Genomic DNA, 56,435 nt, shown 5'->3' with positions numbered 1-56,435 from the left:
CGTCACGGTTGAAGCCCTGCCCCTGCGGACGGCCACCGGAGCGGTGGTCGTCGCGGCGGGCGAACGGACGGCTGCTGCTGCCGCCGGCGCTGCGGTCGCGGTCGCCGCCGAAGGACGGGCGGTCGCCGAACGAGCGGGCCGGACGGTCGCCGCCGAAGGAACGGCCGCCGCGGTCGTCACGGTCACGGTTGAACGCGGGACGCTCACGGTCGCCGCCGAAGGAGCGGCCGCCGCGGTCGTCACGGTTGAAGCCCTGCCCCTGCGGACGGCCACCACGGTCGTCACGGTTGAAGCCGCCGCGCTCACGGTCGCCGCCGAAGGAACGGCTGCCGCGGTCGTCACGGTTGAAGCCCTGCCCCTGCGGACGGCCACCGCGGTCGTCGCGGTCACGGTTGAACGCGGGACGCTCACGGTCGCCGAAGGAGCGGCCGCCACGGTCGTCACGGTTGAACGGACGGCCACCACGGTCGTCCCGGTCACGGTCGCGGTTGAACGACGGACGCTCGCGGTCGCGGTCGCGGTCGCGGTTGAACGCGGGGCGCTCGCTGCGGGCGTCGCGGTACGACGGCGCACGCTCGGCCTCGACGGCCGGGGCCTCGGTCTCGGCGGCCGGGGCCTCGACGGCGGCGGGGGTCTCGGTGCCGTCGGTCTCGACGGCCTCCACGACCTCGTCCTCGATGCCGAGGGCGGCACGCTCGCGGGCGGCGCGGGCGGCCAGGCGGTCGGCCTCCTCGCGCAGCTCGGTGGCGCGGCGCTGCGCGCGCTCCAGGTGGCGGGACATGTCGGCGACCTCGCGCTCGGCGGCACCGGCGATGCCGGCCGCCGACTCGGCCTGGACCTCGACGAGCGAGCGGGCGCCGGTGATCTTGGCGACCTCGGCGTCGAAGGCGTGGTCGAGGATGTGACGCGAGGCGTCGACGCCCGCGTCCTCCATCAGGCGGAAGACGCCGCGGCGCTGGTGCGGCAGCACCAGGGTGACGACGATGCCGGAGCGGCCGGCGCGGGCGGTGCGGCCCGAGCGGTGCAGGTAGTCCTTGTGATCGCCGGCCGGGTCGACGTTGAGCACGAGGTCGATGCCGTCAACGTGGATGCCGCGGGCGGCGACGTCGGTGGCGACGACGACGTTGACGTAGCCGTCCTTGAAGTCGCCGAGCACGCGGGTACGGGCGCCCTGGGTCATGCCGCCGTGCAGGGCGTCGGCCTTCACACCGGCCTCGACGAGCTGCTCGGCCACGCGGTCGGCACCCATCTGGGTGCGGACGAAGATGATCGTCCGGCCCTTGCGGGCGGCGATGGCGTTGGTGATCGGCGCCTTGTCCTTCGGCTTCACCACGAGGATGTGGTGGGTCATCGTGGTGACCGCGCCGGCGGACGGGTCGACCTCGTGGGTGACCGGGTTGCTCAGGTACCGCTTGACCAGGGTGTCGATCTCGTTCTCCAGCGTGGCGGAGAAGAGGAGGCGCTGGCCGCCGGCCGGCACCAGGTCGAGGATCTCGGTGACCTCGGGCAGGAAGCCCATGTCGGCCATCTGGTCGGCCTCGTCGAGGACGGCGATCTGCACGTCGTCCATCTTGGCGGCGCCGCGGTTGATCAGGTCGCGCAGGCGGCCCGGGGTGGCGACGAGGACGTCGACACCGCGCTCCAGCGCGTAGATCTGGTTGGACATCGAGGTGCCGCCGCAGACGACCTTGAGCTTGAGGCCGAGCACCGAGCCGAACGGCTCCAGGGCGTCGGCGACCTGCATGGCCAGCTCGCGGGTCGGGACGAGGATGAGGCCGCGCGGGTGCTTGGCGCGGGTGCGCTCGCCGTCGGCGAGGCGGGTCAGCAGCGGCAGGCCGAAGCTGAGGGTCTTGCCGGAGCCGGTGCGGCCACGGCCGAGCACGTCCTTGCCGGCCAGGGCGTCCGGGATGGTCGCGGCCTGGATCGGGAACGGGGTGGTGACGCCCCGCTTGGCGAGGGCGCGCACGACGTCGTCGTGCAGGCCGAGGTCGCCGAAGGTGAGGGAGGGCTCGTCGGTGCCGGTGTCGCCCTCGGCGATGTCGGCGGTGTCGGTGAGCTCCGAGGCGTCGTCCTCGAGGAGCTCTGCGGGGTCGATGGTGTCGGCGGCGTCGAGACCGTTCGCGGGCATGGCGAAGCGGGCGTCGTCAACGAGAGACATGCAAAACCTTCCGGAAGTGGCACGCGCCAAAGTCCGGGGTTCTGTTACACAACCGCCTCTATGCGGTCAGCCACGGATCGCCGGAACGCGCCAAGGGCGCCAGATGGGAATAGGGCGCCAATCAAATGAATCAAACGAACGATCTACCACCATAGACGAGCCTGGGGATCAGAGGCAAATGCCCTGGCCAGCCCGTCAATGCTCCGACGATCCGCCGTCCGAGCCCGCCGATCCCGGCAGGCTCGGGAACGGCCCCGGGCCGTCCGGTGCCGCCGGCCCGCTGGGAGAGGCCCCCGGCTCCGGTGTGGCGGCCCGGCTGGGCTCGGCCGGCACGGGCGACGGGTACGGCTGCGCGGGCGTCTCCGCGGAGCGGTTGGACGGCACGGAGGGGGACGGCGTGACTTCGGGCACACCCGGCCCAGGAGCCGCCGACTCCGCCCCGCCGCCCGCCGGCCCGCCGGACGGCTGCGCACCGGCGCTCCCGGCCTCCGCGGCGGGCACGGTCACGCCCCTGCCCCCGTGGTGCCGGCCGGACACCTGCACCGCCCCCGGCCCGCCGGAGGCCTCCGCGGCACCGTCCGGGCCCGCCTGCAGCCCGCTGCTCCCCGACCCCGCCGTGCCGGGCCCCACCGCCACGCATCCGCCGAGCCCCAGCCCGGCCAGGGCCATCAGCGCGGCACCCGCCGCCGCGCGCCGCCTCGTACCGACCGCCGTCACCCGCGCTCTCACCCGAGCCACCTCCCGCGCCGCCCACCCGGGCCCACCGCCCTCCGGTGCCCAACGCGCGGCGCGGCCCGCGGACACGGCCGACGGCGCCCCGACCGGCCGACCGGCCGACCGGGTCACCCCCAGAACGCCCGTGCCAGCGCCGTCCCGGCGTACGCGGCGCCGAGGCCCGCGAACACGCTGCCCGCGACGTTCGCCAGGGCGAGGAAGCGCACCCCGCCCTGCGCGAGCCGGAGCGTCTCGTACGAGAACGTCGAGTACGTCGTCAGAGCCCCGCACAGGCCGGTGCCGATCAGCAGCTGGAGCTCCGGGGAGGCCGCGCCGGCCGACGCCGCGCCCGTCAGCAGGCCGAGCACCAGGCAGCCCGCCGTGTTGACGGCGAACGTGCCCCAGGGGAACACCGAGTCGTGCCGCGCCTGCACCGCCCGGTCGGTCAGGTACCGCAGCGGCGCACCGACCACGGCGCCGACCACCACCAGCAGCCAGTTCACCGGACCTCCCCCGGCCCGCCGGGCGCCTCGTCCGGGCCCCGGCCCCGGACGACCTCGCACTCGTCGAGGAGCACCAGGCCCAGCCCGGTCAGCTCCTCCAGTCGGGGAAGGAACTCCCGGATCCGCTCCGCCGTGTCCACCACGACGACCGCCACCGGCAGCCCCTCCGCGAGCGAGAGCAGCCGGGAGGTGTGCACGACCGACGACGCGCCGAAGCCCTCGATCCCCCGGAACACGCTCGCCCCGGCCAGCCCGGCCGCGTGCGCCCGGTGCACGACCTCGGTGTACAGCGGCCGGCCGTGGTGCCTCTCGTCCTCGCCCACCAGCACGGTGAGCCGCAGCGCCGTACCGCGCAGCCTGCTCATGCGGGCCGCCCGACCAGCCGCCGGGTCAGCCCGGCCGCCACCCAGACCGCGGTGAGCGCGGCGAGCACGGTCGCCGCGAGGTACGCCAGGCCGCGGGCCGGCGCGCCGTGGTCGACCAGGCGCTGGACGTCCACCGTGGCGGTCGAGAACGTGGTGAAGCCGCCCAGCACGCCCGTACCGACGAAGGGGCGCCACAGCGGGTGCGGCGACCCGGTCTCGGTGAGGACCACCAGGAAGATCCCGATCAGGGCACAGCCCAGGGTGTTCACGAAGAGGGTCGTCCAGGGGAAGGCGTCGCGCCCGGTGGGCCAGGCCAGCGCCGTGCCGTACCGCGCGGCCGCGCCCAGGGCGCCGCCCACCGCCACCACGGCCACCGCCGCCCCCTGCCCGTGCAGGGCCTGCCGCGCGCCGCCCGGGGACCTTCCGGCGGGCGCCGTCACCTCACCTGTGCCGTCCGAACGCATACTCCAGTGAATCACCCGCGCCGATCACCTGGCACACCGTCACCGCACACCCGACAATGAGGCGGTGGAGATGACCCGGGACGAGTTCGAGACGCTGGTCGCCGACGCGCTCGACCAGATTCCGCCGCAGCTCGCGGCGATGATGGACAACGTCGCGATCTTCGTCGAGGACGAACCCGACCCGTCCTCCCCCGACCTGCTCGGCCTCTACGAGGGCACCCCGCTCACCGAGCGCGGCGAGTGGTACGCCGGGGTCCTGCCCGACCGGATCCTGATCTACATGGGCCCCACGCTGCGCTACTGCGAGACGTTCGAGCAGATCGTCGACGAGGTCCGCACCACGGTGGTCCACGAGGTCGCGCACCACTTCGGCTTCGACGACGACGAGCTCCACGAACTCGGCTGGTCATGACCCCTGCGCCGGTGCGCGTCCGCGACACCCCGCAGCCGCTCCCGAAACCGTTTTGGCGTTCCCGCCCGGATCCCATATGCTTCTCGACGACCCCGAACGCTGGATAACAGCAGGGGGGCCGAAAGCCCTCATCGTCTAGTGGCCCAGGACGCCGCCCTTTCAAGGCGGTAGCACGGGTTCGAATCCCGTTGGGGGTACGCGTTACCGTAGTACAGCAGTGCCGCAAGGCCTGAGCGGATTTCCGCACCAGGTCCCGTGGAGCAGTTGGTTAGCTCGCCACCCTGTCAAGGTGGAGGTCGCGGGTTCAAGTCCCGTCGGGATCGCCCGTCTCGCAAGAGACGATGCAGTACGGCCAGGTAGCTCAGTTGGTACGAGCGTCCGCCTGAAAAGCGGAAGGTCGCCGGTTCGACCCCGGCCCTGGCCACATCGCCTGACCAGGCACGATGCCCCTGAAGCAGCTCGCTTCGGGGGCATTTTCGTGCCACCTGACGCCAACCGCGCAGCGGACGGTCGGCCGCCGGAGCGATCGAGGCTCCGCGACGGTCCGGAGAACAACTGGGTGGGGAAGGTCCGCGACTACCCGTTGATGGGCATCCCGCTGTACCTGCTGGTCGACGCCGGGCAGAAGACCGTCACTCTGTTCAGTCGGCCCGACGGTACGAAGTACCACCGCCGCGAGGACATCGAGTTCGGCGAGACGCTGCACATCCCCGAGCCGTTCGGCTTCGACCTGATCACGAGCGACCTGCTGCCGTACTGACCCACGCCGGCTCGCACCACCCGTCACCGGTTGACGCCGACGCCGACCGGCCCGGACGACAGCGTTCGACAGTGGCCTCCCGCGGACGGCAGGATCACCCGAACCGGGGCATGCCGCTGCCCGGGCTCGGCCTGGCAAGCGAAGGTCGCCGGTTCGGCCCTGGCCTTGGCCTGGCCACAGCAGTAGGGATGTACAGCACCCCCGGTGAGATCACCCGCCGGGGGTGTTCTCGTGCGTTCGCCACCACTGCGTGGCGGACGGCGGGGCCGGTCGGTCACCGGCTCACCGGCGGCCTGCGAGGGCGCGGTGGGGGCGGGGCTGCAGGGCGGCGCGGAGGGTCGGGGCGAGGATCCGGCGGAGGTCGGCGGAGGCGAGGTGGGCCGAGGGGGGCAGCGGGTTCATGCAGCGGGTGAAGATCAGCCCGCCGACGCCGTGCTGTCGGCCCTGGGGTGCCGCCCGGGCGGGGACCGGTGGACCTCTGCTCGACCGGGATGCGGCACGTCCTCGCGGCGATGGAGCGGCAGGGCGTGAAGCGGCCGGTGGCGGTGAGCTCCGGCGTGCTCGGCCCCGCGTGGCGGCCCGGTGGCGCGTTCCTCGATGCCCGGGCAGCCGGCCGACGACCGGTACGTGCGCCGGGCGATGGGTGTGGTCACCACGGAAGCCAGGCCCGCATCCCGGATGATCCGGCGCGAGGTCACCCGGAAGCGCTGACCGCTGTCGGCCGGCACTGCCGTGGGTGCACGCACCGCCCGGGCAGGGGAAGGAACCCGAGCGCCGTGGCACGCGGCCGCGGCGGAATTCCGGAAAAGCCGAGGGCCTGCACCGCGACGGACGCGGTGCAGGCCCTCGTGCTGCAGAACCGGCCTGCAGCGGGAAACGCGGAGCGGTGAACGCTCAGACGGGGCGAATGTTCTCCGCCTGCGGGCCCTTCTGGCCCTGCGTGACGTCGAACTCGACCTTCTGGCCCTCGAGCAGCTCACGGAAGCCGTTGGCCTGGATGTTCGAGTAGTGGGCGAAGACGTCGGGGCCGCCGCCGTCCTGCTCGATGAAGCCGAAGCCCTTTTCCGAGTTGAACCACTTCACGGTGCCGTTAGCCATTTGAAAATCTCCTTGAACGGGCATTCTGAAACTCGCAACTCACGAGTTTCTCGTCGCCGCGATGGATGACCCGCCCCGGGATTTTCCGGGAAAACAAAAATGCGCCTGCTGTTACAACCAGCAGGCGCACACAAAGTTCATGGGGACCACAACTGCAACTACCACGACTGTAGCAGGGTCCGGTCGCGAACGGGGGTTTTCCACGCACCGGTCTTCGCGCGGGTCCGGCCCGCCCGCGAACGGACCCGCCCCCGCACGGGCCGCACCGGCGCGGACGCGCCCGGTGCGCCGCCTCGCACGCCGCCCGCGAACGGGCCGGACGGGTGCCGAACGGGCATCGGACGAGCATCGGACGAGACCGCCCGGCACCGGCCCGGCACCTGGTGGGCACACAGCGTGGAGGCCCGGTGACGCTGGCGCACCTGCACACCCGCCGCGGGCCCGACCCGGCCCGCCGACCCCTCGGCCCAGGCCACGATCCGGAGAATTCGGCGTTACGGACGACCCCGGCACGTCGGATCAGGCGCATACTGGCATCGATGACGAATTCAGCTGCGCCCCGGCGCCATCTCCCCACCAGCCCGTTCCGAGCTGCGACTCCGCCTCCGCCGAAGCGATTCGCCACCGGAGACCGGGTGAGCCACGACGAGTACGGCCTCGGCCGGGTCACGGAGGTCGAAGGCGACGGCAAGATCGCGGTCGTGGTCGATTTCGGATCCCGTCAGGAGCGACTCCCGGCCCCCTTCGCCAAGCTGTTCCTGCTCTGACCCGAACGACTGCGGCGGTCCTGTCGGCCGCCCGGCCCCGGCGTCGCACATGTGCGGCGCCCCGCCGGTCGGTCCGATCGGCATGCCCGGCCCGGCCGACCGGTCGGGCCGTGGAGTCCGGCTGCCGCGCACGCGGTGCTGCACGCCCCGGCGCGCAGCCGCTCCCGCGCGCCGGATGATGCCCGGGCGGGTACGGCCGTGCGTCCGGCCGCTCCGGGCCCTGGCCGCGCCGCGGGCCACGGGCCGGTCGGAGGGCTGCCCCCGCTCGCTCCACGACCCGTCGTGGACGGCGAGGTCGCGGTAGCCCGCCCGGTCCGCCGCGAGGCGAGCACGCACGCGGTGACCCCCGATCCACAGCCGGACACGGGGCGTTCGCGCGGCCCGGCCACCGCTGCGAGGAGGGCCCTCGGCCCGGCCTCCGGCCGCATCACGCCGTCCGCCTGCACCTCGGTGGAAGGCAGCAGGTTCACCGATCCGGGCATGTGCCCCGGCCGCCGTCCACGCGGGGAGGCCGCCGTCGAGGACGGCCGCGCGGTCGAAACCCATGGCGCGGAGCACCCACCAGGCACGGGCACCGGAGTGGAGCCCCACGGCGCCGGGCACGACGGGATCCGGACGGCCGGGCCGCGCCACCGGTGCGGCGGCTCGGACCAGTGGGCCGGGAGGGAACAGCCGGCCCATCGGGCACCGTCTCCGCCTCGGCGATCACGGGCCGGGCCGCCGTCCGCGGCCCGCACAGGGTGATCGGGTGTGCGGGCCCGACGGTGGTGCAGCAGCACCGCCGCCCGTCGGGGCCGGCCGCCGTTGCCCACCCCCGTGGGGCAGCGGCGGTCCGGAGTCCGGGGAAGCGGGGGTACTGCGCGGCCGTCCGTGCGCGGACGGGCCTGCCTGGTCGATCCTGCTCGGTGCGTGACGAGGTGTCAACTATTGTGGATCGGCGGGCGGCCGAATCCCGGACACTGCCACGAAAGGGCCACCCGGCCCGCACTTCTCCGCCAACGATCGTGCAGGCGGGTGCGCCGAAGCGATACTGGCGGAGCATCAGATCGTTCTATGATCCGCCCATGCCCACCGAATCCGCCCGTCCGCAGCAGCCGGACCGGCCGGCCGGCGACGGTACCGTGCCGCCGGACTCCCCCGACTTCGCGGCCCGCTTCCGGCGCCTGATCAAGGTGATCTACCCGAAGGATCTCGGCCGCCCCTGGCGGGACTCGGAGATCGCGGCCGGCACCGGTCTGAGCGGCACCTACATCGGCAACCTCCGCAAGGGCACCCAGAAGCCGAGCCTGGAGAACGCGGTCAAGATCGCCCGGCACTTCGGTGTGCCGCTCGACTACTTCAGCGACTCCGCCACCGCGCAGGCGGTGGAGCGCGACCTGCAGCAGATCGAGGCCCTGCGCGACGCCCGGGTGGAGCGGATCGCCATGCGCGCGGCCGGGCTTCCGCCCGAGATGCAGGACGCCGCCCTGACCGTCGTGGAACAGTTGCGCCGGGCGGTCGGACTGCCCGACGACGGCCCGGTGACGTGACCGGGCAGCAGCAGACGCCGCTGGGGCACTGGCGGCCGTCCGAGGGGGAGAACGTGCGAGGTGTGGGGCGTACCCGCCGCCGGATGCGGGCCGTGGCCAGACGTCTGGGACTGCCGCCGCTCAGCACCGTGGAGGAGCTGTGCGCGGCGGTCGCCGAGCGCTCCGGCCGCCCGGTGCGGCTGGCGCCGCGGCGGATGCGGGTGGGTGAGCCCTCCGGCTTCGTGGAACGGCTCGCCGACGCGGACGTCATCCACTTCGAGCAGGAGACCTCCGACCTGCACCGCGCCCACATCATCTGCCACGAACTCGCCCACCTGCTCTGCGGGCACCTCGCCGAGGCACCGCGGCCGGGCGAGGACGCCGCCTCCGTCGAACTCCCCACCATCTCCCCCGAGATGCTGCGGCTCGTCCTCGGCCGCTCGCACTACGACGACGTCGCGGAGGAGGAGGCCGAGGTGCTGGGCGCCGAACTGCTGCGGATCCTGGTGCTGGCCCCCGGGCTCGGCACGACCTCGCAGCTCGCACCCGCACTGGAGCACCGCAAGGGCCAGCATGTCTGAGCCGCACGCCGCCGTGGCGGCGGCCGCCGCGGTCTCCGAACTCCCCTTCGACGTGGTCTACCTCGCGATCGGCGCAACCGCCTGGACGGTGGCGTGGCTGAAGTTCCGGGCCTGGCGGCGCGACCCCTCGTCCGGCCTGCTGGTGGTGGCGCTGGCGATCGCCGCACCGGCCGGCTCCTTCCTGGTGGCCGCACCCGTCGTGTACCGGCTGGTCGACCGGGTCACGCACGTCGGCAACCTCGCCACCCTGCTGGTCTACCTGGGCATCACCGGTTTCTCGGCCGCCGCCGTGGTGCTGGCGCTGATCTGGACACCGCCGGAGGAGCGGACCGGGGACCGCGTCTGGGACGCCTCGCGGGCCGGCATCCGGCGGCGCGTCCGGACGCGGCTCGCGGTCTTCGGGGTGCTGGCGCCGCTGATGGCGGTGCTCTTCGCCGTCGGCGGCGCGGGCAGCCCGGAGACGCCGCTGACCTTCGACACGACGTTCGCGCGGGTGCCCGCGATCGCCTGCTTCCTCGCGCTCTACCAGGGCGCGTTCGCGTTCGCCCTGATCGACATCGGCCGGGTCTGCCACGGCCACGCCGGACGGCTGCCCGCGGGCTGGCTGCGGCGCGGCATCCGGCTGCTGGCGTACGGCTCGGTCACGGCCTGCGGCTACGTGCTCTGCAAGATCGCCGCGATCGGGGCCGCCGCCGCCGGGGTCGGCGGCCTGGAGTGGCTCAGCACCGCCGCCGGACCGGCGTTCGCGGCAGCCGGCGCGCTGCTGATCACCGCGGGGTTCGCCGGACCGGCTGCCGCGGCCTGGGCCCGGCGCCGCCGCGACTACCGGGCGCTGCGACCGCTCTGGGACCTCGTCTACCGGGCCGACCGGCGGCTCGCCCTGGAGGCCCCGGCCACCCCGTGGACGGAGCGGATCGCCCTGCGCGACCTGGAGTGGCGCACCACCCGGCGGGGCCTGGAGATCCGCGACGGCCAGCTGACGCTGCGGCCGTGGGTCGACCCCGCGGCGGTGGCCTCCGGCACCCGGATCGCCGAGCGGGCCGGCCTCGGCGACGCCGAGCGGGCCGCCCTGGTGGTGGCCGTCGCGCTGCGGTCCGCCGTCGACGCACTGGCCTCCGGACGGCCGCCCCGCCCGCGCGAGGAGCAGGCCGCCCTGCCCGGCCTGGACGCCGACCCCGCCGAGGAGCGCGCCCACCTGGTGCGGGTCTCCCTCGGCCTGGACGGCCCGCTCACCGCCGAGGCCCTGGCCGCGGCCGCCGGCCCGGGGCCGGTGTGACCGGGTACCGCGACCCGTACGCCCGGCTGGTGCTGGCGGCCATGGCGGGGGAGGCGAAGGTCGGCCTGACCCTCGGCTTCGTCCGGACGTTCGCCGTGCCGGAGATCGCCGCCGTGCTGCACGCCACCGGCCGGATGACCGGCCGGCCCGCGGACCGGGCCAAGGCCACCGGTGCCGCGATGTTCACCCTGATCGGGCTGGGGCCGCACAGCTCCGAGGGGCGCGCCGTGGTCGCGGGGCTGCGCAGCGTCCACGACCGGCCGGGGATCACCCCGGAGCTCATGCAGTACGTGCTGGCGTGCTTCACGGTCTGCCCGCTGGCCTTCGTGGACGCCCACGGCCCCCGGCCGTCGACGCCGGAGGAGCGGGCCGCCGCGTTCGCCTTCCACCGCGAGCTGGCGGACGCCCTCGACCTGCCGGAACCGCCCGGTGCCGACCTGGCCAGGGTGGCGGCGTGGATGCGGGCCTGGGAGGGCGGCCGCTTCGCCCCCTCCGCCGAGGGACGGGCGCTGTGGCGGGCCACCCGCGGTCTGCTGGCGGCCCGGCTGCCCGCGCCGCTCGCCCCGCTGGGCCCGGCCCTGGCCGCCGCCCTGCTCGACGCCCCGCTGCGCAGCGCCCTGGGGGTCCGCGGATCCTCGGCGGCGCTCCGCGGGCCGCTCGTGCTCGCCCTGCGCCTCCGGGCCCGCCGCCGCGCCGCGGTCTGACGCCTTGGCCAGGGGCCGGGGCACCGTGCCGTGGCCCGCCCGCCCTGCGCGTCGGCCCGGCCTCCCGCCGTCGGGCGCACACTGGTAACTGCAACCGCACGCCGGGCGGACGGCGACCGCCGGTCCCGCGTACCGGCCCGGCCGGGAGGTGGCCGTGCCTGCTGTGCCCGCGACTCCCCGGCCGACCGTGCTGCGGCGGCTGGCGCACCGGCTCGGCCGCCCGGCACCGCCGCGGGCGCTGCCGCCCGGGCCGCCGCCGGAGGATGGACCCGACACCCAGCGGGCGGCCCTGCTGGCCGTGCTGGACGCCGCGGTGGCGGAGCAGGCCCGGTCCGACCGGGCGATCGCGGCCTGCGGCGAGCCCGGCCCCGTCCCGGCGGAGCTGGCGCAGCTGCTGACCCGGCAGTCCGTGCGGTACGCGCGGTTCGCGGGCTGGCTGCGGGTGCTGCCGGCCGACGGCGAGCTGGCGGGCGCCCGCGACCTGGCGATCCGGCTGGTGAGCTACCACCAGTGGATGCTGCACCAGTCGGCGAACCTGGCGTTCGCGGCCCACCGCCGTCCGGGCAGTGAGGCCGCGCGGCGGTCGATCAACGGCCTCGGCGCGCCCGCCGACCGGCTGCAGCGCCTGCGCGACGGGCTGCGGGCGAACGACGCGGCATGAGTCGGCGTCAGCCGGCGGACCGGCGGCTAGTAGGCTCCAGCGCGCAATCGCGGCCGTTCGTGTGCCGTGGCGGCCGGGAGGGCGGCGCGCTGCGGTGGGGCGGCGGCCGCGCGACAGCCATCCAGGGGGAGTTCTCACATGCGTATCCGTCCTGCCGCGACCGCCGCGCTGCTGGTCGCCGTCTCGTTCGGCGCGGCCGCGTGCGGCCCGGAGTCGTCCGGGGACGGCACGGCGGCCGCCGGGTCGAGCCCCGCGGCGGCCGTGCCGTCGGCGGCGGCGAGCGAGCCGGCGGCCGATCCGGCGACGTCGGCCGCGGGCACGCCCGCCGCCGACGCGGCCTCCGCGGCACCGGTCGCGAGTGCCGAACCCGACAACGGCGGCCGGGGGCCGAACTGCAAGACGTACTTCAGGACCCACAAGGTCATCCACGTGAAGAGCGTCGACCAGGCGTCCGGCAAGCTGACCGCGGACATCGCGGAGCCCAACTGCAGCCCGAACGGCCTGTTCCTCAACCCGACGGAGAAGTACCGCACGTACACCGTCTCGCCCGATGCCAGGGTGACCGTCTTCACCACCGAGGCGCTGGCGACGAAGACCGTGACCGTGAAGGCGGGCACCGCCGGGGACGGGCTGGCGCACGTGAAGACCTGTGCCGAGACCAAGTTCCTGGACGGTTCGGAGGAGCTGCCGGCCGGCTACTTCTGCTACCAGAACACGTACGAGTTCACCGTGGACGCGAAGGGCGCCGTCACCTCGCTGAAGGAGACCTGGAGCTCCTGACGGGCCCGGTCCGGCGGGGGCCGCGGCGTGTCCGCGGTCCCCGCCGGGGCGACCGGCCTACATGCCGTTCTTGCGGATGGCCGTGTAGGCGGCGAACGCACCGACCGAGGTCTCCCGCGAGACGCAGCCCTTGCTGCCGCTGTCCTCCAGGATGATCATCCTGGTGTGCTCCTTGTTGGCCCAGCCGCCGAAGAGCACGACGTGCTGGTTCATGTCGCCGCCGGTGTGGTGGACGACCATGGCGTCACCGGGCTGCATGTCGCCCTTGGCGATGTGGTGGGCGATGCCGGAGCCCTCGCTGATCAGCGGGCCGGTGGTGGTGCCGGGGTGGCTGAGGCCCCAGGCGGCCGAGACGAAGCCGGAGCAGTCGACGCGGTAGCCGTTGGTCTCGGCGCCCTGGCTGTAGCCGAGCTTGCGTTCGACCCGTTCCATCGCGCGGTCGACCATGGCCCGGCGCTCGTCCGAGACGCCGTCGAGGTTCGGCTTGTCGAGCACGCCCGCGCCCTGGCCGTTGCGCGGGTGCCACTTGTGGCTCGGGCTCCAGTCGTCCCAGCCGGTCCCGTTGATCATGCGGGTCTTCCAGTCGCCGTCGCTGCGGTCCTTGATCCTGGGACCGTCGTGCTTGCCGCCCGGCCGGGTGGTGACGCCGCTGCCGTCGCTGCCGCTGGTGTCCGAACCGCCGGTGTGCGGGGAGCCCGGGGTGGTGTGGCCGCCACCGCCGCCGTTGCCGCCACCGCCGCCGTTGCTGCCTCCACCGTTGCCGCCGCCACCGCCGTTGCTGCCGCCGTTGCCGGTGCCGTCGATCCCGGTGTGGGGCGACTTCGGGTCCTTCTCGCCACCGCCGCCGATCTTGCCGAGGCCCTCCTTGAGCTTCTTCTCGGCGGCCTGGTACTCGGCGATGACGAGCTTGATCTTCCGGGCGTCCTCGGCGATGTCCTGGGTGAGCTGCTTCTTGGTCTCCTCCAGGGCCTGGGCCTTGTCCGCGATCGCGCCGACCTTGGAGGCGACCTGGGCGGCGACCGCGAAGAAGTTGGCGATGCCGAGCAGGCCGCCCGCCGTGAGGTCGGTCGCAGCGGCCGCGGCGACCGCGGACTTGATGGCCTCGACCCTCTGGCCCATCTTCTGCATGCGGTCGTTGATCTTGTGGAAGTCGTTCTGGATCTTGGCCAGCTCCTGCAGCTGGACGCCGAACTGATCGGCCATGGCGCGTTCTCCCTCGTGCCTGGATCGGGTGGACGGTGCGTCGGCGCGCGGCGTCAGAAGGCGTCCGCGAGGCCCTTGATCGCCTTGCCCAGGTCGTCGAGCTCGTCGGCGACGGTGTTCAGTTCCTTGATCCGCTTCTGGGCGTGCTCGATGAACGCGTCGGCGGCGGCGCCGTGCCAGGTGAGGTGGCCGAGGGCGGTGCCGATCTCCTTGCCGAACGCCTCCACCTCGGTGCTCATCTGGTGGAGCTCGGCCGCGTACCTCTCCAGTTCGGCGTCAGGGTCGCCGAACATCTTGGTGAGCACCCAGTGCGCGATCCGGGTGGGCGCCCAGAAGACGTCCTCGACGACGTTCACCGCCGCGCTGCCAAGATCTTTGACGTCGTCCCACAGTCCCACAGCAGCTCCCCCGATTTCATTCCTACGACAGGCTGACAAGCGGTCAAAAGGCTAGCCCACCGGTTCCGGCACGGGCAGTTGGTACCGGCTCGGCCGTGGCCGACCGCCGGCACCGCCGCCGCGGGCCCGGTCGGGCAGGCCGGCCGGCTCCACCCTGCCCGGCTCGGCGTCGGCCACCGCCGCCGCGACCGGCTCCGGCACCGTGGCACCGCGCAGGTGCGCGAAGCTCCGGACGAACACCGCCGCGGTCCCCCTCCGCATGCGCCGCTCGTGCGCGCCCGGACCCGCCGGTCACCGTGCCTCCCGCAGTACCCGTCGGACGTCCGGCGGGCAGCCCCGGCGGACGGACCGCACCCGGCGGGCGGGCCGTCCGTGTGCGGCCGCCGCGGTTCGCGGAGGCCGTTCGCCGTTCGCCGCCCCGGGCTGTGACACTGGAGGCGCTCGAAAACCGAGGTGCGCGTGCCCGTGCCTCCTTGCGAACCTAGAGGGATGCCCGCAGTGAGTTCTCCCGTAGCCCAGCCCGCCGATGCCCCCACCGTCGGAGGTCTGGCCGCCCGGCTTCCCGAGCTGATGCTCCGCGACCAGCAGCGGATCGGCCGGCGGCTGGACGGCGCTCGGAGGGTGCGCAAGTCGGAGGCCCGCCAGAAGATCGCCGAGGAGCTGGCCGCCGAGATCGCGAAGGCCGAGCTGCGCGTCGCGCAGCGGCGGGCCGCGGTACCGGCCCTCACGTACCCGCAGGAGCTGCCGGTCAGCCAGAAGAAGGACGACATCCTGGCGGCGATCCGCGACCACCAGGTCGTGATCGTCGCGGGCGAGACCGGGTCCGGCAAGACCACGCAGATCCCGAAGATCTGCCTGGAGCTGGGCCGCGGCGTGAAGGGCCTGGTCGGGCACACCCAGCCGCGCCGGATCGCCGCCCGCACCGTCGCCGAGCGCGTCGCGGAGGAGATGGCGACACCGCTGGGCGAGGCGGTCGGCTGGAAGGTCCGGTTCACGGACCAGGTCGGCCCGGACACCCTGGTCAAGCTGATGACGGACGGCATCCTGCTCGCCGAGATCCAGACCGACCGCGAGCTGCGGCAGTACGACACCCTGATCATCGACGAGGCGCACGAGCGCAGCCTCAACATCGACTTCCTGCTCGGCTACCTCAAGCAGCTGCTGCCGCGCCGCCCCGACCTGAAGGTCGTCATCACCTCGGCGACGATCGACCCGGAGCGGTTCGCCGCGCACTTCGAGGACGCGCCGATCGTCGAGGTGTCCGGCCGCACCTATCCCGTCGAGGTGCGGTACCGGCCGATCCTGGAGGAGGGCGCGGAGGACGAGGACGGCGAGCGCGAGGCCGACCGCGACCGCGACCAGGTGCAGGCGATCTGCGACGCCGTCGAGGAGCTGCAGGCCGAGGGTCCGGGCGACATCCTGGTGTTCCTCTCCGGCGAGCGCGAGATCCGCGACACCGCGGACGCCCTGAACCGCATGAAGCTGAAGTTCACCGAGGTGCTGCCGCTGTACGCGCGGCTGTCCTCCGCCGAGCAGCACCGGGTCTTCCAGCGGTCGAACTCCCGCCGGGTGGTGCTCGCCACCAACGTCGCCGAGACCTCGCTCACCGTGCCGGGCATCAAGTACGTGGTCGACCCGGGCACCGCCCGGATCTCCCGCTACAGCCACCGCACGAAGGTGCAGCGCCTGCCGATCGAGGCGGTCAGCCAGGCGAGCGCCAACCAGCGCAAGGGCCGCTGCGGCCGCACCTCGGACGGCATCTGCATCCGGCTGTACTCGGAGGAGGACTTCCTCTCCCGGCCGGAGTTCACCGACGCGGAGATCCTGCGCACCAGCCTGGCCTCCGTCATCCTCCAGATGACCGCCGCCGGGCTGGGCGACATCGCCGCGTTCCCGTTCCTCGACCCGCCGGACTCCCGCAACATCAAGGACGGCGTCAACCTGCTGCACGAGCTGGGGGCGCTCGACCCGGCGGAGAAGGACCACCGCAAGCGGCTCACGCCGCTCGGCCGCAAGCTGGCCCAGCTGCCGGTCGACCCGCGGATGGCCCGCATGGTGCTGGAGGCGGACCGGCTCGGCTGCGTCCGCGACGTCATGGTGATCGCCGCCGCGCTCTCCATCCAGGACCCGCGCGAGCGCCCCGCGGAGAAGCGCCAGGCCGCCGACGACCGGCACCGCCGCTTCACGTCCGAGACGTCGGACTTCCTCTCCTTCCTCTCCATGTGGCGGTACGTCAGGGAGCAGCAGCGGGAGCTCTCCTCCTCGGCCTTCCGCCGGATGTGCAAGTCGGAGTTCCTGAACTACCTGCGGATACGCGAGTGGCAGGACGTCTACGTGCAGCTGCGGACGGTCGCCAAGCAGCTCGGGGTGACGATCGACGAGCCGCACGACGACACCGAGCCGGACGCCGACCGCATCCACCAGGCGCTGCTGTCGGGCCTGCTCTCGCACATCGGCCTGTTCGACGTGGAGAAGCGCGAGTACGGCGGTGCGCGGGGCGCCCGGTTCGCGGTGTTCCCGGGGTCGGGGCTGTTCAAGAAGCCGCCGCGCTGGGTGATGTCCGCCGAGCTGGTGGAGACCTCGCGGCTGTGGGCGCGGATCAACGCGAAGATCGAGCCGGAGTGGGTGGAACCGCTGGCGGGCCACCTGATCAAACGGTCGTACAGCGAGCCGCACTGGGAGAAGAAGGCCGGCGCGGTGCTGGCGTACGAGAAGGTCACCCTCTACGGGATGCCGGTCGTCGCGCAGCGCAAGGTGAACTACGGGCGGATCGACGCGGAGCTCTGCCGCGAGTTGTTCATCCGCAACGCGCTGGTGGAGGGCGACTGGGAGACCCACCACCGGTTCTTCGCGGAGAACCGGAAGCTGCTCGGCGAGGTCGAGGAGCTGGAGAACCGGGCCCGGCGCCGCGACATCATGGTCGACGACCAGACGCTGTTCGACTTCTACGACGCCCGGCTGCCCGGGGACGTCGTCTCGACCCGGCACTTCGACTCCTGGTGGAAGCAGACCCGGCACGAGCAGCCGGACCTGCTGAACTTCGAGAAGTCGATGCTGATCAACGAGTCGGCGGACGGCGTCACGGAGGCCGACTACCCGGACACCTGGCAGCAGGGCAAGCTGCGCTTCACGCTGACGTACCAGTTCGAGCCGGGCAGCGACGCGGACGGCGTCACCGTGCACATCCCGCTCCCGGTGCTCAACCAGGTCACCGCGGAGGGCTTCGACTGGCAGATCCCCGGCCTGCGGGCGGAGCTGGTGACCGCGCACATCCGGTCGCTGCCCAAGGCGATCCGCCGCAACTTCGTGCCGGCGCCGGACTTCGCGGCGGCGGCGCTGCGGGAGATGAAGGACCGGCAGGAGCCGCTGCTGCCCACGCTCGAACGCGTGCTGCACCGGATGTCGGCCGTCCCGGTGCCGCCGGAGGCCTGGGACGAGGAGCGGGTGCCGGACCACCTCAAGGTCACCTTCCGGGTGGTGGACGGCAAGAAGAAGCTCGCCGAGTCGAAGGACCTGGAGGAGCTGCGCCGCGCGCTCCAGCCGAAGCTGTCGGAGACGCTGTCCAGCGCCGCGTCGGGCCGGGGCATCGAGCAGAGCGGGCTGACGGCCTGGCCGGCCGGGCTGCCGGTGCTGCAGCGCACCTTCGAGCAGCGCTCGCGCGGCCACGCCCTGCGGGCCTACCCGGCCCTGGTGGACGAGGGCTCGTCGGTGGCGGTCCGGCTGTTCGACACGCCGGAGGGGCAGGAGCAGGCCATGTGGGCGGGCACCCGCCGCCTGCTGATGCTGCAGGTGAACTCGCCGGCGAAGGCGATCCAGGGCCGGCTGGGCAACCAGGCGAAGCTCGCCCTGTCGTACAACCCGCACGGTTCGGTCCCGGCGCTGTTCGAGGACATCGTGACGGCCGCGGTCGACCGTCTGATGACGGTCAACGGCGGTCCGGTGTGGGACGAGGCGGCGTTCACCGTGCTGTACGACAAGGTGCGTGCCGACCTGTACGACCTGGCGGCGGACACGACGCTGAAGACGGCGACCGCGCTCATCGCCTTCCACCGGGCCTCCAACCGGCTGAAGGCGGTCAGCAGCCCGGTGCTGCTGACCGCGGTCAACGACGTGCGGCTGCACCTGAGCTCGCTCGTGTTCCCGGGCTTCGTGACGGCCACCGGCTGGCAGCGGCTGCCGGACCTGAAGCGCTACCTGCTGGCCGTGGACCGGCGGCTGGAGGCGCTGCCCGACCACCCGCAGCGCGACCTGGCGAACCTGCAGAAGGTGCAGGCCGTCCAGCACGCGTACGGGGAGGAGCTGGCCCGGGTGCCGGCCGGGCGGGAGCCGTCGCCGGAGCTGCGGGCGGTCCGCTGGATGATCGAGGAGCTGCGGGTCAGCTTCTTCGCGCAGGGGCTGGGCACGCCCTCCCCGGTGTCGGAGAAGCGCATCCTGCGCGCGCTGGACGCGGCGGTGCGCTGAGCCGTGGCGGGGCCCCGGGACGCACCGGTTCCGGCCGGTCGGAGCCGGTTCGACCTGGGGCCCCGCGATGCAGTACGATCTGTCTTGTTCGCAGGCGAGAGCAGGCGAACGGATCAGAAACATCTGGTCCCGTGGAGCAGTTGGTTAGCTCGCCACCCTGTCAAGGTGGAGGTCGCGGGTTCAAGTCCCGTCGGGATCGCAGTACAGGAGAGGCCCGGAACCGTCAGGTTCCGGGCCTCTCCGTGTTCTCCGGCACGTCAGGGCCGATGCTGCGTCAGCATCTCCTTACACCGAGTCAGGTCTAGACCTCAAGGTAACGAGTCTGTGACGGTCATCACTTATCCACCCTTGAGATCGGACACTTGAGACCCCTCCCCGGCCCCCCAGAATTTAATATGTAAAATTGCACATGCATTACCGGTAATTCCCCCCACCCCCACGGGCCCCACAGGAATCCCGCGCACGGCATGCCGAAGGGCCGCACACCCGACCCGGCGGAGTCAGGGGTGCGGCCCTCGGGAAAAGCTTCCGAAGCCCCTCAGGCCTCGGTGCGCTGGGCCGGAATACCGGCCAGCAGAGCACGTACCTCCGCCTCACGGTAGCGGCGGTGGCCGCCCAGTGTGCGGATGGACGTCAGCTTGCCCGCCTTGGCCCAACGGGTCACCGTCTTGGGGTCCACGCGGAACATGGTGGCGACCTCTGCCGGCGTCAGCAGAGGTTCGGCGTCAGGGGTACGAGCGGTCATGAGCGGCCTCCTCGGGAGAACCGAACCAGGGCGGTTCTATCCTTCAAATTCTGCACCTTGACCCGCGATGCCCGAAATGGCACAGACGGGCCGAGTCGGTAATAGGACGAACGGCTTGTCCTGATGTCTACAACTACACCATCCGTCCAGCCCCATCGGCCAAACCGCCTAAATTGCCCCCTGGCGGGTCAAGTGTGACGGACAGCCATGGACCATCCCATAACGGACAGTCACGAAATCATGACATTCGGCTACGAGATGACCAGACCCTCCGTTTCACCGCAAAGCACGCACCACCGTCAGATGCACCCAGAAGTGGACACACCGGGTTGAACTTGGGCTGGTTGTCCCATTTTTGCATATAGGGGTAAGTTCGCGTCAACGGTGAGTAGTGTCACGTTCGACAGGTATTGACCGAACCCGGACCATCGTCCTTCGGTCAGGGTCGAAGGTCCCTACCGTTCCTACCCCTGTTCACCGGTACTCTCACCCCGCACGGCTGACCTCGTGTCAGCTCGCCTGCCGCAGGGCCAGCACCCGCCGCCAGCGGGCGGTCACCGCCTCGTACGAGCGCACCGCCGCCTCGGTGTTCCCGGCCCGCAGCGCGCCGATGCCCGACTCGACCTCCCCGACCGAGCTCTCGGCGGCCAGCCCCTCGGCCCCGAGCAGGTGCACCAGGCCCCCGTAGTCGAGCTCCACCAGCGACCGCGGGTGGAACTCCTCCAGCCACCGGCCGACCTGCTCCACGCCGAGGACGAGGGCGCCGCCCGGTCCGCGCTGCGTCCCCGGCACGGACGTCCGCAGCGCCCGGTAGCCGCGCGCCACGCGGCGGCGGGCCTGCGCCATCGGCGTCAGGTAGAAGAGGGCCGCAGGGGCCGCAGGACGCCCGTCCCCGGCCGGTCCGGCGGGCACGAAGCGGCGGTCCTCCTCCCCGAAGGGCAGGCACCAGCGCACCGGGACCTCCCAGCGGCTGGTGAGCACCCACGGACGGGCGTCCGGATGGTCGGTCCGCCACCGGGCGTGGTCGGCCTCCGCGGCCGCCCGGACGGCCGGCGGGAGCACGGTGTCGAGGAGGAACGCGGGCAGCGCCCCGCGCAGCTCGTCCAGGGCCTGCCAGCTCCGCAGCCGGTCCGTCCACGGGCAGACGTAGGTGACCCCGTCGACCAGCCGCACGAGGGCCCGCCCGCCCTCCCGGTCGGGCAGGGCGCCCGGGGTCCGGCCCGCGAGCTCCGCCAGGGCGCGGCGCTGCTCGGCCAGGGCGGCGGCGGCGACCGCCCCGTCCGGCCCCTCGGCGTCCGGTCCGTGCTCCGCCGCATAGGCCTGCCAGCGGGTCCGCTCGGGCTCCGGATAGGCGGCGAGCGGCTCGTAGACCCGCAGCTGGGCGGCGTAGGGCGGGAGCACCGAAGTGCGCACGGCGGTCACACCCGGCATCGTCGCACGCACCGGCGGCCGCCGGGGAGGGTGCCGTGGACGGCTTCCGGTCGTTATGCCCGTGGGACCGTCAGGGGGCAGATCGGGTGGCGGACCCGGGGCTAGGCTTCGATCAGACGCCCGCACCACAGCCGCGGGCCCGCAGATACTGGAGTCACCACAGTGACCGACGTACACACCGCATCCGCCGCGCACCCCGCACCAGGAGTGCTCAGCAGGATCTTCGCGACCGGGCCGGACGCCGCGCCCGGTGACGGCCACGAGCAGGTCGTCCTCTGCCACGACCGGTCCACCGGTCTGAAGGCCGTCATCGCCATCCACTCCACCGCCCTGGGCCCGGCCCTCGGCGGCACCCGCTTCCACCGGTACGACACCGAGGAGGAGGCGCTGGAGGACGCGCTGCGGCTCTCCCGCGGCATGAGCTACAAGAACGCCCTGGCCGGGCTCGACCTGGGCGGCGGCAAGGCCGTCATCATCGGCGACCCCGCGCCGACCGCCGAGGGCGGCGACAAGAACGAGGCGATGCTCCGGGCCTACGGCCGCTTCGTGGAGTCGCTGGCCGGCCGCTACGTCACCGCGTGCGACGTGGGCACGTACGTCCAGGACATGGACGTCGTGGCCCGCGAGACCCGCTTCGTGACCGGGCGCTCCCCCGAGTACGGCGGCGCGGGCGACTCCTCCGTCCTCACCGCCTTCGGCGTCTTCCAGGGCATGCGCGCCTCCGCCCGGGCCCGCTGGGGCCAGCCCACGCTGCGCGGCCGCCGGGTCGGCGTCGCGGGCGTCGGCAAGGTCGGCCACTACCTGGTCGGCCACCTCGTCGCGGACGGCGCCACCGTGGTCGTCACGGACGTCTCCGAGGCGGCCGTCAACCGCGTGCGCGCCGCCCACCCCGGGGTGGAGGTCGTCGCCGACACCGCGGCCCTGCTGGGGGCCTCGCTGGACGTGTACGCGCCCTGTGCGCTCGGCGGTGCGCTCGACGACGCCACGGTCGCGGTGCTCGGCGCCGCCGGCACCGTGATCGTCTGCGGTGCGGCGAACAACCAGCTCGCCCACGCCGGCGTGGAGAAGGACCTCGCGGACCGGGGCATCCTCTACGCCCCCGACTACCTGGTGAACTCCGGCGGCGTGATCCAGGTCGCGGACGAGATCGAGGGCTTCAACTTCGACCGCGCCAAGAACAAGGCCACGAAGATCTTCGACACCACCCTGGAGATCTTCACCCGGGCCGCCGCCGACGGGGTGCCGCCTGCCGTGGCGGCCGACCGCCTCGCGGAGAAGCGGATGCGGGAGGTGAGCGCGCTGCGCTCGATCCTGCTCCCGGGCTCCCGCCGCTCCTGATCCGCGCCGCGTGCCGCCGGCGGGGGGCGGGAACCCGCCCCCCGCCGGTCACGATGTGGAACCGGATTCTCACTTGCTAGCCCGATCGGGCGATGCCCGCTCCTCCGGCGGGGGATAATCGACAGTGGAACGACAAGCCCGGGAATGCTCCCGGGAGCCTGCGGAAGCCGAAGAAACCTCCCGTGACCTGGAAAGACCTGGTTTCGGAGGCTGTGAGTGCGCGCCACGTCACACCCGTGACGTACCGTCCGGCGGCGGAAACAGGTACCGTTAATGCTCCAAGGGACGGCTCTCCCACTCCGGGCAGGCCGCTCCTGATCATGAACACGTGTCAGACTCGGGGCCGTGAGCCCCATCGTTGAGGGGGTCGACCCATGGGGCGCGGCCGGGCCAAGGCCAAGCAGACGAAGGTCGCCCGCGAGCTGAAGTACAACAGCGGCGGGTTCGACGCGAACCGTCTGTCTCATGAGCTGGGTGTATCTCCGTCCACCGCGATCGAGCCTGAGCCGATCGAGGAGGACGACGAGGACGACCCCTACGCGGCGTACGCGGATCTGTACGCCGACGAGGACGACGACGAGGACACCGCCGACAACGGCCACTCCCGCCGCCGCGCCTGACAGCCGACCGGGACCGGTCCGGCCACTCCACGAGTGCCGGACCGGTCTTCGGCGTGTCCGCACGCCTGACGTGCGGTCGCGGCCGGGCGGGCGTCCGCGGGCCGGCACACGGCTGCCGCGGGCGTCCGTCCGCAGTCCGGCCGCGCAGTCCGGCCGCGCAGTCCGGCCTGACAGGGCCCCGGGCGGCGGGGCCGCCCCCTGGGAGGCGGCCCCGCACCACGGACCGGTCAGGCGAGGGTGAAGCCCTCGTACGCGTTGTAGAGCGTTGCGGCGCCGTCGTGCTCGTCCGCGCGGTCGACGATGTCGCCGAGCAGCCAGGCCTCGACGCCGCGGTCCTCCAGGATCGCGAGGACGACGTCGACGGAGGACGGCGGCACGACCGCGACCATGCCGACGCCCATGTTGAGGGTCTTCTCGATCTCCAGGGTCTGCATGCGGCCGACCTGCGCGACGGTCTGGAAGACCGGCAGCGGGGTCCAGGTGCCGCGGTCCAGGCGGGCGTGCAGGCCCTCCGGGATGACCCGGGCCAGGTTGGCGGCCAGGCCGCCGCCGGTGACGTGCGAGAAGGCGTGGATCTCGGTGGCGCGGGTGAGCGCCAGGCAGTCCAGCGAGTAGATCCGGGTCGGCTCCAGCAGCTCCTCGCCGAGGGTGCGGCCGAACTCCTCGACCTGGCGGTCGAGCTTCCAGCCGGCCTCGTTGAGCAGCACGTGGCGGACGAGCGAGTAGCCGTTCGAGTGCAGGCCGGAGGCGGCCATCGCGATGACGACGTCACCCGCACGGACCCGCTCGGCGCCGAGCAGCGCGTCGGCCTCCACCACGCCGGTGCCGGCGCCGGCCACGTCGTACTCGTCCGGGCCGAGCAGGCCGGGGTGTTCGGCGGTCTCGCCGCCGATCAGGGCGCAGCCGGCCAGGGCGCAGCCCTCGGCGATGCCCTTGACGATCTGGGCGACGCGCTCGGGGACGACCTTGCCGACGCAGATGTAGTCGGTCATGAAGAGCGGCTCGGCGCCGCACACGACGAGGTCGTCGACGACCATGCCGACCAAGTCGTGGCCGATCGTGTCGTGCTTGTCCAGGGCCGCGGCCAGGGCCACCTTGGTGCCCACGCCGTCGGTGGCGGTGGCCAGCAGCGGACGCTCGTAGCGCTTGAAGGCGGAGGCGTCGAAGAGCCCGGCGAAGCCGCCGAGACCGCCGACGACCTCCGGACGGTTCGCCTTCTTCACCCACTGCTTCATGAGCTCGACGGCGCGGTCGCCCGCCTCGATGTCGACACCTGCGGCGGCGTAGGTGGCGCCGCTCTCGTTGCTGGTCACGTGCTGCGGCCCTCTCGGGTCATGGGGGTGGAAAAACAGCCGCAGGGCCCCCGGTCGGGGCCCTGCGGCCTGGGCACTAGGGGCGGCGCAGCGCGTCGGCCGCGCCGTGACCGCCGAGCAGCGACTGGACGCCGTCCAGGTCGCTGGTGGGCTTGCCGCGGACGGCCGGGGGCTGCTGGCTGCCGGCGATCTCGGCCTCCAGGAGCAGCTTGCCCAGCAGCGCCGGGTCGGGCAGCTCCATCGGGTAGACCCCGTCGAAGCAGGCCCGGCAGAGCTTGTCCTTGGGCTGCGCGGTGGCCTCGATCATGCCGTCGATCGAGATGTAGGCGAGCGAGTCGGCGCCGAGCGTCCGGCCGATCTCCTCGATGGTCATGCCGTTGGCGATCAGCTCCGCGCGGGTGGCGAAGTCGATGCCGAAGAAGCAGGGCCACTTGACCGGCGGGGAGGAGATCCGGATGTGCACCTCGGCGGCGCCCGCCTCGCGGAGCATCTTCACCAGCGCGCGCTGGGTGTTGCCGCGGACGATGGAGTCGTCCACGACCACCAGGCGCTTGCCGCGGATGACTTCCTTGAGCGGGTTGAGCTTGAGCCGGATGCCGAGCTGCCGGATGGTCTGGCTGGGCTGGATGAAGGTGCGGCCGACGTAGGCGTTCTTCACCAGTCCGGAGCCGTACGGGATGCCGCTGGCCTCGGCGTACCCGATGGCCGCGGGCGTGCCGGACTCCGGGGTCGCGATCACCAGGTCCGCGTCGGCGGGCGCCTCGGCGGCCAGCTTGCGGCCCATCTCCACGCGGGAGAGGTGCACGTTGCGGCCGGCGATGGAGGTGTCGGGGCGGGCCAGGTACACGTACTCGAAGACGCAGCCCTTGGGCTTGGCCTCGGCGAACCGCGAGGTGCGCATGCCCTGCTCGTCGATGGCGATGAGCTCGCCGGGCTCGACCTCGCGGATGAAGGAGGCGCCGCAGATGTCGAGGGCGGCGGTCTCGGAGGCCACCACCCAGCCGCGCTCCAGGCGGCCGAGCACCAGCGGGCGGATGCCCTGCGGGTCGCGGGCCGCGTACAGGGTGTTCTCGTCCATGAAGACGAGGGAGAAGGCGCCCTTGACCTTGGGCAGGACCTGCCGGGCGGTGTCCTCGATGGACAGCTCGGGGTAGCCCGCGAGGAGGGCGGTCACCAGGTCGGTGTCGTTGGTCGCCGCGGACCGGCCGGAGCGGGAGACGTGCTCCTCGCCCGGCAGTTCGGCGACCAGGGCCGCCAGTTCGGCGGTGTTCACCAGGTTTCCGTTGTGCCCGAGGGCCAGCGAACCGTGCACGGTCGCCCGGAAGGTCGGCTGGGCGTTCTCCCAGACCGACGAACCTGTTGTCGAGTAGCGGGCATGTCCGACGGCGATATGCCCGTGCAACGATCCCAGGGAGGTCTCGTCGAAGACCTGGGACACGAGGCCCATGTCCTTGAAGACGAGAATCTGGGAGCCGTTGCTCACTGCGATGCCCGCGGATTCCTGTCCGCGGTGCTGCAGGGCATAGAGGCCGAAGTACGTGAGCTTGGCGACCTCCTCGCCGGGAGCCCAGACACCGAAGACGCCGCAAGCGTCCTGGGGGCCTTTCTCGCCGGGAAGAAGATCGTGGTTGAGTCGTCCGTCACCACGTGGCACGTCTTCGAGTCTAGGCCAGTTCCGTACGCCTTCCCGAACAGGGGAGGGCCGGATCGTTGGACGAAACGGTGGCAACGCGCGTAGAGAAGGCCCCTTACACGTGTCTGCCCCGCTGCGGCGGGCGTTCGGCCCGGGCGCGCACTTCCCTTGTCACACGTGCTCTGCGGAGCGGCCGGGCGGCTGACGGCACGTCGGCGGGCGGGTCCGGGCGTGATCCTGCTCACCCGGCGAGGGAGCATCTCACCCGGCGGGGAGCATCAGCGCCCAGGCCCCCGGGTGCACCGTCCACGTCCGGTGCCGGACCGGGCCGACGGCGCAGCCGTCCGCGGTGTAGCCGAAGCCGCGGCCCGCCACGCTGAGGGTGGTCGCGCGCAGCCGGCGGGACGATCCACCCACCGTGATCTCCAGGACGAGTTCGCCGCCGTCGGCGCTCGCGGCGAGCAGCCGGACCTTCTCGTGGACGTCGGCGAGCAGCCGTCCGTCCGCCTCGACCCGCAGCCTGGTGCCGTCCGGGTCGGAGGTGGTCCCCTGCTCGGGCGCAGCCAGTTTCGCCCATAGCGAACGCAGGGACACCGGCCCCCGTCGGTGCTCCCCGACCACCCTCAGTTCGGCGAGCACCACCCCGCCACCGTCGTCGACCACCAGGTCGAGCTTGCGGGGGGCGCCGGCGAGCACCGCCCTGGCCGCGGCCACCGGCTCGGCGGGCACCCCGAGGGCACGGCAGGCCGCGGTCGACCCGGCCGGGCCGACCGGCACCGCGCCGACCGGGTCCGCGCCCAGGTCACGCTGTCGGTGGAGGGCCTGCAGCACCCGCTGCACGGCCTGGTCGGAACCGATCACGACCGGTCGGCGGCGACCGCGGTGCGACAGGATCCGGTCGAGTTCGGACGGGCTCTCGGGCAGGGCCACCTTGGTGTCCGCGCCCCCGCGGAGGACGTCCCGGGCGATCCGCACCGACTCGCCGTCCGCCCGGCCGGCCGCCGGGTCGACCAGCACCAGCAGCGGATCCCTCCCGCGCGGCTCGTCGGGACGGGACGCAGGCGTGGACTGGGACGACACGACCGGTCCTTCCTCAGGTAATCTCTCGGTGCAAGAGCCCCTTGCGCTATTGCGCCAGGGGCTTCGTCTATCTCGGGGCAGACTGCGGCCTTCCGCAGGATGCCCCAACCGGAAGGGGTGTACGCCTGTGCCGGCACTCGTGCTCGTTGGCGCCCAGTGGGGAGACGAGGGCAAGGGGAAGGCGACTGACCTCCTCGGTGGCTCCGTCGACTACGTCGTCCGTTACCAGGGCGGCAACAACGCCGGTCACACGGTGGTCATCGGCGACCAGAAGTATGCCCTGCACCTGCTCCCTTCCGGCATCCTCAGCCCGAACGTGACGCCGGTGATCGGCAACGGCGTCGTCATCGACCCGGGCGTGCTGCTCTCCGAGCTGAAGGGCCTGGACGACCGCGGCATCGACACCTCGAAGCTGCTGATCTCCGGCAACGCCCACCTGATCACGCCGTACCACCGCACCCTGGACAAGGTCACCGAGCGCTTCCTCGGCAAGCGCCGGATCGGCACCACCGGCCGCGGCATCGGCCCCGCCTATGCGGACAAGATCAACCGGGTCGGCATCCGCGTGCAGGACCTCTTCGACGAGTCGATCCTGCGGCAGAAGATCGAAGCGGCGCTGCACGACAAGAACCAGCTGCTGGTCAAGCTCTACAACCGCCGCGCCATCCCGGTCGAGCTGGTGCTGGAGGAGTACCTCGGCTACGCGGACAAGATCCGCCCGTACCTGGCCGACACCACCCTCGTCCTCGACGAGGCGCTCAAGGCCGGCAAGGTCGTCCTGCTGGAGGGCGGCCAGGGCACCCTGCTGGACGTCGACCACGGCACGTACCCCTTCGTGACCTCGTCGAACCCGACCTCCGGCGGCGCCTGCACCGGCTCCGGCATCGGCCCGACCAAGATCGACCGGGTCATCGGCATCCTGAAGGCGTACACCACCCGCGTCGGCTCGGGCCCGTTCCCGACCGAGCTGCTGGACGCCGACGGCGACGCCCTGCGCCGGATCGGCGGCGAGCGCGGCGTCACCACCGGCCGCGACCGCCGCTGCGGCTGGTTCGACGCCGTGATCGCCCGCTACGCGACCCGGGTCAACGGCCTGACCGACTTCTTCCTCACCAAGCTCGACGTGCTCACCGGCTGGGAGCAGATCCCGGTCTGCGTGGCCTACGAGATCGACGGCAAGCGCGTCGAGGAGCTGCCGTACAACCAGTCCGACTTCCACCACGCCAAGCCGATCTACGAGTCGCTGCCGGGCTGGTCCGAGGACATCAGCAAGGCGCAGACCTTCGACGAGCTGCCGAAGAACGCGAAGGCGTACGTGAAGGCGCTGGAGGAGATGTCGGGCGCGCCGATCTCCGCGATCGGCGTCGGCCCCGGCCGCACCGAGACCATCCAGATCAACTCCTTCCTGTAGGCCGCACCTCCGAAGGGCCCCGCACCGGCGTGCGGGGCCCTTCGGCGTTCCCAGGACACGTCGATTGAACTAGTGCAAACATGGATTGCATCTAGTGCAACAGCGCCCTACAGTCGGCGGCATGACCGCGAAGCAGCCCGCACCCACCGTCCTCACCGGCCGCCACGTCCGCCTCGAACCGCTCCGCGCCGACCACGCCCCCGACCTGTTCGCCGCGGCCGGCGGCGACGAGGAGGTCTGGCGCTGGCTGACGCACCCCGCGCCCCGCACCGAGGAGGCGATGGCCGCGATCGTCGGCTCCGTGCTCGCCGAGGCCGCCGCGGGCGCGTCCGTGCCGTTCGCCGTCGTCACCCCCGGCACCGGCCGGGCCGTCGGCGTCACCTGCTACCTCGACCTCGACGCCGGGCACGAGCGGGTGGAGATCGGCGGCACCTGGTACGCCCGCGCCGTGTGGCGCACCGCCGTCAACACCGAGGCCAAGCTGCTGCTGCTCACCCACGCCTTCGACGACCTCGGCATGGGACGGGTCAGCTGGAAGACCGACCACCTCAACGAGCGCTCGCAGAAGGCCATCCGCCGCCTCGGCGCACAGTACGAGGGCACCCTGCGCCGCCACCGCCGCCGGCCCGACGGCACCTGGCGCGACACCGTCTACTTCTCCATGCTGCACGACGAGTGGCCCGCGGCCAGGGCTCGTCTGACGGAGCGCCTGGCCGCGGGCCGGTAGGTCCCGGAGGGAGGTGGGTCAGGCGATCGAGGCCGCCACGATCGCCGCCACCGACAGGTTGCAGGCGGCCGTCACCCACACCGCGGGGTGCGGCTCGGGATCGACGAGCACCTCGCCGAGCCTGCCCGGCGTCAGCAGGTCGACCAGCCAGAACGCGGCCGCCATCAGCACCAGGCCGAGCAGGCCGAACGTGACGGTCGCCGCCAGGCCCTTACCGAACTCGTCGTAGGTGTACATGATCGCCGTGAAGACGATGCCGCCGATCCCCAGCAGCGCGGAACTCAGCACCACGGCGGCGTTCCGGTTGCGCTCCACCCAGATCTGGCGGCCCAGCTTGCCCGGCGTCAGCACGTCGACCAGGCCGACGCCCAGCAGCAGCAGCACCAGGCCCACCGCGCCGAACGCGGCGGCGACACCCAGGCCGTGGACGATGTCGTTCATGCTGTTCCCCCGGGGCGACGAGTCAAGGACCGGCAAAAGATATCCCATGGCCACGGTCCGGTGGACCCCCAAGTACCATCACCCGTCATGACCCCCACCGACACCGCTCCCGCCCGCCGGCGCTCCGGCGTCGTCGCCCTCGGCATGGTGGGCACCCTGGCGCTCGCCCTCACCGGCTGCGCCACCGGCGGCGGCGGCAGCGGCAGCGCCCCGCGGCGCTGCGTCGACCCCGGCACCCTCAAAGTGCTGGAGGACCACTCCTGCAGCGCCGGCACGGCCGCCGCCGCGGGCCGCTGGTACTACTGCGGCTCCGGCGCGCTGACCGCCGGCGGCGGCACCTTCGACAAGGCCGCCACCAAGCGCGGTGGCTTCGGCTGCCCCACCGGCAGCACCTCGGGCTCGGGCGGGGGCTGACCGGCATGCGCCGCCACACCGTCGAACCCCGGCCCGGCTGGCAGGCGGCCGTCGAGTCCCAGGGCCTCATCTACGCCGTCTGCGAGGACCCCCGCGACCCCGGCACCGAGTACGCCTACTGGGACGAGAGCGCCTACTACTCCTTCGCCCCGGCCGAGGTCGAGGCGCTGGAGGAGGTCGTCGACGAGCTGCACGAGCTCTGCCTGGAGGCCGCCGACCACGTGGTGCGCACCGGCCGCCTCGCCGACTACGGCATCACCGACCCGCGCCTGGCCGAGGTCGTCGGCACCTCCTGGCGCCGCCGCGAGGAACAGCCCTCGCTGTACGGCCGGTTCGACCTCGCGTACGACGGCACCGGGCCGGCCAAGCTCTTCGAGTACAACGCCGACACCCCGACCTCGCTGATCGAGGCGGCGAGCCCGCAGTGGTTCTGGATGGAGGAGCGCTTCCCCGAGGCCGACCAGTGGAACTCCCTCCACGAGCGGCTGGTCGAGGCGTGGGGCCGGCAGAAGGACCTGCTGCCCCCCGGCCCGGTGCACTTCGCGCACTCGCGCGGCGACACCGAGGGCGAGGACTGGATGACCACCCTCTACCTGCAGGAGACCGCCGGACAGGCCGGCCTGGAGACCGTCTCCATCGCGATGGAGGACATCGGCCTCGACAGCCTCTCCGGCCGCTTCGTCGACCTGGAGCAGCGCTACATCCGCTCGGCGTTCAAGCTCTACCCCTGGGAGTGGCTCGCCGACGACGAGTTCGGCGAGCAGCTGCTGGCCGGCATCGACCTGGGCGGCTCCACCGGCTCCACCCTGTGGATCGAGCCGCCGTGGAAGATGCTGCTCTCCAACAAGGCCCTGCTCGCGGTGCTCTGGGAGCTCTTCCCCGGGCACCCCAACCTGCTGCCCGCCTACCTGGACGGGCCGCGCGAGCTCACCGCCACCGGTTACGCGGCCAAGCCGCTGCTCGGCCGCGAGGGCGCCGGCGTGCGGATCGTCGAACCCGACGGCGCCCAGACCCTGCTCCCCGCCTGGGCCGGCGACCCGGACCGGTACGGCACCGAGGGCTTCTGCTACCAGCAGCTCTGCCCGCTGCCGGACTTCGACGGCAACCACCCCGTGCTCGGCGCCTGGGTCGTGGACGGCGAGGCCGCCGGCCTCGGCATCCGCGAGACCCACGACTCGCCGATCACCCACCAGGGCGCCCGGTTCCTGCCGCACGTCATCCTCTGACGGCCCGTCCGCCGGTGTCCGACCCGGCGTCCGACCCGGCGTCCGCGCGCGGGCGGCCCGTGCCCGGACCGGCGCCGGGCCGGTGCCGGTCGGACGTCCCGGCCGGGGCAACGGCGTCACCGCCGCCCCGCTCGCGGCCACCGACCGGTTCGCAGGGCGGCACCGGGGCCCGGTCAGTCGTTGTGCTCGACCATCCGGTCCAGGCAGACGGCCACGGCGAGGAGCAGCGGCACGTCCGCGCCCCCGGCGATCTCGACACCGTACATGTCGCGGATCCGGAACCACTTGCGGGAGATCTCGGCGACGGTGTCGCCGTCCGACTCGACCTTGTACTCCTTGTCGATCAGGTCGCCGTGGACCTCCAGTTCGCCCCCGCCCTCCAGCTCCACGTGGTACTTGTCGCGGAACGGCGTGAACAGCTTCTTACGGACGGTCGCGACGGTGTCGCCGTCGGCGTTCTCGATCTTCATCGCGTCCCGGACGGTGAGCACCTTCTCCTTGATCACCGCGACCACCGCACCCGTGGGGTCCTGCAGCTCGAAGGTGTCGCGCAGCCGCAGCACCTTGCCGTCCACCAGGAACGCCTTCTCGCCGTCGCCGTCCTCGATCCAGTAGTCGTCGCCGACCGCGAACAGCCGCTCCTTGACCACGTACTTCATGCCGCACCCGTTTTCCGTCGAGTCGGATGGAATCCTGCCGAGCACATCGTGCCGGACATCCTCCCCGCGCGGTCCGCCGACGGGCCGCGGGCCTCCCCCGGCACGGACCACGGAACCGGAGCCGGGCCGGGGCGGATCAGGCCGCGGCCGGACGGGCGCGCAGGCGCCGCAGCATCCGGGCGTCCAGGAACCCCACCGCGCGGGCCGCCGACTCGACCGTCGACCCCTGCCCGATCAGGTGCTCCGCGTGCTCCAGCCGCAGCTCCTGCTGGTAGCGCAACGGCGTGCAGCCGGTGGCCCGCACGAACCGCCGGGTGAGGGTCCGCTCGCTCACCCCCGCCGCCTCCGCGAGTCCGGCCAGCAGCAGCGGATCGGTGAACCGGGCGTCGATGACGTCCTGCACCCGGTGCACCACGTCGCTCAGGTGCGCGCGGTGCCGCAGCATCGCGCTCTCCTGCTGCTGGTCGCCGTTGCGGCGGGTGTGCACCACCATCGTGCGCGCCACCCGCGCCGCGGCGTACGGCCCGTGGCGCACCGCCAGCAGGTGCAGCGCCAGGTCGATGCCGCTGGCGATGCCGGCGGACGTGACCACGCCGCTGTCCTCCACGAACAGCACGTCCGGCACGACGGCCGCACGCGGGTAGCGGAGCGCCAGCTCGTCCTGCAGGTCGTGGTGGGTCGTGCAGCGCCGCCCGTCGAGCAGCCCGGCCCGGCCCAGCGCGTCGGCCCCGGAGCAGACGCTCGCCACCGTGCCGCCGGCCTCCCGGTGCGCGACCAGGCGCTCCAGCGTGGCGCGGCCGAACACCGGGCCGCGGGGCAGCACCGGGGAGCGCCAGCCCGGCACGACCACCAGATCGTCCGCGGACGGCGCCGGCCAGGACGTCCCGGCCCGCAGGCCGATCCCCTGCGCGGTGGGGATGTCCTCCTGCTCGCCCACGTACACCGTCTCGTAGCGGTGGCCGATGTCGGCGGCCGACGAGAAGACCTGCGCCGGACCGGCCAGGTCCAGCAGGTGCACCCGCGGCGCGAGCAGGAAGACCACCCTGGTCACGATCCGGTCAGCTCCTCGACGGTGGCGATCCGGGCGAAGCGGCCCGCGAGCGCGTACTCGGTACGGGCCGTGATCTCCCGTGCCGACAGGGTACGCGGGTCGGCGAGGATCTCCTCCCGGCTGCGGCCGGCCGGCGCGTCCCGGTGCTCGACGGGATGCGTCGCGGTGGCGTCGGTGACGAAGACGACGTCGTACCCGAGGTCGGAGCCGACCCGCGCCGTCGTCTCGCAGCACTGCTCGGTGCGGATGCCGCTGATCACGAGCTCGCCCACCCCGTGCCGGGTGAGCAGCTGCTGCAGGTTGGTGGTGGTGAAGGCGTTGTGCGAGGTCTTGGTGACGACGGGCTCGCCCGCGGCGGGCTCCAGCCCCTCGATCAGGCGCACGAACCCGAGCGCCGGGTCGAAGACCGTGCCCGACCCGGGATCGCTGTGGAGCACCCAGACGACGAGCTGCCCCTTCTCCCGGGCGGCGTCCACCAGCCGGCCCACCTGCTTCACGATCTGCGGGTTCGAGACGGACGCCCAGTCGGGGCGGCGGCGGAAGGACTCCTGGACGTCGATGACGACGAGTGCGGTCTGCATGCCTCCATGCTGGCCCGGCCCCCGCCGCCCGCCCAGGCATGATCCCGACCCGCACCGGACCGATCCGGTCACCCGGAGCGGGCTGCCCGCCCCACCCGGTCCGGGCGTCCTGCCCGTCCTGCACGTCCTCCGCGGGGCGCCGGGCGACGACGCCGGCGCGGGCACCCCGGCCCGCGTGCCGCCGGTCCGGAATGCGGACGCCCGTGGTGCGGTTTGATGGGGTTATGGCTTCTCGTGCACGCGTACGCGCCCCCGAACTGGCGGGCAAGGGCGGATGGCTCAACACCGGCGGCAAGGACCTGTCGCTGGCGGACCTCCGCGGCAAGATCGTCATTGCCGACTTCTGGACCTTCTGCTGCATCAACTGCCTCCACGTCCTGGACGAACTCCGGGAGCTGGAGGAGAAGCACCGCGACACCGTGGTGATCATCGGCGTGCACTCGCCGAAGTTCGTCCACGAGGCCGACCACCGGGCCGTGGTGGACGCGGTCGCCCGGTACGAGGTGCACCATCCGGTGCTCGACGACCCGGAGCTCGCGACGTGGAAGCAGTACGCGGTGCGGGCCTGGCCGACGCTGGTGGTGATCGACCCGGAGGGGTACGTCGTCGCGCAGCACGCCGGTGAGGGGCACGCGCACGCGATCGCCGCGCTGGTCGGGGAACTGGAGGCGGAGCACGCCGCGAAGGGCACGCTGCGGCGCGGTGACGGCCCGTACGTGGCGCCGGAGCCGCAGGCCGGCGACCTGAAGTTCCCCGGCAAGGCGGTGCGGCTGCCCGACGGCCACTTCCTGGTCGCGGACTCCGGGCACCACTCCCTGGTGGAGCTGGCCGAGGACGGCGAGACGGTGGTGCGCCGGATCGGCGACGGCGAGCGCGGGCTGGTCGACGGCGCCGCGCCGCGGTTCAGCGAGCCGCAGGGCCTCGCGCTGGTGCCGGAGGGCCTGGGCTTCGACGTGGTGGTGGCCGACACCGTGAACCACGCGCTGCGCGGCGTGCGGCTGTCGGACGGCAGTGTCACGACGCTGGCCGGCACCGGCCGGCAGTGGTGGCAGGGCTCGCCGACCGACGGCGCGGCGCGCGAGGTGGACCTCTCCTCGCCGTGGGACGTCGCGTGGTTCGACGGCCGGGTGTGGATCGCGATGGCCGGTGTGCACCAGCTGTGGGCGTACGACCCGGCGGCCGGCACGGTCGGCGTGGCGGCGGGCACCACGAACGAGGGCCTGGTCGACGGGCCGCTGGCGGAGGCGTGGTTCGCGCAGCCGTCGGGGCTGGCCGTCTCGGCGGACGGCGAGCGGCTCTGGGTCGCGGACTCGGAGACCTCCGCGGTGCGCTGGGTTTCACGTGAAACACGGAGCGTGCACACCGCCGTGGGCACCGGCCTCTTCGACTTCGGGCACCGCGACGGCGCCGCCGGGCAGGCGCTGCTGCAGCACCCGCTCGGGGTGACCGTGCTGCCGGACGGCTCGGTGGCGGTCTCCGACACCTACAACCACGCGCTGCGCCGGTTCGACCCGGCCACCGGCGAGGTCTCCACCCTGGCGACCGACCTGCGGGAGCCGTCCGGGGCGGTGCTGGTGGGCGACGACATCGTGGTGGTGGAGTCGGCCCGGCACCGGCTGACGCGGCTGCGGCTGCCCGAGGAGGCCGTGCAGGTCGAGTCGGTCGCGCACCGGACGCAGCGGGCGGCGACGGAGATCGCGCCCGGCGCCCTGCAGCTGGACGTGGTGTTCCAGGCCCCGTCCGGGCAGAAGCTGGACGAGCGCTACGGCCCGTCGACGCGGCTGCTGGTGAGCGCGACCCCGCCGGAGCTGCTGCTCTCCGGTGCGGGTGCCGACACGGACCTCTCGCGGGAGCTCGTGCTGAACGAGGCGGTCGCCGAGGGCGTGCTGCACGTCTCGGCGATGGCGGCCTCCTGCGACGACGACCCGGCGATCGAGTACCCGGCGTGCCACGTCCACCAGCAGGACTGGGGCGTGCCGGTGAAGCTGACGTCCGGCGGCGCGAGCCGTCTGCCGCTGGTGCTGGCGGGCATGGAGTGACCGGCGCCGGCTGAGCGCGGACGCGCAGAGGGGGGCGGCCCGGCCGGGCCGCCCCCCTCGTCGTGCCGGGGTCTCCGCGCGCCGGACCCCCTCCTGCCCGCGCGGACCGCGGGTCAGCCCTCCATGAACGCCTTGAGGGCGCCGGCGAGGAGGTACGGGTCGTCCGCGCCGCAGAGCTCGCGTGCGGAGTGCATGGAGAGCGCGGCGATGCCGCAGTCGACGGTGGTGATGCCGAGCCGGGCGGCCGTGATCGGGCCGATGGTGGTGCCGCAGGGCATGGCGTTGTTGGAGACGAAGGTCTGCCACGGCACGCCGGCCTTCTCGCAGGCGGCGGCGAAGACGGCCCGGCCGAGGCCGTCGGTGGCGTAGCGGTTGTTGACGTTGACCTTGAGGATCGGGCCGCCGTTGGGCATCGGGCGGTGACCCGGCTCGTGCCGCTCGCTGTAGTTGGGGTGGACGGCGTGGCCCATGTCGGAGGAGAGGCACACGGTGCCGGCGAGCGCCCGGGCGCGGTCCTCGACGGTGCCGCCACGCGCGTAGACGCTGCGCTCCAGCACGTTGCCGAGCAGCGGGCTCTGCGCGCCGGTGTCGGACTCGCTGCCGGTCTCCTCGTGGTCGAAGGCGGCCAGCACCGGGATGTAGGGCAGTCCGGCGCCGCCCTCGGTGGCGACGGCGGCGAGGGCGGCGGTGCCCGCGTGCACGGAGAGCAGGTTGTCGAGGCGCGGGCCGGCGAGCAGCTCGCGGTCCTTGCCGAGGTAGCAGGGCGGCTGCACGTCGTGCGTCATGAGGTCCCAGCCGACGACGTCCTCGGCCGGGACGCCCGCCCGCTCGGCCACGTACGCGACGAGGGAGCCCTCGGTGACCTCGCCGATCCCCCAGATCGGGGTGAGGTGGCGCTGCTTGTCGAGCTTGAGGCCTTCGTTGACCGCGCGGTCGAGGTGGATGGCGAGCTGCGGGACGCGCAGCAGGGCCTCGTCGATCAGGACGAGGCGGGCGGTGCCGTCGCGCAGGGCGAGGCGGCCGGAGATGCCGAGGTCGCGGTCGAGCCAGGTGTTGAGGGGCACGCCGCCGTAGATCTCGACGGCGACCTGCCGCCAGCCGGCCGCGCCGGTGTCGGGGATGGGCTTGACGCGGAGGTTCGGCGAGTCGGTGTGGGTGCCGACCACGCGGAACGGCGTCTCGGGCCCCGCCCCCGCGGGGACGTACCAGGCGATCAGCGCGCCGCCCCGGACGACGTAGCGGCCGCCGGCCTCCGCCCCCCAGGCGTCGGTCTCCCTGACCTGCCGAAAGCCCGCCTTCTCCAGCCGCTCGGCGGACGCGGCGACGGCGTGGTACGGCGACGGCGCGGCGCTGAGGTAGGCGATCAGATCGTCGGTGTGCGTCCGGTCGAAGTAGGCCGGGCGGGCGGCGGTCGACATGCTGCTCCTGGGTTGAGGGAGGTCGGGACGCCGGATGGGGGTCCCGGCTCCGCCTCTGAGCATATGCCCGTACACGGACATGACACGGGGAACTCAAAAACGGTGACCCAATGGTGAGGACACCAGGACGGGAACCGTACGGTCCGCGTGCCGCCCTGCCCGGGCAGGGGTCGCCGGCCGGCCGGTGATGCGTGAACTCGGCCGGGTGCGAAGGGTGTTGCCGCGAGGGGCGGTGGCCGGGCGGGATGCCGGCGGGGCCGGTCCCGGAGCATGGGGAAGCGGGGCCCGGCAGTGCCGGACCCCGCTTCGCCGAGGGTGTGTCAGGTGGACTTCAGGGGCCTCAGAAGGCCTCCTCCGCGAGCTCCATGATCCCGTTGTCCACGGCCTCGGCGATGAGTCGCTGCGGGGCGGTGGTGGGGAGGATGTTGCGGGCGAAGAAGCGGGCCGCGGCGACCTTGCCCTCGTAGAAGGGGATGTCCTTCTCCGAGGCGCCGGCCTCCAGCTTGGCGAGCGCGACGGCGGCCTGGCGGAGCAGCAGCCAGCCGATCACGACGTCGCCGGAGACCAGGAGCAGGCGGGTGGTGTTGAGACCCACCTTGTACATGTTCCTGGTGTCCTCCTGGACGGAGGTGAGGTCGGCGAGCAGCTTGCCGACGATGGCCTCCAGGTCGCCGGCGGAGGCGCCGAGCAGGGCGCGCTCGGCGGCCAGGGCCTCGCCGCCCTCGCCACCGGCGATGAACTTCTGGATCTGCTCGGAGACGGCCGTGAGCGCCTGGCCGCCGTCCTTGACGATCTTGCGGAAGAAGAAGTCCTGGCCCTGGATGGCCGTGGTGCCCTCGTAGAGGGTGTCGATCTTGGCGTCCCGGATGTACTGCTCGATCGGGTACTCCTGCAGGTAGCCGGAGCCGCCGAAGATCTGCAGGGACTGCGCGAGCTGCTCGTAGGACTTCTCGGAGCCGTAGCCCTTGACGATCGGCAGGAGCAGGTCGTTGAGGCCCTCGGCGGCCTTGTCCTCCTCGCCGCGCAGGCGGGCGGCGAGCAGGTCGTCCTGGACGGAGGCGGTGTAGAGCACCAGGGCGCGCATGCCCTCGGCGTACGCCTTCTGCTGGAGCAGCGAGCGGCGGACGTCGGGGTGGTTGGTGATGGTGACGCGGGGGGCGGTCTTGTCCATGAAGTTGGAGATGTCCGCACCCTGCACGCGCTCCTTGGCGTACTCCAGGGCGTTGAGGTAGCCGGTGGAGAGGGTGGCGATGGCCTTCGTGCCGACCATCATGCGGGCGAACTCGATGATCTTGAACATCTGGCGGATGCCGTCGACGGTCTCGCCGAGCAGCCAGCCCTTGGCGGGATGCTTGGCGCCGAAGGTCATCTCGCAGGTGTTCGAGGCCTTGAGGCCCATCTTGTGCTCGACGTTGGTGGCGTAGGCGCCGTTGCGCTCGCCGAGCTCGCCGGTCTCCCAGTCGAAGTCGTACTTCGGCACGATGTAGAGGCCGAGGCCCTTGGTGCCCGGCTTGCCGCCCTCGGGGCGGGCGAGCACCAGGTGGATGATGTTGTCGGACATGTCGTGCTCACCGGAGGTGATGAAGCGCTTCACGCCCTCGATGTGCCAGGAGCCGTCCTCCTGCTTGATCGCCTTGGTGCGGCCGGCGCCGACGTCCGAGCCGGCGTCGGGCTCGGTCAGCACCATGGTGGCGCCCCAGAGGCCCTCGACCATGCGCTGGGCGACCTTCTGCTGCTCCTCGGTGCCCTCGTCGTAGACGACGCCGGCGAAGGCGGGGCCGGAGGAGTACATCCAGATCGCCGGGTTGGAGCCCAGCACCTGCTCGGCGTAGGCCCAGACGAGGGAGGACGGGGTGACCTGGCCGCCGATGCCCTCCGGGATGCCCAGGCGCCACCACTCGGCGTCCATGAAGGTCTGGTAGCTCTTCCTGAACGCGGCGGGGACCGGCGCCGTGTTGGTCTCCGGGTCGAAGACCGGCGGGGTGCGGTCCGTCTCGGTGAACGACGCGGCGAGGTCGTTCTCCGCGAGGCGGGAGATCTCGCTGAGGATGTTCTTCGCGGTGTCGACGTCCATGTCGGCGAACGGACCGGTGCCGTACACCTGGTCGCGGCCGAACACCTCGAACAGGTTGAACTCCACGTCCCGCAGGTTGGACTTGTAGTGACCCATGACCGTTTCTCCGGTTCGTCTGCTTGCCGTGGGCCCGCCGTTCGAGCGCCCCACTTACCCACCAGTACGCACCATGATGCTACCCGGCAGTAACTTTGTTCAAGCCCTCTCACGGCAAAGCCTTATGAAGGTGGTCACGTCCCACAACCGCAGCGGCACCCGGATTGTGCGATACGCCTCCCCTGCGAGGCCGTCCCGCCCGCTAGCCTTGACCCGTGTACGGCTACGAGCAGACCGCATACCAGGACCCCTACCAGCAGCAGGCGGGGATGAACGGCATGCCCGGCCCCGGCCCGTACGGCGACCCCCAGCAGGCCGGCGCCCAGCAGTCGCTCTACCCCGAGCCCTCGCCGCCGTCGCTCGCGGACGCGGTCCGGGCGTTCACCACCGGGTCGATGCCGGTCGAGGACTTCCAGGCGATCTTCATCACCTCCAAGGTGCACTGCCCGCGCGGCGAGCGCCCCGGCTTCCTCGCCCTGCACAACACCCCGACGCCGGTGATCCCGATGTTCAGCTCGCTCAAGGAGCTGCGGCGGTACGCCGGCAAGGAGTCCAAGCACTTCAGCGTCACCGGCGCCGAGGTGCTCGACCTGCTGCCGACCGGCTACGGCTTCGCACTCGACATGGAGGGCGAGCACCGGATGGTCTTCGACGCGAAGGCCGTCGAACAGATGGTCGACTTCACCATGCGCCGGATGTACGGCTGACCGACGCCCCGGCGGACGGCCGCCCCGACCCCTCACTACATAGTTCAATATTCAACTTGCATGTGGTTGAGGATTGAACTAATCTTCAGGACGTAGGCCAGAAACCCCGAAGGAGGCCGACATGCCCGCCGTGACCGTCGAGAACCCGCTGACCCTCCCGCGCGTCGCCACCCCCGACCCCGCCACCACGGCGGGCCGGCCGGTGCTGACGGTCGTCACCGCGCCCGAGGGCTTCGAGGGCGAGGGATTCCCCGTCCGCCGCGCGTTCGCCAAGATCAACACGAAGTTCCTCGACCCGTTCATCATGATGGACCAGATGGGCGAGGTGGAGTACGCCGCCGGGGAGCCCAAGGGCACCCCGTGGCACCCGCACCGCGGCTTCGAGACCGTCACCTACCTGATCGACGGCGAGTTCATCCACAAGGACTCGCACGGCGGCGGCGGCCACCTCGGCGGCGGCGACACCCAGTGGATGACCGCCGGCTCCGGCATCCTCCACATCGAGACCCCGCCGGAGTCGCTGGTGCTCAGCGGCGGCCTGTTCCACGGCATCCAGCTGTGGGTCAACCTGCCGGCCAGCGACAAGATGACCCAGCCCCGCTACCAGGACATCCACGGCGGCCACGTCAAGCTGCTCTCCAGCCCCGACGGCGGCGCGATCCTGCGGCTGATCGCCGGCGAGCTCGACGGCCACCAGGGCCCCGGCGCGACGCACACCCCGATCACCCTGCTGCACGCCAGCCTCACCCCCGGCGCCGAGATCACCATCCCGTGGCGGCCCGACTTCAACGCGCTGGTGTACGTACTCAACGGCGACGGCACCGTCGGCGCCGAGCGCCGCCCGGTGCGCACCGGCCAGGCCGCCGTCTTCGGCGAGGGCGACACCCTCACCGTCTCCGCCGACGCCGTGCAGGACTCGCGCCACCCCAACCTGGACGTGATCATCCTGGGCGGGCAGCCCATCCGCGAGCCCGTCGCCTGGTACGGCCCGTTCGTGATGAACAGCCACCGCGAGCTGGAGCAGGCCATGAAGGACTTCCAGTCCGGCTCGTTCGGGCACCCGATCGCCTGACCGGGCACCGGCCGCGGGATCAGAGCCGGGCGTACACGGCGAACGCGTCGTCCGAGCGCTTGCCCCGCGGCCAGCGCGTGCAGTCGGCGTCGGCGTCCTCGACCGCCCGCACCTGGGCGATCAGCTCGGCCGGCCCCGACTCCGCGAGCAGCCGCAGCACGTCCGACCAGCTGCCGAGGCCGAACCGCTCCGTGTAACGGGCGGCGCCGTCGGTCAGCGCCGCCACGCCCCGCAGCCCGTCCAGCGCCACGAAGCCGGTCTCGGCGTGCTCGGCGGCCTGCGGTGCGGCGGCCGCGATCCACGGGCCGTGGCCGGAGTTGCGGGCGGCCCGCACGGCCCGCGCGTACGCGAGGTACAGGGCGGCCCGCTCCGCGCTCCCGGGGACGGTCGTCCAGATCTGCCGGCGCAGCAGCTCGCCGCCCGGGAAGCGCTGGTTGTCGCCGATGACCCGCGGCGCGCCGCCGTCGCGCGGGTGCAGCACCAGCAGCGAGTCGCCGAGCACGAGGTATTCGAGCGAGCCGCCGGACAGGCGGGCGGCGACGACCATCGCCGCCGGGGTGTTGGGGTTGGCGAGGTCGCAGCGGCCGCCGTGCAGGGCGGCCGTCTCGGCGATGGCGTCGGCCAGGCACTGCGCGATCGTCCGGTCGGCGCGGTCGGTGAGCCGGGCGAGGAGGTGCACGCCGAGCCTTCTGGCGTACCAGGCGGTGCCGTGGCGGCACCCGGACTCCAGGGTCTCCGGCATGCTGGACCCGTCCAGCAGCACCATGGCTTCGGCAGAGGCGGCGGCGAAGTCCTCGCTCTCGCGGCCCGGCCCGTACGGTTCTCCGGCGAGCTGTACCTGCATCCGACCAGTCTGCGGGCGGGAGCCCGCCCCGAACAGGGGTCGGACCGGCCTTCGCGGTCGGACCGGCGTGCGCCCGGCGCGCGGTGGCGACCGCCCGGGGCCGGGCATACCGTCGGGGGATCAGCCGGTCCCGTTCCCTGGAGTGCCGTGATGGTCTGGCAGTTCTTCGTCCTCGTGATCGCGTCGTTCTTCTTCCCGACGCTGGCCCTGCTGTACCTGATCGGCGGGCCGCGGTTCCCCGACGAACGGAAATGAGTGACCTCGGGTGCCTCTCGGCATGGCAGGGTGTGCACTGCACACGGCTCCGCTCCCGGGGCCCCGTACCGGAGGTCGCGTCATGAGCAAGGAAGCAGCCCCAACCGCCGAGCAGCCGGAGTCCGAGGCCGCCCAGGTCGACGCGCCGGCGGCCGAGGCGGCGCCCGACGACGTCAAGGCGAAGTTCCTCGCAGCGCTGGAGCGCAAGCACGGCGGCGGCGGCAATGCCGGCGGCGGGCCGGGCGGGGAGTCCAAGATCCACGGCACGCACGGCGCCGCGGGCGGCAAGCGCACCTTCCGCCGCAAGAGCGGCGGCTGACAGCACGTTCGCACGGCGGCGGGCAGGCTCCCCCGGGGGCCTGCCCGCCGCCGTGCGTCCGTCACCCGTCCGGCGACAGGGCGGTCAGGCGGTCGGAAGGCCCGGGGGGCCGGAGGGCAGCCGGTGCGGCGCGGCCGCGGAGGCGGAGGCGGGCAGCACCTGCGAGCGGCCCGGCGACGGCTCGGCGAGGAAGCCCAGGACGTTGTCGAGCACGCCGGGCTCGGTGAGGATCCGGCGGTGGCCGAGCCCGCGGGTGGTGAGCAGGTCCAGCCGGTCGCCGTACGCGGCCTTCAGCCGGTGCGCCTGGCCGATCGGCACGACGTCGTCGTCCTGGTCGTGCACGACCAGGATGCGCGGGGTGATCTCCGCCGGGCGGTGGGTGGCGTCGAACCGCTCCCACAGCGCCTCCTCCGCGGGGAACAGCACGCGCTCGATCCGCCGGGTGAGTTCGCGCTCCAGGCGGTCCGCGAGGCCCAGCTGCTGCCGGAAGCCGTCGACCAGGAAGCGGAACTCGGCAACGCCGGAGACCGCCACCAGACGGCCCGCCGGAACTCCCTCGCGCAGCGCGAGGAAGGCGGCGCTGACGCCGAAGGAGTGCGCGACGACGGCCTCGAAGGGTCCGTGGCGCGCGTGCAGGCGGGCGATGATCTCGCGGTACTCCAGGATCGTCGTGGCCCGGCCGCCGGAGTCGCCGTGACCGGGGGCGTCGAAGGCGACCGGGCTGAGGCCGAGGTCCAGCAGCCGCGGGACGAAGCCGGCGAAACGCGAGGCGCGGGACCGCCAGCCGTGCACGAGCAGGACGGGCCGGGTGCCGTCGCCCCACCGGTAGACCGTGACCGGGCTGCCGCCGACGGTGAGCGCGGACGGCCGGGCCCGGTCGTGGACCTCGCGTTCCGTGCTGCGGACGCGGCTGCGCCGGACCGGGTGCCGGAAGAGTTCGAAGGCGGCCCGGCCCGCGAGGCGCGGGGCGATCAGGGCGGTGCCGTTGAGGGCCCTGCCGAGCAGGGCGGTGGAACGGTCCATGGTGACTCCCGGAGCGTGGCGGACCCGTGGAGGAGAATTTAGCACGACCGTTCGTGCAGTTTCACGGGCGGACACCGGACGCCCGCCCGGAGCCCGGGCCCTCAGGCCGCGGCAGCCCCGCGCAGCAGCGCCTCCACACCGGCCGCCGCGAGGTCGTACCGCGTGTCGTCGCCGTACAGCAGCGCCTGCGCGTTCGCCGCCTCCAGCAGCCCGACCAGGCCGAAGACCAGCAGCTCGGCGTCGGTCCCCGGCAGCAGGTCGCCCGCCGCGCGCGCCGCCCGCACCAGGTCGCGCAGGTGCTCCTCCCAGGCCAGCCCGGCCGCCGCCAGGGCGTCCCGCAGCTGGCCCGGCCGGGCGTCGTACTCGGCCGACACCGCGGAGAAGAAGCAGCCCCCCGGGAAGACCCGGCCGCGCGAGTACGCCAGCCAGGAGTCGCAGAGCGCGCGCAGCCGGGCCAGGCCCGGAGCCGGTGCCACCGCGTCCACCGGGGCGATCACCGCGTCGTGGAAGATCCGCTGCGCCGCCCGGACGGCCGCCAGCTGCAGCTCCTCCTTGGAACCGAAGCTCGCGAACACGCCGCTCTTGCTCAGCCCCAGATCGCCCGCCAGCCGCCCGATCGACAGCGCGTCGAGGCCCTCCACCGAGGCCACCTCCACCGCCCGCAGCAGCACCGCGCGGCGGGTCTCGTTGCCCCGCTGGACCCGCCCGTCCGTGGTCGCCGCCACCGCGTCCTCCGGTCCCTGTCCGCCTCGCCGTCGGCGGCCAGCCTACGCCGCCAGTCGCCCCTCGATCACGGCCGCGTGGGCGAGCAGCCGCTCGTCCCCGCCCTCCGCGCCGACGCACTGCAGGCCCAGCGGCAGACCCTCCAGCCGCCCGGCGGGCAGCGACACCGCCGGCAGCCCGGCATGGCTCCACGGCAGCGACATCACCGCGCTGCCGGTGGAGTCCAGGCCGCGCGGGGCCGGGCCGGTCGCCGCCGGGGCGACCCACACGTCCACGCCCCGGGCCGCGGTGACCTCCGCCAGCCGGCGGCGGAAGTCGGCACGGGCCACCAGCGCCGCCGCGTGGTCGGCGCGGTCGATCCCGCGGCCCTGCCGGATCGCCGCCACCGTCTCCGGCCGGTACAGCTTGCCGAACCGGGCGAAGAGATCGGCGTGCCCCCGCGCCAGCTCGTACCGGATGATCGTGAGCAGGTGGTGGCGGACGGCCTCGAAGTCGCCGAGCGGATCGACCCGGCGCACCGGCAGGCCGAGCCCCGCGACCGTGCGCTCGAAGGCCGCCAGCGCCTCCGGCCGGACCTCCGCGAGGTACGGGCCGACCGGCACGCCCAGCACCGGGACACCCGGCGCACCGGCCGGACGCCAGTCGTCGCACAGCACGGACGCGGCGAGCACCACCCCCGCGACGTCCGAGGCGTAGCAGCCCATCGTGTCGAGCGTCGGCGCGTGCGCGATCACCCCGTCCACCGGCATCCGCCCGTACGTCGGCCGGAACCCCACCACCCCGCAGTACGCCGCGGGCCGGATCATCGACCCCACCGTCTGGGTGCCGATCGCCAGCGGCACCAGACCGGCCGCGACGGCCGCCGCCGAACCGCTGCTCGAACCGCCCGGGGAGTGCGCCAGGTCGTGCGGGTTGCGGGTCTGGCCGGGCGCGAGCACCGCGAACTCCGCCGTCACCGTCTTGCCCGCCACCAGGGCACCCGCAGCCCGCAGCCGGCCCATCAGCGCACCCTCCGGGCCCGCCAGCGCCCCGGGCGGCAGCGCCGACCCGGCGTGCGTGGGCAGGCCGTCGACGTGCACCACGTCCTTCACGCCCACCGCGACGCCGTACAGCGGCGGGCGCCCCGCCGCCACCGGGTGGCGGGCCGCCAGCTCCCGGGCGTCCGCCGCGAGCCGGTCGTGGCGGCCCGGCTCCGGCACGAACGCCCGGACACCGGGATCGACCCGGTCGATACGGGTGCAGAGCCGCTCGACGTGCTCGTCGAGCGGCGGATCGCCGGCCCGCAGGCGGGCGGCGGCAGGCACGAGCGGCGTCATCGGCTCCATGCCGCCCACGCTACGACGCGGGCCACCCCTCGCCGTGCTCGCCCGGCACGTACGGCGCCTCCCGCAGGAAGACCGCCCCGCACGTGTGGCAGTTGAGGCTCGGCGTGCGGTCCCAGAGGCCCGGGTCGCGCTCCGGTGCGGACATGTCGAGTTCGCGGCCGCACAGGCCGACCGCAGCGCCCTCGCGGACGATGTGCCAGGTCTTCACCCCGCCGGCAGGGCCGGAAGGGCCGTACTCCGCAAGCATCCGGTGCATCATGCCGCCCATGCTCCGCCGACCCCGCGCACCCGGCAATCCGGACGGCGGTGGCCGCCGGTGACAGGGCCGCGCCTTCCCGCCCGCCCGGGACGGCGGCTAGCATGCGGGACCGGCACCGGAAGCCAGGGGGAGCGGTGGACGAAACGTCAGATGCACCTGCCCGCAGGGCGGAAGGCGTCCCGGCCGGCGGCGCCGTGGACCTCTCGAACGTGTGCTGGTCCGCACGGATCCCGCCGCTCGGCGCCGGGATCCCCCGGCTCGCCCGGCTCGACGCGGTGCAGGACGCGTGGCGGCGCCGCTTCGGCCCCGGCGCACCGCTGACCGTCATCGCCGACCGCTCGCTCCGGCACCAGATCGGCCGGGCCGAACGGCCCCGCTTCGACGCCCTGCTCGGCTCCGGCGCGATGACCCTCGCCCCGACCGCCGACCCCGAACTGCTGCGCCTCGCCCGGGACCGGCAGTGGTACGTCGTCAGCGGCGACCAGTTCCTCGACCTGCGCCGGGACCACCCCTGGATCGCCGGCGCGGCCGATCGGTTCCTCGGCTGGGACCTCCGCGGCGGCCGGCTGGTCCTGCGGCCCAGCGGCATCCGCGAGGTGCCCGAGCAGCAGATCTCCCGCGCCGTGGAGGCCAAGAGCCTCAAGTGGCCGCACCGGATCGACGTCCGCGACCCCGCCCACCTGCGGGTGCTGCGCAGCCACTGGCGCTGCAGCGGCCCCCGCTGCCTGCGGGCCCTGCTCTGGCCCGACCACCTGCTGGACTGGCCCACGCTGACCGCGCAGGGCGCCGTGCTCTGCCCGGCCTGCAACAGTGCGCTCACCGAGGCCGGCCCGCGCGGCGCGGTGCGCTCGCTGGTCGTCTCCGACGCGGCGAGCGGCACCGAGCTCGTCCGCTTCCCGCTGTGCCAGGACACCCCCGTGCTGCTCGGCCGCGGCCGACTCGCGCACGGCATCAACCTGGAGGCCCCGGAGCTGCGGCAGTCGCCCGCGATCGGCCGGGTCAGCCGCCGCCACCTGATGCTGAACCTCACCGCCGCACCGGGCGGGCCCCGCATCACCGCGGTCGACCTCGGCTCCGGCAACGGCACCGTCGTCGAGCGCGGGGAGCCGGGCGCCGTACCGCGGGCCCTCGAACCCGGCGGCGAGGTCGTCCTCGGCGACCGCGACGCGCTGCGGCTGGGCGACGCGGTGACCGTCCGGGTCTCCGGGCGCCGCTGGTTCGCCGACGAGGACCTCGCCCTGCCGGTGCTCGCCCAGACCGACGGGGCCCAGCCGACCCGGCTGGTCACCTGACCTGCGGGAATCCACCCCCGGCCACAAGTCCGCTCCTGAGAAGCCCATGTGATGATCGGTCATTTCCACCGGTCCGGGCGGAGGGACGGGCTAGGCTGGCGGCGTGTTGGTGAGTCTGACCAGAGTGGGGGCCTCCCGGCAGTCCCTCACCAAGACGCTCGCGGTCACCGGTGCCGACGTGCACCACGTCCTCGGGTCCGTCGCCCTGCCCGCGCCGCCGCCGCACCTGCCCGCGGCCCGGATCGCGGCGGACGACCGGACCCCCGGCCTGCTCGGCGTCTCGGTCGACGCCGCCTGGCTCGGCACCCCCGCCGCCCGCGACGACCTCTTCCCCTACCTCGGCGCGGTGTTCGCCGCACTCGCCCACGGCGCCCACGCGCTCGGCGGCGTCCTGCACCCGCCCGGCACCCGGCTCGCACCCGGGCAGCAGCCGCCCCTCGGCGGCGACACCCACGAACTCCTCACCCTCGACACCGTCGAACAGGAGGTGCTCGCCAACCTGCTGCGCCGGCACAGCCCGGTGCTCATCGCCCTCGGCGGCCACGGACTCGTCGGCGGCGGCCCCGACCGGGTGGGCTCCCGCCGCCTCGCCGACTCGCGCGAACACCTGGCGGCCCGCCACCTCGCCTCCGCGGACCCCCGCCACCTGCACCGGGTACGGGCCGAGATCCGCCGCCGCGACGGCATCGCCGACCTCACCCGGATGGACATAGCCCCCGTCGGCGACACCGACGGCACCACCCCCCGCGTGCTCGTCCGCTGCCTCGACTCCCAGCCCTCGCTCGCCGACCTCCGCGCCCACGCCCTGCTCCTCGCCGCCCTCGCCCTGCACGCCAGGCGGATGGTCAGGAACGGCAGCCGCGAGGGCGGCACCCCGCAGCGGCTCGTCGAGGAGAACCGCGCCCGCGCGGTCATCCACGGCCTCCGCGCCCGCTTCGTCCCCTCCGGCGGCACCCGCGGCCGCACCGGCGAACCCGTGCCCGCCCGCGAGGCCGCCCGCCGGCTCCTCGACGACCTGCTGCCCGAGCTCTCCCTCCTCGACGCCACCGCCGAGGAGCTCTTCCCGCTGCTGGCCCCGCTGGAACTGCCCGGCCTCGGACTGCCCCCGCAGCGCTCCCAGGACCTGCTGGTGCGGGCCGCCCGGGACGGCCGCGCGGCGCTCGTCGACGTGATCGGCCGACACCTCACCGACACCCGGCCCGGCGGCCTGCTGCTCCGGTCCGTCCGGGAAGAATCCCCCGGCCGGGTCGACCTGCTGCTGGACACCTGGCAGGCCGCCCTCACGGAGGGCGTCTCCCCCCGGGCCGCCGGGACCGCGGCCGGGCCGCAGGCCACCCGGCCCCACGACGGCCGACCGGGCGACGACAAGGCGCGCGACGACCGGGCGCGCGGGCGACGGCCCCGGGACGGCGGCCAGGGCGGCGGCGGCCGGACCGGCACCGGCAGCCGGAGCGGCGGACAGGGCGGCAGCGGACAGGGCGGCAGCGGCGGACAGCGCGCCGACGGGCAGGAACGGCCGGGACAGGAACGGCCGGGGCAGCAGGGCGGCGGCCGGCCGCGCGGCGAACGCCGCCCCGGCGGCGGGCCACGGCAGGGGGACCGGCGCAGCGGCCGGCCCCCGCGGGAGGGCGACACGTGAACGACCAGCAGCCCCGCCACCCCGCCGGGCAGGTGGAAGCCGTCCTCGACCTGCGCGGCTGGGCCCCCGGCGGCGGCGGACGCGACGACCTCCTCGCCCTCTGGAACGAGTTGGAGCCCGCCCTGCACGGACGGCCGCTGCACGGCGGCTCCGTGCACTCCTGGGACGCGGCCCACGGCACGATCGTGCTGGAGATCGTGCGGGTGGCCCCCGGGATCACCACCGCCGGCCCGGAGACGCTCTTCGACCTCGTCGCCGTCCGCGAACGCCCCCGGATCGTCCACCGCTGCGCCGACTGCGACGCCCTCGGCCGGGAGGGGTACGGCTGCTTCCGGTGCCGCTGGTGCGCCGACGAGGGCCGGCCGGAGCGGGTCTGCGTCGAGCACGCGGTGCTGCTGGACGGCGCGCTGACGCCGTCCTGCGGCCGGCACCACCCCGCCTGCACGGACTGCGGCGCACCCGCGTCGTTCTGGTGCGGCGGGCAGAACTGCCGTTCGGGCAAGGCCTGGTGCGAGCAGCACCGGCGGCGGCACCCGCAGGATCCGGACACCGACTACTGCCCGCCCTGCCACCGGCTGGCCTTCCCGGTGTGCGAGGAGCCCGGCTGCACGGCGAGCGGCACCGTCGTGTGCGACTGGCTGGACCTCGCCGGCGCGCCCTGCGGCCGGCAGGCCTGCGGGCGGCACGCCCGCCGCTGGCAGGTCTTCGGCGCCGAACGCGTCGGCCTCGGCCTGTGCCGGGTGCACAGCCAGGTCAAGGGGGCCCCGGTGGAGTCGCTGCTCTTCCAGATCTGCTGCGGCGCGGCCCGGCGCACCGGCGTGCGGATGCCGTCGCTCGCGGCCTTCAGCCACAACCTGCGCAACTGCGACCACCGCGAACTCGCCCTGGACCACCGGGCGGTCCGGGCCGCGCTGACCGGCCTCGACGGGCACCTGCGGCGCAGCGGTCCGCAGCAGTTCGTCAGGCCGGTGGAGCGGGCCGGCGCCGACTGGGACAAGGAGCTGACCCGGCTGCGCGGCCACAGCGACCAGGGCGAGCGGCTCGTCGCCGAGCTCCGGGCGCTGGTCCGCGGTCAGGACGCGCGCTGGGGCGAGGCGATCGCCGCCGCGCTGCGGCTCGCCGAGTACAAGCCGGCCCGCACCGGCGGCCCCGGCGGCGAACGGCCCGCCGTGCTGTGGGTGCACCTGCCGCCGGAGCTGCGCGGGCCGTTCATCGGCCCGCAGGGCTCGCGGGTGGCCGCCTACCGGGAGCAGTTGGGGATGGACGTGCGGATCGAGGGCGGCAACCGGGGAGGCCGGCGGTGAGCGAGGCGCTGATGACGTCCCACAGCCACCGCCTGCGGACGGTGCCGGCCGGCGGCCCGCTGTACGGCCAGCGGATCGGCGTGGCCCCGGCCGCGCTCCCGCCGGGCACCGGCCCGGACGGCCTGCCGGCCCTGCTCGGGCTGGCCGGGGCCGGCGAGAGCTTCCAGGCGGCCGTCCGGCTGGTGCCGGTCGCGGAGGTGCCGCCCGGTGTGCTGGCCGTCAACGCGGCGCTGGCCGCCGAGCTCGACCTCACCGGGGAGGGGCCGGAGCCGCCCTGGCGGCTGGACGCCGTGCCGGTCGTGCCGGCCGTCCGGATCCGCCTGGAGGCGCCGACCGAGGCACCGCTGGAGACGGCCCTGCGGGACGTCTCCGACGCGGGCCTGCCCGGCCGCCTCGTCTGGGTGCCGCCGGGCGGTGCCGGGGACCTCTGGCTGGACGTCGGCGGACTGCCGTACCGGATCCAGCAGTTGGACGCCGGGGCCGGGGGTTCGGTGCTCGCCGAGATCGGCACCGGCACGGAGGCGGAGCTGTTCGCCCCGGGTGCCCGGACGGGTGTCGACATCGTCGTGCTCGCCGACTGCAGCGGCTCGATGGGCGTCGACGACATCCCGGCGGTCGGCGAGCAGGGCGGCGGCGGGCTGCGCGGACTGTTCGGCCGCGGTTCGCGGGCGCCCGTGCAGCGGCGGGACGCCGCGCTCCGCGACGCCCTCCAGCACCTGCTGGCGATGCGGCTGCAGATCAGCGGGCGGGTCTCCCGGCTGGCCCTCGTCGCGTTCACGCACACCACCCGCCAGGTCTTCCCGCGGGGCGGCGGCATGGCGGAGCTCGACGCGGGCAGCGTCGCCACGGCCGACGAGTTCCGGATGGCGGTGTCGCTGCTGCGGCCGGAGAACGCCGGCACCGACATCGGCAACGCCCTGCACGAGGCCGCCAACCTGCTCTACCAGCACGGCAGGCCCGGCAACGAGAAGCTCATCGTGCTCGTCAGCGACGGCGCGCACTGGGCCCCCCGCGGCGACCAGGGCCTCGGCGAGGTCGTGTACGCCGCGCAGGAACCGGTCAGCCTCATGGAGCACCTGCACCGGGACACCGGGGTGCGCCTCCACGCGCTCGGCATCAGCACCCCGCAGCTCTACCGGCAGTGGCTGCACCGCGGCGGCCAGGACGGTTTCGGCCTCGAACCCAACCACACGCTGCTGGAGCAGCTCGTACGGGTGGGCGGCGGAGGCGCTGCGGCGGTGGGCGGCTTCGACGTGCTCGCCGAGTACTTCACGGGGCTGGGCGCGGGGCTCTCCCGGCGGGTGCAGCTGCGCCACGCGTCCGCGCAGCACGGGCCGCTGCCGCCCGCGAGCGCGGCCACCCTGCAGGCGCTGCGGGTGCAGCAGGACCGGGTCGGCCCGGCCGGCGCTCCGGGGGCGGCCGCCGCGTGGGACGTCCTCGCCGACCGGCTGCTGGACGCCGCCGGGCTCTGCAACCGCGAGGCCCGGCGGGTGTGCGGGGCGGGCCTGTTCACCGCGGACCACGTCCGGACGGCCGTCTCGCGGTCGGTCCGCACCGGTGCCGCCCGGCCGGACGCCCACGCCTTCGTCCGGGACGTGGCGGCGGCGTTCCGTCCGCGCCGGCCCGCCCGGACACCGGACCTGCCCGGGCAGCGGATCACGGCCCTGGAGGGCCTGCTCGACCGGCTGCGGGAGCCGGGTGCCCGGCCGGAGGACGACGCCTGGCGGCTGGAGTGGCTGGGCCGCCTCGCCGACGCGCTGGACGAGCTGGCCGGGCGGCTCGCCGACTCCGCGGCCGCGGCTCCGGTGCCGCCCCCGCCCGCGGTGCGTCCCGCCGTGCCGCCGACGGCGCCCGCGACCGCCCCGGACACGGGGTACGGCGTGCCGCAGGGCGACGCGGCCGCGACCGGGGCCGGCCCTGCGGCGACGGACCTCGCCCCGGCCGCTGCGGCACCGCCCGCCGCGCCGGTGCCGGTCTCCGCGGCCTCGACGGTCTCCGCCGTCCCGACGGCGGGCGGCGGGTTCGGGCTGCGCTACCGGGGCGACGAGTGAGGGGATCCGGGTGACGCCGGGCTCGCGGTGGACGGCGGGCATGCGGCTGGGCCCGTCGCACGACCCCGACCAGTACCGGCTGATCGCGCACCGGCACAGCGGGCTGGAGGGCGAGCTGTGGCAGGCCGAGCGGATCGACCGCGACGGCTGGGCCCACACCTGCGCGGTGAAGATCCTCACCCTGCTGCCGCCGCACGACACCGCCGAGGGCCGCCGGCACTGGCTGAGCCGGTGGGAGGACAGCATCCACCGCGCGGCCCGGCTCCGACTGCCCGACCTGGTCGTGCCGGTGGCGTGCTTCGTGGGCGCCGAACCGCACCTGCCGGGCGCCGCCGGGCAGCAGGGCGTCCCGTACCTGGTGTCGCCGTGGCTGGAGGCGGCGCCGGTCGGCGAGTGGGCGCGGCGGTCGCCTGCGGGCGACGCCGAACGGGCCGACCTGCTGGTGCGGCTCTGCCGGGTCGTCGACGACCTGCACCGCTGCGGGTGGGTGCACCGCGACATCTCCCCCGGCAACGTGCTCGTGGACGCGGCGGGGGCGCCGAAGCTCATCGACCTCGCGTTCCTGGCGCCGCTCGACCGGCCGCTGACGGCGGTCGTCGCGACGCCCGGCTTCGCGATCGTCGAGGAGGAGTCGCACGGCGGCCGGCCCAGCGAGGCGAAGGACCGCTTCGCGGTGGGCGCGCTGGCCCGGATGCTGCTGATGCCGGACGCCCCGCGGCTGCCGGACTTCGACGCGGCGCGCGTGACGGAGCAGCAGCTGCTGCGGGCGGGGCACTCCGCGGACGTCGCGGCGCTGCTGGTGCAGGCCCTGGACGCCCGTCCGGACCGCCGGCCCGCGCCGCTGGAACCGTGGGCGGAGCGGCTGCGGCAGCTGCTCGCCGAGACGGCACGGCGTGCGGAGCACGCGTGCGTGGCGGTGCTGGCCGACGGCCGTTCGCCGAGTCTCGTGGTCACCGGCGGGCGCCGCGGGGTGTCCTGGTACGGGCCGGAGCCGGACACCGCGGCAGGGCTCGCCCCGGCCGCCGGGGCACCCCGGGACGTCCGGGAGATCGCGGCGGTCCGCGGCGGCCGGGGCGAGCCGCTGGTGGCCGCGGTGGACGGCGGGGCGACGCTCTGGCTGGGCGGCGGCGCCGGGTGGGTGCGGGCGGGCGAGGGTGCGGCCGGGCTGGCGGTGCTGGCCTCCCCGGGCGGCGGGGTGCTGGTGTGGACCGGCCGGGACACCGGTCTGCGGCTGACCCGGTGGTCGCCCGGCGGCGGCACGGAGGAGTCGGTGCAGCCGGGTTTCCGGCAGGCGCGGGTGCTGGCCGCGGCCTGGGGCCCGGAGATGGGCGTGCCGGTGGTGCTGGTCGCGGAGCCGGACCGCCTGCTGAGCGTGACCTGGCCGCAGGGCGGCGGGGGCCCGTCGGAGCGCGGGACCGTGCTGGAGGGCGCGGTGGTCCGGGCGGCGCTGGCCGTGGGACGGGCCGGGGAGCCGGAGGTGCGGGCGGTGTCCGCGGACGGCGGGGTGCGGGCGTTCCGGCAGCACTTCTCCGGGGAGTGGCTGGCGGACCGTACGGCGTCCGGGTCCGGGTCCGGCACGGACGTCGCGATGGCGGGGCTGCGCGGCGGACCGGCCGTCGTGACCGCCCGGCCCGACGGTGCGGCGGTGGAGCTGACCTCGCCGGACGGCGGGCACCCCGCGGTGACGGTCCTGGGGGTGCCGCAGGCCGCCCGGGTGGCGGTCGCGCTGGGTGCCGACCGGCGGCTCCGCGTCGCGGCCCTGGCGGGCGGACGTCCCGCGCTGTGGGCGGAGGACTGGGACGGCGCCTGGTGGGAGCAGGAGCTGGAGGAGCTGCGGGGGTCCGCGGGCGGCGGGCTCTGAGCGCAGCGGCACCCGGCCGTCGGCACCCGGTCGTCGGCCCTCGGACCTCGGACCTCAGGACGCGGCGCGCAGCAGGGCGTCGTCCTGCCACTTGAGGATCTTGTCGAAGCTGACGATCGCTCCCCTCAGGGGGTGGTTGCGCAGCTGGACGTGGTCGGTGAGGGCGTGGATGAGGAAGAGTCCGCGGCCGGACTCCGCGCCGAGGTCGGGCAGCACGTCCGGGTCGGGTGCGCGGACGGTGGCGGGCCGGCCGGCGGGCAGCACGTGGGTGTCGTAGGGCGCGGGGCCGTCGGTGCGGCGCGGGCGGTGGCCGACGAGCAGCGGGGCGGGCAGGGTGGCGCGGCCGCGGCGGGTGCGGCAGCGGCGGCCGGCCGGCCGGGCCTGCGCGGGGGCGGGCCGCCCGGTGCGGCGCAGCGGCGGGACGGCGGCGGGCAGCGGCACGCCGACGGGCGGCAGGCCGGGCCCCGAGTCGATCACCTCGATGCGCAGCCGGTCGCCGGCGATGGAGGCGGTGACCTGGAAGCCCTCGTCGGGGCGGGCCGTGACGGCGTGCTCGACGGCGTTCGCGCAGGCCTCGGTGAGGGCAACCCCGAGGTCGTACGCGATCTGCGGGTCGACTCCGGCGGAGTCCATGGCGCCGAGCAGGATGCGGCGGGCGAGCGGCACGCTGGCCGGATCGCGCTTGAGGTGCAGAGTCCACCAGATGTCCACGGGAGGTCCCTCCTGGCTGCGGCTCCACATACAACTAGGTATCTCCGGGCGTTTCCGCGATGAACCGTCGGCGCGGCCGCGGACCGCCCGTTCGGGGGATGGACTGGCGCCGAAGTGTGTGCCGGGCGGCGCACGGCGGAGTGTCCGCGCCGGGGCCGAAAGGGTCATCCGTCATATTTGCCACCCTGCCCCGGTCGGCGGTGTGAACGGTGAGATGATGGCCCGGCCATGACCGACCGTCCCGTCGCCCCGTTCGCAGGCGCCGCCGCCCCCACCGACGGGGTGCCGGCCGCGGCCTGGGACTTCAGGGTGGCGCGGGCCGTTCCGTTCGCCCTGGTGTGCACGCTGATCGCGGCGGCCGGGCACGCGTGGGTCGGCGGCGGGGACGTCGCCCTGCCCGCCCTGGCGGCGGGTTTCACCGCCGTGCTGCTGCTCGCGGCGTCGCTGGGCGGCCGGGAGCGGTCGCTCGGCGCGATCACCGGCGCCCTGGCGGCGGGTCAGCTCGCCCTGCACGTCGTGTTCCACACCGTCACCACCCCGGCCACCGGTGGCCACCACATGGCCGGCATGACGATGCCGGAGGCCGCGGGGCGGCTGCTCTGCGACGACGTCGCGGGCAACGGCGTGACCGCCCTGCCCGCCGGCACCAGCCCCGAGCAGCTCATCAGCGCGGCGGGCCTGGACCCGCACGCGTACGCCGCGGCGGGTGCCGGCCATGCCGGCGGCCTGCTCGGCACGAGTCCCGCGATGCTGCTCGGCCACCTCGTCGCGGCCGTCGCCGCGGGCTGGTGGCTGCGGCGCGGCGAGGCCGCGCTCTGGCGGCTGCTGCGGCTGACCGCGGCCGCGGCCCGGGAGCTGGCACCGCCGCTGCGCACGGTGCTGGGGCTGCTGGCCGCGCTGCTCACCGGTGGCGCCGTGCCGTCGCGCCCGGTGCGGCCGTACGGCGGGCGGGCGGAGGACTGGCGGCTGCCGGTGGCGGCCGTCCTGCGGCACAGCGTGGTCCGGCGGGGGCCGCCGGCGGGGGCGTTCGCGCGCTGACGGGCCGAGGGCCCGTGGCGTGCGCGACCGGCCGTGCCGCGCGTGAGCGGACGGCCCGCACCTGCCCCACCACAGCCCCGGTGCACGCCTGCGGCCGCGAGCCGCCGTGCGCCCCCTCTCCCCTTGGAGACCCCATCATGCGTTCCACTCCCGCCCGCCGGACCGCCCTCGCCGCCGCCGTGGCCGGCGCCGCCCTCCTCGCGCTGGCCGGGCCCGCCGCGGCCCACGTGACCGTGCAGCCGGGCAGCGTCCCGCAGGGCGGCTACAGCGTCGTGGCGTTCCGGGTGCCGGACGAGAGCGACACCGCGTCCACCGTGAAGCTGGAGGTCAGCCTGCCCGCCGACCACCCGATGGCCTCGGTGCGGGTGCAGCCCCTGACCGGCTGGACGGCCGTCCTGGAGAAGACCAAGCTCGCCACGCCGCTGAAGTCGCACGGCAAGGACATCACCGAGGCGGTCACGAAGATCACCTGGACCGCCGACGCGACCGCCAGGATCGCGCCCGGCCAGTTCCAGGAGTTCCGCGTGTCGCTCGGCGCCCTGCCGACCGACACCGACACGCTCACCTTCAAGGCCCTGCAGACGTACGACAACGGCGAGATCGTCCGCTGGATCGAGGAGGCGAAGGAGGGTCAGGCCGAGCCGGCCAAGCCCGCACCCGTGCTCACCCTGACCAAGGCCGCCGCGGCGTCCGCGTCCGCCGCCCCGGCCGCCGACCACCACGCCTCGCAGGACACCGCGGCGGCCGCCTCCGGCAGCGCGGCCGACGACTCCACGGCGCGCACGCTCGGCGTCGTCGGCATCGTCGTCGGCGTGGTCGGCGCTGCCCTCGGCGTCGTCGGCCTCCGCCGCCGCAGCGGCTCCGCCTCCTGACCCGCGGCCCGGCGGGCCGCCCCCCCCCGG

Annotated in this window: 51 protein-coding genes and 4 tRNA genes (1 of these 55 running past the window's edge); 31 read left to right on the top strand and 24 right to left on the bottom strand. The window is 74.0% G+C overall.

Annotated elements, in window-relative coordinates; genetic code table 11:
• The 4 genes from SNE206_RS25100 to SNE206_RS25085 form a co-directional block, all read right to left on the bottom strand.
• Nucleotides 1–2,158, bottom strand: partial view of a DEAD/DEAH box helicase gene (locus tag SNE206_RS25100; RefSeq protein WP_407915754.1) — the 5' portion only. 116 nt of this gene lie to the left of the window's left edge; the window shows 2,158 of its 2,274 coding nt (coding positions 1–2,158); the start codon lies at nt 2,156–2,158; its stop codon lies beyond the left edge, outside the window.
• A gap of 842 nt (nt 2,159–3,000) precedes the next feature.
• Complete coding sequence (gene crcB / locus SNE206_RS25095; RefSeq protein ID WP_407915753.1) at nt 3,001–3,375, bottom strand: fluoride efflux transporter CrcB; 375 nt, start codon at nt 3,373–3,375, stop codon at nt 3,001–3,003.
• On the bottom strand, nt 3,372–3,740 hold the full coding sequence (locus SNE206_RS25090) for a DUF190 domain-containing protein (protein ID WP_407915752.1): 369 nt from the start codon (nt 3,738–3,740) through the stop codon (nt 3,372–3,374). Before SNE206_RS25090 ends, crcB begins: the two co-directional genes overlap by 4 nt.
• Nucleotides 3,737–4,180 carry a fluoride efflux transporter FluC gene (locus tag SNE206_RS25085; RefSeq protein ID WP_407915751.1) on the bottom strand — a complete coding sequence of 148 codons (444 nt, stop codon included), beginning with the start codon at nt 4,178–4,180 and terminating at the stop codon, nt 3,737–3,739. The genes SNE206_RS25090 and SNE206_RS25085 overlap by 4 nt, the downstream gene beginning before the upstream one ends.
• Nucleotides 4,181–4,274: 94 nt before the next feature.
• Between SNE206_RS25085 and SNE206_RS25080 the strand changes: the two genes are divergently transcribed.
• The 5 genes from SNE206_RS25080 to SNE206_RS25060 all read left to right on the top strand — a co-directional run bounded on the left by SNE206_RS25080 (nt 4,275) and on the right by SNE206_RS25060 (nt 5,376).
• Entirely contained in the window at nt 4,275–4,616 is a 342-nt protein-coding gene (locus SNE206_RS25080; protein WP_405015442.1) for a metallopeptidase family protein, read from the top strand.
• 124 nt (nt 4,617–4,740) lie between these two features.
• Nucleotides 4,741–4,813: transfer RNA gene (locus SNE206_RS25075), tRNA-Glu, on the top strand.
• Between the two features lie 52 nt (nt 4,814–4,865).
• Nucleotides 4,866–4,939: transfer RNA gene (locus tag SNE206_RS25070), tRNA-Asp, on the top strand.
• A 27-nt stretch (nt 4,940–4,966) separates the two neighbouring features.
• Nucleotides 4,967–5,040: transfer RNA gene (locus tag SNE206_RS25065), tRNA-Phe, on the top strand.
• 135 nt (nt 5,041–5,175) lie between these two features.
• Entirely contained in the window at nt 5,176–5,376 is a 201-nt protein-coding gene (locus tag SNE206_RS25060) for a Uma2 family endonuclease (protein ID WP_407915750.1), read from the top strand.
• 894 nt (nt 5,377–6,270) lie between these two features.
• Here SNE206_RS25060 and SNE206_RS25055 read toward each other — a convergent pair.
• Nucleotides 6,271–6,474 (bottom strand): cold-shock protein, encoded by a 204-nt coding sequence (locus tag SNE206_RS25055; RefSeq protein ID WP_405012141.1) that lies wholly within the window; start codon nt 6,472–6,474, stop codon nt 6,271–6,273.
• Nucleotides 6,475–7,013: 539 nt separating this feature from the next.
• Between SNE206_RS25055 and SNE206_RS25050 the strand changes: the two genes are divergently transcribed.
• The 7 genes from SNE206_RS25050 (at nt 7,014) to SNE206_RS25020 (ending at nt 12,751) form a co-directional block, all read left to right on the top strand.
• Nucleotides 7,014–7,241, top strand: coding sequence for a hypothetical protein (locus SNE206_RS25050; RefSeq protein WP_405012142.1), 228 nt, complete (start codon nt 7,014–7,016; stop codon nt 7,239–7,241).
• 1,064 nt (nt 7,242–8,305) lie between these two features.
• On the top strand, nt 8,306–8,770 hold the full coding sequence (locus tag SNE206_RS25045) for a helix-turn-helix domain-containing protein (protein ID WP_407915749.1): 465 nt from the start codon (nt 8,306–8,308) through the stop codon (nt 8,768–8,770).
• A gap of 92 nt (nt 8,771–8,862) precedes the next feature.
• A complete protein-coding gene (locus SNE206_RS25040; RefSeq protein ID WP_407915748.1) occupies nt 8,863–9,330 on the top strand; it encodes a hypothetical protein in 468 nt (155 codons plus the stop codon).
• On the top strand, nt 9,323–10,606 hold the full coding sequence (locus SNE206_RS25035) for an MAB_1171c family putative transporter (protein ID WP_407915747.1): 1,284 nt from the start codon (nt 9,323–9,325) through the stop codon (nt 10,604–10,606). Before SNE206_RS25040 ends, SNE206_RS25035 begins: the two co-directional genes overlap by 8 nt.
• Nucleotides 10,603–11,310 carry an oxygenase MpaB family protein gene (locus SNE206_RS25030; protein WP_407915746.1) on the top strand — a complete coding sequence of 236 codons (708 nt, stop codon included), beginning with the start codon at nt 10,603–10,605 and terminating at the stop codon, nt 11,308–11,310. Before SNE206_RS25035 ends, SNE206_RS25030 begins: the two co-directional genes overlap by 4 nt.
• A 163-nt stretch (nt 11,311–11,473) precedes the next feature.
• Nucleotides 11,474–11,971, top strand: a complete 498-nt coding sequence (locus tag SNE206_RS25025) for a hypothetical protein (protein WP_407915745.1) — start codon at nt 11,474–11,476, stop codon at nt 11,969–11,971.
• A gap of 138 nt (nt 11,972–12,109) precedes the next feature.
• Nucleotides 12,110–12,751, top strand: coding sequence for a hypothetical protein (locus SNE206_RS25020; RefSeq protein WP_407915744.1), 642 nt, complete (start codon nt 12,110–12,112; stop codon nt 12,749–12,751).
• 57 nt (nt 12,752–12,808) lie between these two features.
• Here the strand turns inward: SNE206_RS25020 and SNE206_RS25015 are convergent, their stop codons facing one another.
• Together SNE206_RS25015 and SNE206_RS25010 are read right to left on the bottom strand one after the other, a co-directional pair.
• Nucleotides 12,809–13,954, bottom strand: a complete 1,146-nt coding sequence (locus tag SNE206_RS25015; protein WP_407915743.1) for a hypothetical protein — start codon at nt 13,952–13,954, stop codon at nt 12,809–12,811.
• A gap of 53 nt (nt 13,955–14,007) precedes the next feature.
• A complete protein-coding gene (locus tag SNE206_RS25010; protein WP_407915742.1) occupies nt 14,008–14,352 on the bottom strand; it encodes a WXG100 family type VII secretion target in 345 nt (114 codons plus the stop codon).
• A gap of 489 nt (nt 14,353–14,841) precedes the next feature.
• Between SNE206_RS25010 and hrpA the strand changes: the two genes are divergently transcribed.
• Both hrpA and SNE206_RS25000 read left to right on the top strand, forming a co-directional pair.
• Nucleotides 14,842–18,813 carry an ATP-dependent RNA helicase HrpA gene (hrpA, locus tag SNE206_RS25005; protein WP_407915741.1) on the top strand — a complete coding sequence of 1,324 codons (3,972 nt, stop codon included), beginning with the start codon at nt 14,842–14,844 and terminating at the stop codon, nt 18,811–18,813.
• A gap of 125 nt (nt 18,814–18,938) precedes the next feature.
• Nucleotides 18,939–19,012 (top strand) — tRNA-Asp (locus tag SNE206_RS25000).
• Between the two features lie 339 nt (nt 19,013–19,351).
• Here the strand turns inward: SNE206_RS25000 and bldC are convergent.
• Together bldC and SNE206_RS24990 are read right to left on the bottom strand one after the other, a co-directional pair.
• Complete coding sequence (gene bldC, locus SNE206_RS24995; RefSeq protein WP_014137253.1) at nt 19,352–19,558, bottom strand: developmental transcriptional regulator BldC; 207 nt, start codon at nt 19,556–19,558, stop codon at nt 19,352–19,354.
• 510 nt (nt 19,559–20,068) lie between these two features.
• Nucleotides 20,069–20,989 (bottom strand): hypothetical protein, encoded by a 921-nt coding sequence (locus SNE206_RS24990; protein ID WP_407915740.1) that lies wholly within the window; start codon nt 20,987–20,989, stop codon nt 20,069–20,071.
• Nucleotides 20,990–21,151: 162 nt separating this feature from the next.
• Here SNE206_RS24990 and SNE206_RS24985 point away from each other — a divergent pair, with 162 nt between their 5' ends.
• Together SNE206_RS24985 and SNE206_RS24980 are read left to right on the top strand one after the other, a co-directional pair.
• On the top strand, nt 21,152–22,327 hold the full coding sequence (locus SNE206_RS24985) for a Glu/Leu/Phe/Val dehydrogenase dimerization domain-containing protein (RefSeq protein ID WP_407915739.1): 1,176 nt from the start codon (nt 21,152–21,154) through the stop codon (nt 22,325–22,327).
• A gap of 374 nt (nt 22,328–22,701) precedes the next feature.
• Nucleotides 22,702–22,947 carry a DUF3073 domain-containing protein gene (locus SNE206_RS24980; RefSeq protein ID WP_407915738.1) on the top strand — a complete coding sequence of 82 codons (246 nt, stop codon included), beginning with the start codon at nt 22,702–22,704 and terminating at the stop codon, nt 22,945–22,947.
• A 227-nt stretch (nt 22,948–23,174) separates the two neighbouring features.
• Here SNE206_RS24980 and purM read toward each other — a convergent pair whose 3' ends face one another.
• The 3 genes from purM to SNE206_RS24965 form a co-directional block, all read right to left on the bottom strand.
• Nucleotides 23,175–24,260, bottom strand: coding sequence for a phosphoribosylformylglycinamidine cyclo-ligase (purM, locus tag SNE206_RS24975; RefSeq protein ID WP_407915737.1), 1,086 nt, complete (start codon nt 24,258–24,260; stop codon nt 23,175–23,177).
• Between the two features lie 76 nt (nt 24,261–24,336).
• A complete protein-coding gene (gene purF, locus SNE206_RS24970) occupies nt 24,337–25,914 on the bottom strand; it encodes an amidophosphoribosyltransferase (RefSeq protein ID WP_407915736.1) in 1,578 nt (525 codons plus the stop codon).
• Nucleotides 25,915–26,154: 240 nt separating this feature from the next.
• Nucleotides 26,155–26,973 (bottom strand): diacylglycerol kinase family protein, encoded by an 819-nt coding sequence (locus tag SNE206_RS24965; RefSeq protein WP_407915735.1) that lies wholly within the window; start codon nt 26,971–26,973, stop codon nt 26,155–26,157.
• 127 nt (nt 26,974–27,100) lie between these two features.
• Between SNE206_RS24965 and SNE206_RS24960 the strand changes: the two genes are divergently transcribed.
• Both SNE206_RS24960 and SNE206_RS24955 read left to right on the top strand, forming a co-directional pair.
• Nucleotides 27,101–28,384, top strand: a complete 1,284-nt coding sequence (locus tag SNE206_RS24960; RefSeq protein WP_407915734.1) for an adenylosuccinate synthase — start codon at nt 27,101–27,103, stop codon at nt 28,382–28,384.
• A 121-nt stretch (nt 28,385–28,505) separates the two neighbouring features.
• Nucleotides 28,506–29,111 (top strand): GNAT family N-acetyltransferase, encoded by a 606-nt coding sequence (locus SNE206_RS24955; RefSeq protein WP_407915733.1) that lies wholly within the window; start codon nt 28,506–28,508, stop codon nt 29,109–29,111.
• A gap of 18 nt (nt 29,112–29,129) precedes the next feature.
• Here the strand turns inward: SNE206_RS24955 and SNE206_RS24950 are convergent, their stop codons facing one another.
• Nucleotides 29,130–29,552: a DUF350 domain-containing protein gene (locus tag SNE206_RS24950; protein WP_407915732.1), complete on the bottom strand. Its 423-nt coding sequence runs from the start codon at nt 29,550–29,552 to the stop codon at nt 29,130–29,132.
• Nucleotides 29,553–29,639: 87 nt separating this feature from the next.
• On the opposite strand from SNE206_RS24950, the gene SNE206_RS24945 reads away from it, so the two are divergent.
• A complete protein-coding gene (locus SNE206_RS24945) occupies nt 29,640–29,966 on the top strand; it encodes a hypothetical protein (RefSeq protein ID WP_407915731.1) in 327 nt (108 codons plus the stop codon).
• A 5-nt stretch (nt 29,967–29,971) separates the two neighbouring features.
• Nucleotides 29,972–31,192: a glutathionylspermidine synthase family protein gene (locus SNE206_RS24940; RefSeq protein ID WP_407915730.1), complete on the top strand. Its 1,221-nt coding sequence runs from the start codon at nt 29,972–29,974 to the stop codon at nt 31,190–31,192.
• A gap of 173 nt (nt 31,193–31,365) precedes the next feature.
• On the opposite strand, the gene SNE206_RS24935 is transcribed toward SNE206_RS24940, so the two are convergent.
• The 3 genes from SNE206_RS24935 to SNE206_RS24925 all read right to left on the bottom strand — a co-directional run bounded on the left by SNE206_RS24935 (nt 31,366) and on the right by SNE206_RS24925 (nt 33,483).
• Nucleotides 31,366–31,851: an LURP-one-related/scramblase family protein gene (locus tag SNE206_RS24935; RefSeq protein WP_407915729.1), complete on the bottom strand. Its 486-nt coding sequence runs from the start codon at nt 31,849–31,851 to the stop codon at nt 31,366–31,368.
• 136 nt (nt 31,852–31,987) lie between these two features.
• The gene (locus SNE206_RS24930) at nt 31,988–32,902 is read right to left on the bottom strand and encodes a GlxA family transcriptional regulator (protein WP_407915728.1); all 915 of its coding nucleotides are present in this window, start codon (nt 32,900–32,902) and stop codon (nt 31,988–31,990) included.
• The gene (locus tag SNE206_RS24925; protein ID WP_407915727.1) at nt 32,899–33,483 is read right to left on the bottom strand and encodes a cysteine hydrolase family protein; all 585 of its coding nucleotides are present in this window, start codon (nt 33,481–33,483) and stop codon (nt 32,899–32,901) included. The genes SNE206_RS24930 and SNE206_RS24925 overlap by 4 nt, the downstream gene beginning before the upstream one ends.
• Before the next feature lie 224 nt (nt 33,484–33,707).
• Here SNE206_RS24925 and SNE206_RS24920 point away from each other — a divergent pair, with 224 nt between their 5' ends.
• The gene (locus SNE206_RS24920) at nt 33,708–35,522 is read left to right on the top strand and encodes an NHL domain-containing thioredoxin family protein (RefSeq protein ID WP_407915726.1); all 1,815 of its coding nucleotides are present in this window, start codon (nt 33,708–33,710) and stop codon (nt 35,520–35,522) included.
• A gap of 113 nt (nt 35,523–35,635) precedes the next feature.
• Here the strand turns inward: SNE206_RS24920 and SNE206_RS24915 are convergent, their stop codons facing one another.
• Together SNE206_RS24915 and SNE206_RS24910 are read right to left on the bottom strand one after the other, a co-directional pair.
• Nucleotides 35,636–36,940 (bottom strand): M18 family aminopeptidase, encoded by a 1,305-nt coding sequence (locus tag SNE206_RS24915; RefSeq protein WP_407915725.1) that lies wholly within the window; start codon nt 36,938–36,940, stop codon nt 35,636–35,638.
• A gap of 340 nt (nt 36,941–37,280) precedes the next feature.
• A complete protein-coding gene (locus SNE206_RS24910; protein ID WP_407915724.1) occupies nt 37,281–39,110 on the bottom strand; it encodes an acyl-CoA dehydrogenase in 1,830 nt (609 codons plus the stop codon).
• 215 nt (nt 39,111–39,325) lie between these two features.
• Between SNE206_RS24910 and SNE206_RS24905 the strand changes: the two genes are divergently transcribed.
• Nucleotides 39,326–39,817 (top strand): SseB family protein, encoded by a 492-nt coding sequence (locus tag SNE206_RS24905; RefSeq protein WP_405012172.1) that lies wholly within the window; start codon nt 39,326–39,328, stop codon nt 39,815–39,817.
• Nucleotides 39,818–39,938: 121 nt separating this feature from the next.
• Nucleotides 39,939–40,889 carry a pirin family protein gene (locus SNE206_RS24900; RefSeq protein ID WP_407915723.1) on the top strand — a complete coding sequence of 317 codons (951 nt, stop codon included), beginning with the start codon at nt 39,939–39,941 and terminating at the stop codon, nt 40,887–40,889.
• Between the two features lie 19 nt (nt 40,890–40,908).
• Here SNE206_RS24900 and SNE206_RS24895 read toward each other — a convergent pair whose 3' ends face one another.
• Nucleotides 40,909–41,733, bottom strand: a complete 825-nt coding sequence (locus SNE206_RS24895) for an integrase (protein ID WP_407915722.1) — start codon at nt 41,731–41,733, stop codon at nt 40,909–40,911.
• 337 nt (nt 41,734–42,070) lie between these two features.
• Between SNE206_RS24895 and SNE206_RS24890 the strand changes: the two genes are divergently transcribed.
• Entirely contained in the window at nt 42,071–42,307 is a 237-nt protein-coding gene (locus tag SNE206_RS24890; protein WP_405012175.1) for a DUF5302 domain-containing protein, read from the top strand.
• 84 nt (nt 42,308–42,391) lie between these two features.
• Here the strand turns inward: SNE206_RS24890 and SNE206_RS24885 are convergent, their stop codons facing one another.
• From SNE206_RS24885 to SNE206_RS24870, 4 genes are all read right to left on the bottom strand, one after another.
• On the bottom strand, nt 42,392–43,330 hold the full coding sequence (locus tag SNE206_RS24885) for an alpha/beta hydrolase (protein ID WP_407915721.1): 939 nt from the start codon (nt 43,328–43,330) through the stop codon (nt 42,392–42,394).
• Between the two features lie 101 nt (nt 43,331–43,431).
• Nucleotides 43,432–44,055 (bottom strand): TetR/AcrR family transcriptional regulator, encoded by a 624-nt coding sequence (locus SNE206_RS24880; protein ID WP_407915720.1) that lies wholly within the window; start codon nt 44,053–44,055, stop codon nt 43,432–43,434.
• A gap of 42 nt (nt 44,056–44,097) precedes the next feature.
• Entirely contained in the window at nt 44,098–45,378 is a 1,281-nt protein-coding gene (locus tag SNE206_RS24875; RefSeq protein WP_407915719.1) for an amidase, read from the bottom strand.
• A 10-nt stretch (nt 45,379–45,388) separates the two neighbouring features.
• Entirely contained in the window at nt 45,389–45,637 is a 249-nt protein-coding gene (locus SNE206_RS24870) for a hypothetical protein (protein ID WP_407915718.1), read from the bottom strand.
• Nucleotides 45,638–45,831: 194 nt separating this feature from the next.
• Here SNE206_RS24870 and SNE206_RS24865 point away from each other — a divergent pair, with 194 nt between their 5' ends.
• From SNE206_RS24865 to SNE206_RS24845, 5 genes are all read left to right on the top strand, one after another.
• Nucleotides 45,832–46,929 (top strand): FHA domain-containing protein, encoded by a 1,098-nt coding sequence (locus SNE206_RS24865; protein WP_407915717.1) that lies wholly within the window; start codon nt 45,832–45,834, stop codon nt 46,927–46,929.
• A 109-nt stretch (nt 46,930–47,038) separates the two neighbouring features.
• A complete protein-coding gene (locus SNE206_RS24860) occupies nt 47,039–48,568 on the top strand; it encodes a hypothetical protein (RefSeq protein WP_407915716.1) in 1,530 nt (509 codons plus the stop codon).
• The gene (locus SNE206_RS24855) at nt 48,565–49,872 is read left to right on the top strand and encodes a hypothetical protein (RefSeq protein WP_407915715.1); all 1,308 of its coding nucleotides are present in this window, start codon (nt 48,565–48,567) and stop codon (nt 49,870–49,872) included. Before SNE206_RS24860 ends, SNE206_RS24855 begins: the two co-directional genes overlap by 4 nt.
• Nucleotides 49,869–51,923, top strand: coding sequence for a vWA domain-containing protein (locus SNE206_RS24850; protein WP_407915714.1), 2,055 nt, complete (start codon nt 49,869–49,871; stop codon nt 51,921–51,923). The genes SNE206_RS24855 and SNE206_RS24850 overlap by 4 nt, the downstream gene beginning before the upstream one ends.
• Nucleotides 51,924–51,963: 40 nt before the next feature.
• Nucleotides 51,964–53,784 (top strand): hypothetical protein, encoded by a 1,821-nt coding sequence (locus SNE206_RS24845; protein WP_407915713.1) that lies wholly within the window; start codon nt 51,964–51,966, stop codon nt 53,782–53,784.
• A 54-nt stretch (nt 53,785–53,838) separates the two neighbouring features.
• Here the strand turns inward: SNE206_RS24845 and SNE206_RS24840 are convergent, their stop codons facing one another.
• On the bottom strand, nt 53,839–54,495 hold the full coding sequence (locus SNE206_RS24840; protein WP_407915712.1) for an ATP-binding protein: 657 nt from the start codon (nt 54,493–54,495) through the stop codon (nt 53,839–53,841).
• Between the two features lie 228 nt (nt 54,496–54,723).
• Between SNE206_RS24840 and SNE206_RS24835 the strand changes: the two genes are divergently transcribed.
• Both SNE206_RS24835 and SNE206_RS24830 read left to right on the top strand, forming a co-directional pair.
• Nucleotides 54,724–55,533, top strand: coding sequence for a hypothetical protein (locus tag SNE206_RS24835; protein WP_407915711.1), 810 nt, complete (start codon nt 54,724–54,726; stop codon nt 55,531–55,533).
• Nucleotides 55,534–55,670: 137 nt separating this feature from the next.
• Nucleotides 55,671–56,405, top strand: coding sequence for a YcnI family protein (locus SNE206_RS24830; protein ID WP_407915710.1), 735 nt, complete (start codon nt 55,671–55,673; stop codon nt 56,403–56,405).
• The last annotated feature ends 30 nt before the right edge of the window (nt 56,406–56,435 follow it).

The organism is Kitasatospora sp. NE20-6, from assembly GCF_045862635.1.
This window is presented reverse-complemented; position numbering and strand designations above follow the sequence as displayed.

Coding starts and splice junctions, on each gene's coding strand:
- SNE206_RS25050 (WP_405012142.1), top strand. CDS start 7,014: ATGACGAATTCAGCTGCGCCCCGGCGCCATCTCCCCACCAGCCCGTTC.
- SNE206_RS25035 (WP_407915747.1), top strand. CDS start 9,323: ATGTCTGAGCCGCACGCCGCCGTGGCGGCGGCCGCCGCGGTCTCCGAA.
- SNE206_RS24945 (WP_407915731.1), top strand. CDS start 29,640: ATGACCCCCACCGACACCGCTCCCGCCCGCCGGCGCTCCGGCGTCGTC.
- SNE206_RS24845 (WP_407915713.1), top strand. CDS start 51,964: ATGCGGCTGGGCCCGTCGCACGACCCCGACCAGTACCGGCTGATCGCG.
- SNE206_RS24980 (WP_407915738.1), top strand. CDS start 22,702: ATGGGGCGCGGCCGGGCCAAGGCCAAGCAGACGAAGGTCGCCCGCGAG.
- SNE206_RS24955 (WP_407915733.1), top strand. CDS start 28,506: ATGACCGCGAAGCAGCCCGCACCCACCGTCCTCACCGGCCGCCACGTC.
- SNE206_RS25015 (WP_407915743.1), bottom strand. CDS start 13,954: ATGGCCGATCAGTTCGGCGTCCAGCTGCAGGAGCTGGCCAAGATCCAG.
- SNE206_RS25080 (WP_405015442.1), top strand. CDS start 4,275: ATGACCCGGGACGAGTTCGAGACGCTGGTCGCCGACGCGCTCGACCAG.
- SNE206_RS24940 (WP_407915730.1), top strand. CDS start 29,972: ATGCGCCGCCACACCGTCGAACCCCGGCCCGGCTGGCAGGCGGCCGTC.
- SNE206_RS24925 (WP_407915727.1), bottom strand. CDS start 33,483: ATGCAGACCGCACTCGTCGTCATCGACGTCCAGGAGTCCTTCCGCCGC.
- hrpA (WP_407915741.1), top strand. CDS start 14,842: ATGCCCGCAGTGAGTTCTCCCGTAGCCCAGCCCGCCGATGCCCCCACC.
- SNE206_RS24910 (WP_407915724.1), bottom strand. CDS start 39,110: ATGGGTCACTACAAGTCCAACCTGCGGGACGTGGAGTTCAACCTGTTC.
- SNE206_RS24890 (WP_405012175.1), top strand. CDS start 42,071: ATGAGCAAGGAAGCAGCCCCAACCGCCGAGCAGCCGGAGTCCGAGGCC.
- SNE206_RS25055 (WP_405012141.1), bottom strand. CDS start 6,474: ATGGCTAACGGCACCGTGAAGTGGTTCAACTCGGAAAAGGGCTTCGGC.
- SNE206_RS24875 (WP_407915719.1), bottom strand. CDS start 45,378: ATGGAGCCGATGACGCCGCTCGTGCCTGCCGCCGCCCGCCTGCGGGCC.
- SNE206_RS25090 (WP_407915752.1), bottom strand. CDS start 3,740: ATGAGCAGGCTGCGCGGTACGGCGCTGCGGCTCACCGTGCTGGTGGGC.
- SNE206_RS24935 (WP_407915729.1), bottom strand. CDS start 31,851: ATGAAGTACGTGGTCAAGGAGCGGCTGTTCGCGGTCGGCGACGACTAC.
- SNE206_RS24870 (WP_407915718.1), bottom strand. CDS start 45,637: ATGATGCACCGGATGCTTGCGGAGTACGGCCCTTCCGGCCCTGCCGGC.
- SNE206_RS24885 (WP_407915721.1), bottom strand. CDS start 43,330: ATGGACCGTTCCACCGCCCTGCTCGGCAGGGCCCTCAACGGCACCGCC.
- SNE206_RS24900 (WP_407915723.1), top strand. CDS start 39,939: ATGCCCGCCGTGACCGTCGAGAACCCGCTGACCCTCCCGCGCGTCGCC.
- SNE206_RS24915 (WP_407915725.1), bottom strand. CDS start 36,940: ATGTCGACCGCCGCCCGCCCGGCCTACTTCGACCGGACGCACACCGAC.
- SNE206_RS24990 (WP_407915740.1), bottom strand. CDS start 20,989: ATGCCGGGTGTGACCGCCGTGCGCACTTCGGTGCTCCCGCCCTACGCC.
- SNE206_RS25020 (WP_407915744.1), top strand. CDS start 12,110: ATGCGTATCCGTCCTGCCGCGACCGCCGCGCTGCTGGTCGCCGTCTCG.
- SNE206_RS24950 (WP_407915732.1), bottom strand. CDS start 29,552: ATGAACGACATCGTCCACGGCCTGGGTGTCGCCGCCGCGTTCGGCGCG.
- SNE206_RS25045 (WP_407915749.1), top strand. CDS start 8,306: ATGCCCACCGAATCCGCCCGTCCGCAGCAGCCGGACCGGCCGGCCGGC.
- SNE206_RS24895 (WP_407915722.1), bottom strand. CDS start 41,733: ATGCAGGTACAGCTCGCCGGAGAACCGTACGGGCCGGGCCGCGAGAGC.
- bldC (WP_014137253.1), bottom strand. CDS start 19,558: ATGACCGCTCGTACCCCTGACGCCGAACCTCTGCTGACGCCGGCAGAG.
- SNE206_RS24920 (WP_407915726.1), top strand. CDS start 33,708: ATGGCTTCTCGTGCACGCGTACGCGCCCCCGAACTGGCGGGCAAGGGC.
- SNE206_RS24830 (WP_407915710.1), top strand. CDS start 55,671: ATGCGTTCCACTCCCGCCCGCCGGACCGCCCTCGCCGCCGCCGTGGCC.
- SNE206_RS24835 (WP_407915711.1), top strand. CDS start 54,724: ATGACCGACCGTCCCGTCGCCCCGTTCGCAGGCGCCGCCGCCCCCACC.